Origin of the sequence: Corynebacterium sp. HMSC071F07 (assembly GCF_001810285.1) — a bacterium.
GTDB classification, from domain to species: Bacteria; Actinomycetota; Actinomycetes; order Mycobacteriales; family Mycobacteriaceae; genus Corynebacterium; species Corynebacterium simulans.
On sequence record NZ_KV800714.1, the window covers coordinates 84,551 to 141,970 of the forward strand.

49 protein-coding genes and 3 pseudogenes are annotated in these 57,420 nt (G+C 58.6%); 21 read left to right on the plus strand and 31 right to left on the minus strand.

The features are described 5' to 3' along the window. A partial coding sequence (locus HMPREF2724_RS08890) for an aminotransferase class I/II-fold pyridoxal phosphate-dependent enzyme (protein ID WP_083306123.1) occupies window positions 1–894 on the minus strand: 894 nt, incomplete at its 3' end. A 143-nt stretch (window positions 895–1,037) separates the two neighbouring features. Next, complete coding sequence (locus HMPREF2724_RS08895) at window positions 1,038–1,247, minus strand: hypothetical protein (protein WP_061920689.1); 210 nt, start codon at window positions 1,245–1,247, stop codon at window positions 1,038–1,040. 403 nt (window positions 1,248–1,650) lie between these two features. Between HMPREF2724_RS08895 and HMPREF2724_RS08900 the strand changes: the two genes are divergently transcribed. Genes HMPREF2724_RS08900 through HMPREF2724_RS08910 form a run of 3 tightly spaced genes read left to right on the plus strand, consistent with a single transcriptional unit; the run spans window position 1,651 to window position 5,795 of the window. Then, window positions 1,651–4,299: a nitric-oxide reductase large subunit gene (locus HMPREF2724_RS08900; RefSeq protein WP_070588246.1), complete on the plus strand. Its 2,649-nt coding sequence runs from the start codon at window positions 1,651–1,653 to the stop codon at window positions 4,297–4,299. Between the two features lie 9 nt (window positions 4,300–4,308). Beyond that, the gene (locus HMPREF2724_RS08905) at window positions 4,309–4,956 is read left to right on the plus strand and encodes a hypothetical protein (protein ID WP_061920693.1); all 648 of its coding nucleotides are present in this window, start codon (window positions 4,309–4,311) and stop codon (window positions 4,954–4,956) included. After that, complete coding sequence (locus HMPREF2724_RS08910; protein ID WP_061920695.1) at window positions 4,956–5,795, plus strand: SPFH domain-containing protein; 840 nt, start codon at window positions 4,956–4,958, stop codon at window positions 5,793–5,795. Before HMPREF2724_RS08905 ends, HMPREF2724_RS08910 begins: the two co-directional genes overlap by 1 nt. Window positions 5,796–5,961: 166 nt before the next feature. Here the strand turns inward: HMPREF2724_RS08910 and HMPREF2724_RS08915 are convergent, their stop codons facing one another. Then, entirely contained in the window at window positions 5,962–7,278 is a 1,317-nt protein-coding gene (locus HMPREF2724_RS08915; protein ID WP_070588249.1) for a MocR-like pyridoxine biosynthesis transcription factor PdxR, read from the minus strand. An 81-nt stretch (window positions 7,279–7,359) separates the two neighbouring features. Between HMPREF2724_RS08915 and pdxS the strand changes: the two genes are divergently transcribed. From pdxS to HMPREF2724_RS08930, 3 genes are all read left to right on the plus strand, one after another. Beyond that, a complete protein-coding gene (gene pdxS, locus HMPREF2724_RS08920) occupies window positions 7,360–8,268 on the plus strand; it encodes a pyridoxal 5'-phosphate synthase lyase subunit PdxS (protein WP_070588358.1) in 909 nt (302 codons plus the stop codon). A 13-nt stretch (window positions 8,269–8,281) separates the two neighbouring features. Beyond that, entirely contained in the window at window positions 8,282–8,875 is a 594-nt protein-coding gene (gene pdxT / locus HMPREF2724_RS08925; RefSeq protein WP_082778550.1) for a pyridoxal 5'-phosphate synthase glutaminase subunit PdxT, read from the plus strand. A gap of 86 nt (window positions 8,876–8,961) precedes the next feature. After that, a complete protein-coding gene (locus HMPREF2724_RS08930; RefSeq protein WP_070456049.1) occupies window positions 8,962–9,978 on the plus strand; it encodes an HNH endonuclease signature motif containing protein in 1,017 nt (338 codons plus the stop codon). 66 nt (window positions 9,979–10,044) lie between these two features. On the opposite strand, the gene HMPREF2724_RS08935 is transcribed toward HMPREF2724_RS08930, so the two are convergent. Next, window positions 10,045–12,099 (minus strand): M3 family metallopeptidase, encoded by a 2,055-nt coding sequence (locus HMPREF2724_RS08935; protein WP_070588252.1) that lies wholly within the window; start codon window positions 12,097–12,099, stop codon window positions 10,045–10,047. Between the two features lie 78 nt (window positions 12,100–12,177). On the opposite strand from HMPREF2724_RS08935, the gene HMPREF2724_RS08940 reads away from it, so the two are divergent. After that, entirely contained in the window at window positions 12,178–12,960 is a 783-nt protein-coding gene (locus tag HMPREF2724_RS08940) for a MerR family transcriptional regulator (protein WP_061920702.1), read from the plus strand. Window positions 12,961–13,069: 109 nt separating this feature from the next. Here HMPREF2724_RS08940 and HMPREF2724_RS08945 read toward each other — a convergent pair whose 3' ends face one another. From HMPREF2724_RS08945 to HMPREF2724_RS08970, 6 genes and pseudogenes are all read right to left on the minus strand, one after another. Continuing rightward, on the minus strand, window positions 13,070–15,256 hold the full coding sequence (locus tag HMPREF2724_RS08945; RefSeq protein WP_061920835.1) for an NADP-dependent isocitrate dehydrogenase: 2,187 nt from the start codon (window positions 15,254–15,256) through the stop codon (window positions 13,070–13,072). 72 nt (window positions 15,257–15,328) lie between these two features. Further along, window positions 15,329–16,231, minus strand: coding sequence for a siderophore-interacting protein (locus HMPREF2724_RS08950; protein ID WP_062035784.1), 903 nt, complete (start codon window positions 16,229–16,231; stop codon window positions 15,329–15,331). Next, the gene (locus HMPREF2724_RS08955; RefSeq protein WP_061920704.1) at window positions 16,232–17,032 is read right to left on the minus strand and encodes an ABC transporter ATP-binding protein; all 801 of its coding nucleotides are present in this window, start codon (window positions 17,030–17,032) and stop codon (window positions 16,232–16,234) included. It abuts the gene before it with no gap. A 15-nt stretch (window positions 17,033–17,047) separates the two neighbouring features. Then, window positions 17,048–18,052: a FecCD family ABC transporter permease gene (locus HMPREF2724_RS08960; protein ID WP_070456028.1), complete on the minus strand. Its 1,005-nt coding sequence runs from the start codon at window positions 18,050–18,052 to the stop codon at window positions 17,048–17,050. Next, window positions 18,052–19,043 (minus strand): annotated as a pseudogene (locus HMPREF2724_RS08965) (FecCD family ABC transporter permease). Before HMPREF2724_RS08965 ends, HMPREF2724_RS08960 begins: the two are co-directional and overlap by 1 nt. A gap of 4 nt (window positions 19,044–19,047) precedes the next feature. Beyond that, a complete protein-coding gene (locus tag HMPREF2724_RS08970; RefSeq protein ID WP_070588255.1) occupies window positions 19,048–20,082 on the minus strand; it encodes an iron-siderophore ABC transporter substrate-binding protein in 1,035 nt (344 codons plus the stop codon). 403 nt (window positions 20,083–20,485) lie between these two features. On the opposite strand from HMPREF2724_RS08970, the gene HMPREF2724_RS08975 reads away from it, so the two are divergent. The 6 genes from HMPREF2724_RS08975 to HMPREF2724_RS09000 all read left to right on the plus strand — a co-directional run bounded on the left by HMPREF2724_RS08975 (window position 20,486) and on the right by HMPREF2724_RS09000 (window position 26,119). After that, window positions 20,486–21,658, plus strand: a complete 1,173-nt coding sequence (locus HMPREF2724_RS08975; RefSeq protein ID WP_082778551.1) for an MFS transporter — start codon at window positions 20,486–20,488, stop codon at window positions 21,656–21,658. A gap of 102 nt (window positions 21,659–21,760) precedes the next feature. Then, on the plus strand, window positions 21,761–22,687 hold the full coding sequence (locus tag HMPREF2724_RS08980) for an exodeoxyribonuclease III (protein ID WP_061920713.1): 927 nt from the start codon (window positions 21,761–21,763) through the stop codon (window positions 22,685–22,687). Window positions 22,688–22,742: 55 nt separating this feature from the next. Next, window positions 22,743–22,934, plus strand: a complete 192-nt coding sequence (locus tag HMPREF2724_RS08985) for a hypothetical protein (protein ID WP_049147434.1) — start codon at window positions 22,743–22,745, stop codon at window positions 22,932–22,934. A gap of 98 nt (window positions 22,935–23,032) precedes the next feature. After that, window positions 23,033–24,052, plus strand: coding sequence for a tryptophan--tRNA ligase (gene trpS, locus HMPREF2724_RS08990; protein WP_070588257.1), 1,020 nt, complete (start codon window positions 23,033–23,035; stop codon window positions 24,050–24,052). Between the two features lie 95 nt (window positions 24,053–24,147). After that, window positions 24,148–25,230, plus strand: coding sequence for a YhjD/YihY/BrkB family envelope integrity protein (locus tag HMPREF2724_RS08995; protein WP_061920839.1), 1,083 nt, complete (start codon window positions 24,148–24,150; stop codon window positions 25,228–25,230). Window positions 25,231–25,282: 52 nt separating this feature from the next. Beyond that, the gene (locus tag HMPREF2724_RS09000; protein ID WP_061920717.1) at window positions 25,283–26,119 is read left to right on the plus strand and encodes an RDD family protein; all 837 of its coding nucleotides are present in this window, start codon (window positions 25,283–25,285) and stop codon (window positions 26,117–26,119) included. Here the strand turns inward: HMPREF2724_RS09000 and HMPREF2724_RS09005 are convergent. Continuing rightward, window positions 26,088–27,374, minus strand: a complete 1,287-nt coding sequence (locus tag HMPREF2724_RS09005) for a D-alanyl-D-alanine carboxypeptidase family protein (RefSeq protein ID WP_061920841.1) — start codon at window positions 27,372–27,374, stop codon at window positions 26,088–26,090. The two genes, HMPREF2724_RS09000 and HMPREF2724_RS09005, sit on opposite strands and share 32 nt — an antisense overlap. A 40-nt stretch (window positions 27,375–27,414) precedes the next feature. Here HMPREF2724_RS09005 and HMPREF2724_RS09010 point away from each other — a divergent pair, with 40 nt between their 5' ends. After that, a complete protein-coding gene (locus tag HMPREF2724_RS09010) occupies window positions 27,415–28,299 on the plus strand; it encodes an amidohydrolase family protein (protein ID WP_235591001.1) in 885 nt (294 codons plus the stop codon). A gap of 99 nt (window positions 28,300–28,398) precedes the next feature. Here the strand turns inward: HMPREF2724_RS09010 and HMPREF2724_RS09015 are convergent, their stop codons facing one another. The 3 genes from HMPREF2724_RS09015 to HMPREF2724_RS09025 all read right to left on the minus strand — a co-directional run bounded on the left by HMPREF2724_RS09015 (window position 28,399) and on the right by HMPREF2724_RS09025 (window position 30,907). Continuing rightward, window positions 28,399–29,637: a hypothetical protein gene (locus HMPREF2724_RS09015; protein WP_061920720.1), complete on the minus strand. Its 1,239-nt coding sequence runs from the start codon at window positions 29,635–29,637 to the stop codon at window positions 28,399–28,401. 68 nt (window positions 29,638–29,705) lie between these two features. Then, window positions 29,706–30,632 carry a C40 family peptidase gene (locus tag HMPREF2724_RS09020; protein WP_070588262.1) on the minus strand — a complete coding sequence of 309 codons (927 nt, stop codon included), beginning with the start codon at window positions 30,630–30,632 and terminating at the stop codon, window positions 29,706–29,708. After that, the gene (locus tag HMPREF2724_RS09025) at window positions 30,629–30,907 is read right to left on the minus strand and encodes a chemotaxis protein (RefSeq protein ID WP_210386697.1); all 279 of its coding nucleotides are present in this window, start codon (window positions 30,905–30,907) and stop codon (window positions 30,629–30,631) included. Before HMPREF2724_RS09025 ends, HMPREF2724_RS09020 begins: the two co-directional genes overlap by 4 nt. A gap of 58 nt (window positions 30,908–30,965) precedes the next feature. On the opposite strand from HMPREF2724_RS09025, the gene upp reads away from it, so the two are divergent. The 4 genes from upp to HMPREF2724_RS09045 all read left to right on the plus strand — a co-directional run bounded on the left by upp (window position 30,966) and on the right by HMPREF2724_RS09045 (window position 34,785). Continuing rightward, entirely contained in the window at window positions 30,966–31,601 is a 636-nt protein-coding gene (gene upp, locus HMPREF2724_RS09030; protein WP_062035773.1) for a uracil phosphoribosyltransferase, read from the plus strand. 51 nt (window positions 31,602–31,652) lie between these two features. Next, window positions 31,653–31,976: a helix-turn-helix domain-containing protein gene (locus tag HMPREF2724_RS09035; RefSeq protein WP_062035772.1), complete on the plus strand. Its 324-nt coding sequence runs from the start codon at window positions 31,653–31,655 to the stop codon at window positions 31,974–31,976. A gap of 113 nt (window positions 31,977–32,089) precedes the next feature. Continuing rightward, window positions 32,090–33,271, plus strand: coding sequence for a M20 family metallopeptidase (locus tag HMPREF2724_RS09040; RefSeq protein WP_070432700.1), 1,182 nt, complete (start codon window positions 32,090–32,092; stop codon window positions 33,269–33,271). Window positions 33,272–33,336: 65 nt separating this feature from the next. After that, window positions 33,337–34,785, plus strand: a complete 1,449-nt coding sequence (locus tag HMPREF2724_RS09045; RefSeq protein WP_235591311.1) for an NAD(P)H-quinone dehydrogenase — start codon at window positions 33,337–33,339, stop codon at window positions 34,783–34,785. A gap of 68 nt (window positions 34,786–34,853) precedes the next feature. Here the strand turns inward: HMPREF2724_RS09045 and HMPREF2724_RS09050 are convergent. The 5 genes and pseudogenes from HMPREF2724_RS09050 to HMPREF2724_RS09070 all read right to left on the minus strand — a co-directional run. Continuing rightward, window positions 34,854–35,234: pseudogene (locus tag HMPREF2724_RS09050) on the minus strand (DUF2083 domain-containing protein); the annotation flags it as partial. 23 nt (window positions 35,235–35,257) lie between these two features. Next, window positions 35,258–35,545, minus strand: a complete 288-nt coding sequence (locus HMPREF2724_RS13260; protein WP_246816220.1) for a GntR family transcriptional regulator — start codon at window positions 35,543–35,545, stop codon at window positions 35,258–35,260. A 134-nt stretch (window positions 35,546–35,679) separates the two neighbouring features. Continuing rightward, complete coding sequence (locus HMPREF2724_RS09060; protein ID WP_141748366.1) at window positions 35,680–38,028, minus strand: hypothetical protein; 2,349 nt, start codon at window positions 38,026–38,028, stop codon at window positions 35,680–35,682. Window positions 38,029–38,074: 46 nt separating this feature from the next. Further along, window positions 38,075–38,770 carry an ABC transporter ATP-binding protein gene (locus HMPREF2724_RS09065; RefSeq protein WP_070588270.1) on the minus strand — a complete coding sequence of 232 codons (696 nt, stop codon included), beginning with the start codon at window positions 38,768–38,770 and terminating at the stop codon, window positions 38,075–38,077. 70 nt (window positions 38,771–38,840) lie between these two features. Continuing rightward, complete coding sequence (locus tag HMPREF2724_RS09070; protein WP_158510261.1) at window positions 38,841–39,248, minus strand: peptidase inhibitor family I36 protein; 408 nt, start codon at window positions 39,246–39,248, stop codon at window positions 38,841–38,843. A gap of 323 nt (window positions 39,249–39,571) precedes the next feature. Here HMPREF2724_RS09070 and HMPREF2724_RS09075 point away from each other — a divergent pair, with 323 nt between their 5' ends. Next, entirely contained in the window at window positions 39,572–43,003 is a 3,432-nt protein-coding gene (locus HMPREF2724_RS09075; protein ID WP_070588273.1) for a pyruvate carboxylase, read from the plus strand. Window positions 43,004–43,092: 89 nt separating this feature from the next. On the opposite strand, the gene HMPREF2724_RS09080 is transcribed toward HMPREF2724_RS09075, so the two are convergent. The 3 genes from HMPREF2724_RS09080 to HMPREF2724_RS09090 all read right to left on the minus strand — a co-directional run bounded on the left by HMPREF2724_RS09080 (window position 43,093) and on the right by HMPREF2724_RS09090 (window position 46,447). Further along, the gene (locus tag HMPREF2724_RS09080; protein WP_070588275.1) at window positions 43,093–43,656 is read right to left on the minus strand and encodes a GNAT family N-acetyltransferase; all 564 of its coding nucleotides are present in this window, start codon (window positions 43,654–43,656) and stop codon (window positions 43,093–43,095) included. 18 nt (window positions 43,657–43,674) lie between these two features. Then, window positions 43,675–45,444 (minus strand): acetyl/propionyl/methylcrotonyl-CoA carboxylase subunit alpha, encoded by a 1,770-nt coding sequence (locus HMPREF2724_RS09085; protein ID WP_070432360.1) that lies wholly within the window; start codon window positions 45,442–45,444, stop codon window positions 43,675–43,677. Window positions 45,445–45,595: 151 nt separating this feature from the next. Continuing rightward, the gene (locus HMPREF2724_RS09090) at window positions 45,596–46,447 is read right to left on the minus strand and encodes a sulfurtransferase (protein ID WP_070588278.1); all 852 of its coding nucleotides are present in this window, start codon (window positions 46,445–46,447) and stop codon (window positions 45,596–45,598) included. A 398-nt stretch (window positions 46,448–46,845) separates the two neighbouring features. On the opposite strand from HMPREF2724_RS09090, the gene HMPREF2724_RS09095 reads away from it, so the two are divergent. Then, window positions 46,846–47,898, plus strand: a complete 1,053-nt coding sequence (locus tag HMPREF2724_RS09095) for a Cj0069 family protein (RefSeq protein WP_070498686.1) — start codon at window positions 46,846–46,848, stop codon at window positions 47,896–47,898. Between the two features lie 163 nt (window positions 47,899–48,061). Next, complete coding sequence (locus HMPREF2724_RS09100) at window positions 48,062–49,081, plus strand: DUF4282 domain-containing protein (protein ID WP_070588280.1); 1,020 nt, start codon at window positions 48,062–48,064, stop codon at window positions 49,079–49,081. Between the two features lie 88 nt (window positions 49,082–49,169). Here the strand turns inward: HMPREF2724_RS09100 and HMPREF2724_RS09105 are convergent, their stop codons facing one another. The 9 genes and pseudogenes from HMPREF2724_RS09105 to HMPREF2724_RS09145 all read right to left on the minus strand — a co-directional run bounded on the left by HMPREF2724_RS09105 (window position 49,170) and on the right by HMPREF2724_RS09145 (window position 57,156). After that, window positions 49,170–49,592 carry a DUF3151 domain-containing protein gene (locus HMPREF2724_RS09105; RefSeq protein WP_062035760.1) on the minus strand — a complete coding sequence of 141 codons (423 nt, stop codon included), beginning with the start codon at window positions 49,590–49,592 and terminating at the stop codon, window positions 49,170–49,172. 50 nt (window positions 49,593–49,642) lie between these two features. Then, entirely contained in the window at window positions 49,643–50,239 is a 597-nt protein-coding gene (locus HMPREF2724_RS09110) for a Maf family protein (protein ID WP_070588282.1), read from the minus strand. Between the two features lie 23 nt (window positions 50,240–50,262). Continuing rightward, complete coding sequence (locus tag HMPREF2724_RS09115; RefSeq protein ID WP_061920746.1) at window positions 50,263–50,457, minus strand: acyl-CoA carboxylase subunit epsilon; 195 nt, start codon at window positions 50,455–50,457, stop codon at window positions 50,263–50,265. Between the two features lie 13 nt (window positions 50,458–50,470). Continuing rightward, on the minus strand, window positions 50,471–51,805 hold the full coding sequence (locus HMPREF2724_RS09120) for a carboxyl transferase domain-containing protein (protein WP_070588284.1): 1,335 nt from the start codon (window positions 51,803–51,805) through the stop codon (window positions 50,471–50,473). 80 nt (window positions 51,806–51,885) lie between these two features. Beyond that, on the minus strand, window positions 51,886–53,187 hold the full coding sequence (locus HMPREF2724_RS09125; RefSeq protein ID WP_070588286.1) for a metallophosphoesterase family protein: 1,302 nt from the start codon (window positions 53,185–53,187) through the stop codon (window positions 51,886–51,888). Window positions 53,188–53,306: 119 nt separating this feature from the next. Next, window positions 53,307–54,919: pseudogene (locus HMPREF2724_RS09130) on the minus strand (acyl-CoA carboxylase subunit beta). Window positions 54,920–55,082: 163 nt separating this feature from the next. Next, on the minus strand, window positions 55,083–55,334 hold the full coding sequence (locus tag HMPREF2724_RS09135; protein ID WP_061920751.1) for a hypothetical protein: 252 nt from the start codon (window positions 55,332–55,334) through the stop codon (window positions 55,083–55,085). 206 nt (window positions 55,335–55,540) lie between these two features. Beyond that, the gene (locus HMPREF2724_RS09140) at window positions 55,541–55,843 is read right to left on the minus strand and encodes a hypothetical protein (RefSeq protein ID WP_061920753.1); all 303 of its coding nucleotides are present in this window, start codon (window positions 55,841–55,843) and stop codon (window positions 55,541–55,543) included. An 8-nt stretch (window positions 55,844–55,851) separates the two neighbouring features. Next, window positions 55,852–57,156, minus strand: a complete 1,305-nt coding sequence (locus HMPREF2724_RS09145) for an inorganic phosphate transporter (protein WP_061920756.1) — start codon at window positions 57,154–57,156, stop codon at window positions 55,852–55,854. Window positions 57,157–57,420: the final 264 nt, after the last annotated feature.

Below are 57,420 nucleotides of genomic sequence, written 5' to 3' on the forward strand. Positions count from 1 at the left end.
CCCGGTTAAGGTCAGCCAAGCGTTGAAAGGCGAGACTGCGGCGCCCGTATCGCGGAGGATGCCAGCGCGGGCGCGCAGTGCGAAAGCCGGTTCGCCGAGGTCTGCGAAGCGCAGGCCATGGTAACTTTCGTCGGGTTCGGTGAAGAACGGAAACACCGGCTTGCCGTCGCGCTGAACGGTCCAGTCAAAGGTGCCGCCGTCGACGATGACGCCACCGATGGCCGAGCCCGAGCCGGAATAGAATTTGGTGGTGGAGGCGACGACGACGTCCGCGCCGAGCTCTAACGGGCGCGCCAGTGCCGCGGTAGCGATGGTGTTGTCCACAATCAGCGGCACCTGGTTTGCATGCGCTACCTCAGCGATTGCCGGAATATCCAGCACATCTGCCACCGGGTTGCCGAAGGTCTCTCCATAAAAAGCCTTGGTATTTCCGCGCACAGCGCACTGCCATGACTGCGGATCATCGGGTTCCTCGACCAGAGTTACTTCAATGCCGAGACGGTGCAGCGTATGGGTAAAAAGGCTATTCGTTCCGCCATAGAGGCGAGGGGAGGCCACGATGTGGTCGCCCGCGCCAGCCAGCGTTTCGATGGCGGCGGTTTCTGCCGCCTGGCCAGAGGCAAAGGCGACTGCGGCTACGCCGCCTTCGAGCGCCGCTAGACGACGCTCGAGTGCGTCCACCGTGGGATTTGTCAGCCGGGTGTAGATGGGGCCGGCGTCGGCAAGCGCAAAGCGAGCGGCGGCATGCTCGGCCGAATCAAAGACGTAGGAGGTGGTTTGGTAAATCGGAATGTTGCGAGAGTTGGTGGAGCCGTCGAGATCCTGGCCTACGTGCAGGCAGCGGGTAGCGAGGGCGAGGTTTTCTAAGTTGCTGGTGTCGTATTTTGTAGCCATGAGCAAAGACTAGACCAAGCGGTTCATAATGGGCATGGATGTGGAGAAAATTTGACGTTTGCCCAGCAAGTGAAATGAATAAAAACAGACAAAGCGGTCGGCAGGTAGCCGACCGCTAGTCGCGGTGTGAGTTTAGCGCGTGTCTATTTTTGGGAGCCCGCGCGCTGATGGATGAGGTACCAGCCGCCTAGGATTCCGCCGAAGAGTAGTAAGGCAGCCGCAATGAAGACCATTGCGACCGTGACGGTTTGGTGTGGGTCGTTCAGAAAAATCATCGAAACAATCGCCGCAAGGAAGATGGTGGCAAAGAGGGTGATTAGCCAGTTGCGCTTGGTGTGCTCTGCGAAAGTCATGCTTAAAATAATACGACAAAATCCGAATTAAACAACTTTTGAGGTTGGGGTTGGTGGCGTTAACCTCTATGTACTCTGATTTTTGCAGTGCTTTGCGAATGGTGATCGAATTAACATCGTTGGGAAATCGCTTTAAGGATAAAGCAAATCGGGAGGTGTGGTCGACGTACATTATTGCGTTTTACTTGGGGAGATATAAAAATTAGCTGAAAGTCAGCAATGGGGGAATGGTCTAGCTATTGGCGGATGTCAACCTTCCGTATGACCGCCTTTGGGGAAGGTGGGCGCGCGCCCAGCTATTTAACTCTAGTTTTTCCGTCCATAATCGGTGTGGGTGCCTTCTGCCTCGGGACACCTTGGCGCGCAGTCTAAGCGTCAGCACATTGAGAAGACAGGAAAATATATGTCCACCACTACTAGCCACGAGGACCGCCGCAAGCCGGTCCTTAAGCTCAGCAGCGTGTGGGGGCAGGGCGTCGCCTTAGTCATGATCTTTGGCTTTCTAGTCATGGGTTTCTTGGCGTACCGCACTTACAACGCGTCTATGCCTCTTCCGGAAAAGATTGTTTCCGAAACCACCGGTGAGACCATCCTGACCAAGGATGAGATTCTGAACGGTCAGGCTCTCTACCAAACCCGCGGCCTGCAGCAATACGGCTCCGTCATGGGCCACGGCGCCTACTTAGGCCCTGACTACACGGCGGAATACCTCCGCATGTCTTTGGATAAGGCACGCGAGCTTAACGACGCCAACGGTTATCCCGATTTCATCTCCCCGGACGCGACTCCAGAAGAAGCAGTCCAGCAGGAGTTCCGCACCAACCGCTACGACGAAGCAACTGGTGTACTGAAGTGGACCGATAACCAAATCGCTGCTTTCGAGTCCAACAAGGACTACTACGCGAAGTACTTTGGCGAAGACTCTCATAACAAGGGACTTCCATCTGAGTTCATTACAGACAAAAAGCAGATCAACAACCTTGTTGGTTTCTTCGGTTGGACTGCATGGGCTTCTGCGGCAGAGCGCCCGGGCCACGATTACTCCTATACCAACAACTGGCCGGCTGAGCCACGCGTGGATAACGGCCCGACCGCAGACCTCGTGGTCTGGTCTGTGCTCTCGCTCATCGCGCTGATCGGCGGCACCGGCCTTATCTTCGCGATTTATGGCCGTTGGTCTAAGTCCATTGGTTGGCACGCAGAAGAGGCGCCAAACCTCGACTTCACCCAGCCGGGCGAGGTAGGTCTTACCAAGTCGCAGAAGGTCGTGGCATGGTTTGTCCTTGTCATCGCATTGCTCTTCCTCATCCAGGCGCTCCTGGGTGCAGCCTCACAGCACTACCGCACGGAGCTAACCGGCTTCTTCGGTATCCTATTGCAGGAGATCCTGCCGTATAACGTCTCGCGTACTTGGCACCTCCAGCTGTCGCTGCTATGGACTGCAGGCGGCCTGCTTGCTGCCGGTATTTTCTTGGCCTCTTTCGTGGGCAAGAAGGAACCGAAGAAGCAGCACTGGCTGGTTTGGTTCCTGCTCGGTGCCATCGCGTTTGTGGTCTTTGGCTCCATGGCCTTCGAGTGGCTGTCCACTATGGGCTACATCAAGGAAGGCACCCTGTTCTCCCAGCAGTGGGAGTTCCTTGACCTGCCGCGCTTCTTCCAGATTCTGCTCACTGTGGGCATGTTTGTCTGGATTGGCATCATCTTCCGCCAGCTGCGCGGCCGCCTGAAGTACGAACACAAGTCCAATATGCCGTGGCTGTTCTTCTACGCCGGCATCGCCATCCCTGCTTTCTATGCAGTGGGTAACCTGGCTGGCTCCGAGACCCATATCTCTGTTGCCGAGTTCTGGCGCTTCTGGGTCGTCCACCTGTGGGTGGAGGACTTCCTCGAGCTGTTTACCACCGTGATGGTGGCCTATGTCTTCGTGCTTCTCGGCGTCATCCGCGAAAAGATCGCCCTCGGCATCATCTTCTTGGACATTATTTTGTACTCCACCGGTGGCGTTTTGGGCACTATGCACCACCTGTACTTCTCCGGTACCCCGGTTGAGCACATGGCACTTGGCGCTTTCTTCTCTGCTGCCGAGGTCGTGCCGCTGACCCTGCTGACCGTTGAGGCTTGGACCTTCATGCAGCTCGGTTCCCGTCAGCGCGCCTCCGGCGAACGCCCATTCCCACACCGTTGGGCAGTTATGTTCCTGGTTGCAGTTGGCTTCTGGAACTTCTTGGGCGCCGGCGTCTTCGGCTTCCTAGTCAACCTGCCAATCGTCTCCTACTACGAGATTGGTACCGCGCTGACCGCAAACCACGCACACGGCGCCATGATGGGCGTCTACGGCTTCCTGGCCGTCGGCCTGTCCGTATTCGCGCTGCGCTACCTTATCCCGAAGGAAAAGTGGTCCGACAAGGCCATGGCGTGGTCCTTCTGGCTGCAGAACATCGGTCTGCTGTGGATGGTTGTTATTTCGCTGCTCCCGTTGGGCGTTATGCAGCTCTACGAATCCGTGGCTTCCGGATACGTCGAGGCACGTTCCCTGGGCTACATCACCGAGCCTGGCAACTTCATCATGGAGTGGCTGCGCATGCCTGGCGACGTCATGTTCTTAGCCGGCATCATCCCGTTCCTGTGGATGGCGCTCAAGGGCGTGCTGTTTAACAAGGAAATCCCGACCATCGAAGAGCACCCGAAGGATCCGCTGTTTAGCATCATCGCGCCTGACGACGACGACCACGCCGGCGAGGTGCCCGTCGCGGGCGCTGCCTCCAGCGTCGGCCTTGTCTCCGGCGGAAAGGGTCGTGTGGATACCCGCGACGGCGCGCACAGCACTGGACGAGTGGCAGGCCGCCGCTATGGCTACATCGACGAGCGTGGCGCCTTCGTTGAAGAGCAAGCCCCGGACTCGGGCCGCGGCGATTCTGCAGCTTCTGGCCCACAGGACCCAGAGTTCGAATCGCGCACCAAGTGGGGCGGCACCTACCGCTCCGACAAGCGGGCGGACGGTAATCCTGGCCAGAAAAGGTCAAATCAGAATAAACCGGATCAGAAGAAGTAGGGACACATAATGCAAGCTCCAGGAATCTTTACCCTCCTGGCGGTGTGCTACGGCCTGTTTCTTCTGGTTGTAGCGTGGGGCTTTGATGCTATGGCGAAGCAAACCGCCAACCGCACCATGGCTAACCGCGCTGGCACTTTCCGCTACTTGGAGGAACACGACGCCTGGCAGTGCCCTGAAGATCAGTGGCTTTGGCCGTCGAGCTTTGACCCGGAAAACCGCGTCATGCGTTACCGCGCCAACCCCACGGTGTGCAATACCTGTCCAGTAAAGGATGCCTGCACGGTCTCCCACCATGGCAGGGAAGTCACCCGGCAGCTCGACCCATGGCCACACTCCGACTCTGGTCGTTTCCACCGCGGAATTGCCCTCGCGGTGGCCGCTATGGGCTACCTGCTCCCGCTGTCGTCCCTAATTACCAACCACTCGCTGTCCGAGGTGCTTATCACCCTTGCCACCGTCTTGGTGATTACCGGTCTTGGTGTCTATCCGTTGGCACGCCACCTGTGGAATACGCCATCGAATGCGCCGCAGATCGTCGTCCCCGAAATGGACAACCGTGAAGCCGAGCTGGCCGCCCAAATCGACCGCTATGGTTCGAAGTACGGCAAGTCCAGCCGTTATCGCTCGGAACGCAAGAAGGAAGAAGCTAGCTAATGTCAGCACTCGTTTTCTGGCCGATCGTCATCGGCATCATCGTCGCGCTCATCATCGTCTTTTTGATGTACTCGCTGAAAGTCATCAAACAGTACGAGCGCGGAGTGGCCTTCCGATTCGGCCATCTGCGTCCGCTCATGGAGCCGGGCCTGCATTTCATGTGGCCGGGCATCGATAAGCTCGAGCGCGTGGACCAGCGTGTGGTGACACTTACCATCCCGCCGCAGGAAATCATTACCAAGGACAACGTCTCCGTGCGCGTGAACGCCGTGGTCATGTTCGAGGTGACGGATTCGCTCAAGGCCGTGCTGGAAGTGGAAAACTATGCCGTCGCTACGTCGCAAATCGCGCAGACGACTCTGCGTAGCCTGTTGGGCCGCGCGGATCTCGATGATCTCCTCGCGCACCGCGAAGAACTCAACGAGGATCTTGCGAATATCATCAACGGCCAGACCGAGCGCTGGGGCGTAATCACCCGCATCGTGGAGATCAAGGACGTGGAAATCCCAGAAATGATGCAGCGTGCCCTTGCCCGCGAGGCAGAAGCCGAGCGTGAGCGTCGCGCCAAGGTCATCTCCGCACACGGCGAACTTCAGTCCTCCCGCGAGCTGCGAGAAGCCGCGGAGGAGCTGGGTAAGGCTCCTGCGGCTTTGCAGCTTCGTTACCTGCAGACGGTGCTGGAGTTAGGCGCAGACCAGAACTCCACCATCGTCTTCCCACTGCCGATGGACATCATGGGTGGCTTCATGGATAACCTCGGCACCTTCTCGAAGGGATTTAAGGATTTCAACGAGAACTTCTCGCAGCTAGCCGGCGCTAAAAAGGCTGAGGATAAGTAACGTCCTAGGCAGCCGCAGTAAACCGTTAGCGCAGCAACTAAAGGGTCACGTTCTATGCGTGGCCCTTTCGGCTTTTCCTGCACGCGGCTCAGTGCCGCCAGGCATGCTCGTAGGCAGGTTGGCTGCGCACGCGCATGAGTGCGCAATCAGTGCGAGATCCTACCCATTAAAGAGATGCGGCTTCTGCGACCGCAGCGAGTGCTAGCGCCAATTCCAAGTCGCTGAGGTGGCCAAAGCCCAATACGACTCCGTTCGGTGCTTCCTCTCCGCCCCAGTAATCAGCTAGTGCAGTAAGTCCGATTCCCTGTTCCGCTGCCCGTGTGACCACCGCTGCCGCTGGGCGTTCGCAGAGCAACACAGCGTGCAGACCACCGCGAATCGGCAGCAGCTCGACGCCAGGTAGCGTGCGGAAGGTGGCGGTGACTAGGTCACGGCGGCGTCGGTAAGCGCGGCGCATTTTGCCGGTGTGGCGGCGCAGCGCACCGCTGGCCATAAACCCCGCCAACGCATCTTGGGTAATAGAGCTCACGGGCTGCCCAAAAAGCTGACGCTGCTGCACAAGCGGCTCGCGCAGGTGCTCCGGGACGACGAGATATCCACAAGCGATGGTCGGGGAGATCACCGAGCTAAACGTGCCCAACAGCGCCGTGTGCTCGGGCTCGAGGGCAGTCAGCGCGGGCAAAGGTTGGCCTACGTAGCGCAGTTCGGAGTCGAAATCGTCCTCAATGATGAGTACCCCCGTCTCCCGTGCCCACCGCACCAGCTCCGTTCGACGAGCAGCCGAGAGGGAATCGCCGTACGGATATTGATGGCTCGGAGTGACGATGAGCGCATCTAGGTCCGTTAGCGGAACACGCACACCCTCTGAATCGGTAGGTACTTCCACGAGGGTATGGCCTAAAGCCTCCGGTACCTTGCGCAGACTGGGATAACCCGGCGATTCCACGCCAATACGCAGCTGCTTAGCGACGCCCCGCAATAACAACGCAAGCCCCTCACGCGCACCGGCGGTGACGAGGATGCGATCCGGATCTACCGCAAGGCCGCGCATGTGGCGGAGGTGGTGACCGATTTCTTGGGTTAGAAGGGGAGCGTTGGCAAGCGCGGCGGCGTTGCGCCAGGCAGCACGCCATTCGGGGGTGATGAGGCTCGTTGTATCGGGTAGGCCGGGGGTTAGCTCCACCCGGTTGAGGGGCGGTGGGGTGTGCGATTTCGGGGCGGGCGCGGGGGCTTTGGTGGGGTGGAGGCGAGGATTGATGCGGGTTCCGGAGCCTGTGCTTGCGACGAGGTAGCCCTCGGCGATGAGTTGATCGAAAGCGGTTACCACAGTTCCGCGCGAGACGCCTAGCTGCGCCGATAAGGTGCGGGTTGAATCTATCTGCTCGCCTGGCAGCAGTGCGCCAGTGGCAACCATCTCGCGGATGGCTGCCGCAATCTGCACTGGCAGCGTCCGCGAATCGTCCGGGTCGAGGCCTAAATTCATATCCTCATCTTAAAGTGGTCTAATCCAAATGACCTAGATTGGACCTTGTTGTGGACCACTTTATGCGGTTCGATGATTCGCATGGCTGAAAACAAGACTGAAAATACTTCCAAGATTGCAACCACCCGCGTCAAGCGCGGCCTCGCGGATATGCTTAAAGGCGGCGTCATCATGGACGTCGTTACCCCGGAACAGGCAAAGATCGCCGAAGATGCTGGTGCTGCCGCCGTCATGGCCTTGGAGCGTGTGCCAGCGGATATTCGCGCGCAGGGCGGCGTCGCTCGTATGTCGGATCCGGACCTTATTGAGGGAATCGTCGATGCGGTTTCCATCCCGGTGATGGCAAAGTCTCGTATTGGCCACTTCGTTGAAGCTCAGATCCTGGCTGAGCTCGGTGTGGACTTTATTGACGAGTCCGAGGTTCTATCTCCGGCCGATTACGTCAACCACATCAACAAGTGGGACTTCGATGTGCCTTTCGTCTGCGGTGCTACCAACCTGGGTGAAGCGCTGCGCCGTATCACTGAGGGTGCTGCCATGATTCGTTCCAAGGGCGAAGCCGGCACCGGCGACGTCTCCGAGGCAGTAAAGCACCTGCGTACCATTCGTGGCGAGATTGCCCGCCTGCAGCACCTGGATCGCGATGAGCTGTATGTCGCAGCCAAGGAGTTGCAGGCTCCGTACGACCTTGTCGCAGAGGTGGCAGAGGCAGGCAAGCTGCCGGTCGTGCTCTTCGTTGCCGGTGGTGTCGCAACGCCTGCCGACGCCGCACTCGTCCGTCAGATGGGCGCCGAGGGCGTCTTCGTCGGCTCCGGTATCTTCAAGTCTGGCAATCCGGCTGCTCGCGCGGAGGCCATCGTTAAGGCGGCCACGCTGTATGACCAGCCGGCTGAGCTGGCGAAGATTTCCCGCGGTCTCGGCGAGGCGATGGTAGGCATCAACGTAGCTGACGTTCCGGCTCCGCACCGTTTGGCTGAACGTGGCTGGTAAGACTGGCAAAGCGCTGACGATTGGCGTGCTGGCCTTGCAAGGCGGCGTCGAGGAACACGTTGCGATTCTGGAATCTCTCGGCGCACACGTAACCCGCGTGCGCTTGCCCCGGGATTTGGATGGCCTTGATGGCATCGTGTTTCCAGGCGGCGAGTCTTCCACCATCGACCGCCTTGCTCGCGCCTTCGAGCTTGCGCAGCCGCTTCGCGACGCCATCCGTGCCGGCCTGCCCGTCCTCGCCACCTGCGCCGGACTGATTTACTCTGCCCGTGAACTGGAGAATCCGGCGCCTGGGCAACAGAGCCTCGGTGTGCTTGACGTCGTCGTGCGCCGCAATGGATTCGGTAACCAGCGCTTCTCTGAAGAGCGCACTGTGCCCGTGCGCTTGGATGAGGAGGATCTGGCTGTGGAGGCGTCTTTCATCCGCGCGCCTGTTGTTACCTCGCATGGCGCAGGGGTGGAAGTAATTGCCACCGTTCCTGAGAGGGACGGAACTCCAGTTGTCGTGGGAGTACGGGAAGACAACGTCATCGCTTTGAGCTTCCATCCAGAAGAAAATGGCGATGACCGCATCCACGCGCGGTGGTTGGCAGGCTTAAGCGTGTAGCTTTAAACCGCCAGATAGCTGCGAATTTGACCATCCTGGGTGCCAAGGCGTTGTGCCTGGTAGAAGGCCTGGGTAGCTTGATGGCTATGAGCCTTAAGACATACCTTGCAGCACTCAGCCGAGGCGTTGACCTCGTCGCTGAGTGCGAAGGCATGTCTGCCGCACAGCTGATTTCTTTAGGTGCCACGTCTGCTGATGCCGCCGAGCTTCTGGCGCTCCACAGCACCTATTTTGGGCCGACGTCGTTTAGCAAGAAGCAACGCACCGCCGTTGCACACGCGCGAAACCAGCAGCATAGCCTGAGCACCCTGCGGCGCATCGAACATTTTGTTTCGCGAGTTAAGAAGAAAGTAGCGGCGTGGAATTTGCGCGTCGAACTCTGCGCGGCGGCGTCGCCAGAGGTAGAAAGGCTCGCGCGCAAACGCCTCAAGGAGATGCAGCCGCCGCGGGTGGCATCTGAACGTGCCACTTTGCGCCAGCACCCCAACGGTCTGGCCACGCTGACCGTCACTGGTTCTTCCATGGGAATTACGGATGTATTCAAAGGCATCGACCAGTCTCGCCCTGGCGCGAGCTTCTTGGAGTCGCAGTCCGAGGGTGGAGTGCGCACGCAGGCTACCACGATGGTGGTAGTCCGCCTCGAGGATTATTGCGAGCTGCAGCGCGGTAATGGTCGCGGTGATGGCGATGTTATTTTGCGCACTACCTCCGGTGCCACAATGACTGGTGCGGAGTATCTTGAGCATACTTTTTCCGGCGAGGGATTCGTTACTCTGATTAGCCGCGAGGAAGGGCCGGTGGATCTATACCGCATGTCGCGCTTTGCTTCGCCGAAGCAGCGAAAGATGTTGTCAGCAGAAAACCCCACCTGCGCCTGGCCGGATTGCAAAGTTCCGGCTGAGCGTTGCCAGATACACCACATCGAGCCTTGGGGACACGGTGGCGAAACCAACGTTTCAAATATGGTTCCGCTGTGTTCCTACCACAACGGTGTAAACGGCGATGACCCGAATGCGCCTCCCGAACGCGGGCGCATGCTCCGCATCGGTGGGCGGGTGGCATGGCAGCCACCGTACGAAGCTCCGCCTACCTTCGTTACCTAGCAGTAACCCAGCTGTAGTTGCCAGAACTAGCGCAATCGCTTAGGCGATTGCGCCTACACGCATGCCTTAAGCACCAGCGAGGCCGCGGCGCTTGAGCAGCGGCTCGACGTCCTTGTCTCGGCCACGCAGTTCGCGGTAGGGTTCGGTGAAATCGCGCGATGCGCCCTTGGACAAGATGAGCTTGCGGAATTTCTCGCCAGCTGCACGAGCTTGCTCGTCCGAGTCACCGGCGCCTTCTTCCTTGAACCAAGAAAATCCATCGGCGTCGAGGACCTCGGCCCAGAGGTAGGAGTAATAGCCTGCAGAGTATCCGCCGGCGAAGATGTGGTTGAAGTACTGGGAACGGTAGCGCGGCGCGATAAGCGGGTCGTTCAGCCCGGCCTTGGCTAGGGCTTGCTTCTCGAACTGCGCAACCTCCGCCGCCTTGAGGTCTGCGGTTTCGTCGAATGAAAGCGAGTGCCACGCCAAGTCCACAATCGAGGCCGCTAGGTATTCCACCGTGGCAAAGCCCTGGCCGAACTCGCTGGCTTCCGAAACTGCCTGCAAGAGTGTATCGGGGATGACTTCGCCGGTATCCACGTGGCGGGCGTAACGCTTCACCAGTGCTGGCTCCAATGCCCAGTTCTCATTAATCTGCGAGGGAAACTCGACCCAGTCGCGGGGGACGTTTGTACCTGCGAAAGTGGGATATCGGACATCCGAGAGTAAACCATGCAGCGCATGGCCAAACTCGTGGAAGACGGTGCGCAGCTCGTCCAAACTCAGCAGCGGCTGTGAACCATCGGCCGGCTTGGTAATTCCCATGACGTTCACGATCACCGGTTTGCGCTCAAGCAGACCTGCCTGACCCACAAACTCGCTCATCCATGCCCCGCCGCGTTTGGTGGGGCGGCCGAAGTAATCAGTGACAAACAGGCCGATGCCATTGTCCTTGTCCGCTGCGGGATCCTGGCCCTCGTCGAAGACCTCCCACACGCGCACGCCCTCAGCATATCCCTCCAAGTCATCACGCGGGACAACCACGATGCCGTAAAGACGATTTGCAGCAGCGAATACGCCTTCCTCCAAGACCTGTTCGAGGGGGAAGTACTTGCGTAGTTCTTCCTCGTCCAGCGAAAAATCGCGAGCACGCACCTGCGACTCCCAATACGGCCAATCCGCTGCGCCAAAGTCCTCATCGCGCAGGCTCGCTGCCTCGGCGAACAACTTCTGTTCGCCTTCTGCGTTGGCCTCAGCCGCAGGTGCTAGTTGGAAGAGCATATCGCGAGCTGCCTGGGCATTTCCTGCAGTTTCCTCAGAGATGACGTAGTCCGCATGCGAGGCAAAACCCAAAAGTTCTGCGCGTTCGGCACGCAGCTGCACCGCCTCGATGAGACCTTCTGCGTTTCCTTCGCCGCGGCGAGCAGACGCCTCATAAAGCTTCGCACGAGCCTCCGGCTGCACGAGACGGGCCTGCTCCGATTGCACAGTTGGCAGCTCTAGAGGAATTACGAAGCCTTCACGACCCAGAGCTTTTGCATCCGCGCTCGCAGAGGCCTTCCGCTCCTCCGGCAGGCCTTCCAACTCCTGTTCCGTGAGCTCCACCGCGAGTTTTCGGGTTGATTTCATCAGCGTGCGGCCGAATTCCTCAGACAGAGTCGAAAGACGCTGATTGATTTCCGAAAGCCGGGCCTTGCTTGCGGAATCTAAGTCCGCGCCTTTGCGAGCAAACGTACGCAGCAAATGAGCATATAGACGCTGGGATTCCTCATCCTTGGGCACGTCTACGCCCACTTCCTTCAAACGGGCGTAGAGAACCGCATTTTGATAGATCGCATCTTGATGGGCGGAAAGCTCTGGCCACAGCTGCGAACCGATGGCCTCCATACCGTCGGTGATATCGGTTCCGGAGAGATTCGCAAAGACAGCAATGACGCGTTCCAGGTCTTGTCCGGAGCTCTCTAGTGCCTCGACGGTGTTTTCCCACGTCGGGTCGGCGGGATTATCTACGATGGCGGCGATTTCGGCATCGTGAAGCTGAAGAGCCTCGTGAAATGCTGGGAGGAAGTGCTTTTCTTTAATCTCGGCAAAAGGTGGCAATTGGTAGGGCAGAGTAGACGGAGAAAGCAGTGGATTATTCATAAGTGAACAATGTACCCAATAAGGGGCTGAAGCGGAGTGAGTTGACTCTCACGCGACGTAAGGGAGTGAAATTTTGGTATGAGCACACACATGGAAGTAGGCGAAGCCGCAGAATTTCTGGGAGTCAGCGTACGTACTCTGCACTACTGGGAAGAACGCGGACTTGTTATACCGAACGCTCGTACGTGGTCTAACTACCGGCTTTATTCGGAGCAAGACATCGCACGGGCGCAAAAAGTTGTGGTCTACCGCGCTACGGGGATGCCGCTTAAAGATATAGCTGCGGCCTTGGAAGCGGGAGATAGTCCGGTGGAACACCTACGCCGCCAGCGGGCGATGCTCATGGAAAGACAACGCCGCCTTGATGAACAAGTGCGCGCACTCGATATTCTTTTGGAGGAAACCATGAATAACAACAATCTCTCGGTTTCGCAGATTGCGGCAGTGCTTGGCGATAGTTTCGCCGAACACCATGCCGAAGCCGAAGAAACCTATGGCGATACGGAAGACTGGGCTATCTCCCAGCGCAATGCAGTCCGCCGCAACGTGGCAGACTGGGAAGAGCTTAAGCAACGCCATGAAAAACTCGAGCGTGAGCTAGCCGCTGCTTGTACGGCCGGAATGGACCCCACGGCGCCGGAAGCTTTACAGCTGGTAGAGCGACACCGCGAATTGTTAGGTGAGCACTTTCCAGTATCGAAGTCCAAACATGTGCTTATCGCGCGCGGCTACACCGCCGACGAGCGTTTCCGCGCTCACTACGATTCCCAGGCGCCAGGTCTTGCGCAGTGGCTCCAAGACGCGATTAACGCCGCCGCACACGCCGCGGGAATCGACCCAGGCACCGCGCAATGGCGTTAGTGATGCTCAAACGCACCAAGCAAGCCTAAGCACCGAGCTCAACTCAGCGCCGTACTCGAGCAACAAAAAGGCTCCCCTCCGTAAGAGAAGGGAGCCGAATTGTTACGGTTTACTTCTTCAGACCGTCAATGATCTCGTTGAAGGCAGCAACCGGGCGCATGACGGAGGAAATCTTTTCCTCGTCCGGTGCGTAGTAGCCGCCCAGATCAGCTGGGGAGCCCTGAACATCGAGCAGACCCTGCTGGATCTCGTCCTTCTTAGCCTCGAGTGCCTCAGCAACCGGCTTGAAGGTCTCGGCCAGCTCAGTATCTTCGGTCTGAGCAGCCAGCTCCTTCGCCCAGTTGAGGGTCAAGTGGAAGTGAGAACCACGGTTGTCGTTCTCACCGACCTTACGGGACGGGGAGTTGCCCTCGTCGAGGAGGGTCTCGGTGGCCTTGTCGAGGGCGTCGGCAAGTACGCCTGCCTTAGTGTTTCCGTGCGCATTGAGCTCGTGGCGGAAGGACTCAGCCAGAGCAAGGAACTCGCCCAGGGAATCCCAGCGCAGGTGGTTTTCTTCCTCAACCTGCTGAACGTGCTTCGGAGCGGATCCGCCTGCACCGGTCTCGAAGAGGCCGCCGCCAGCCATCAGCGGAACCACAGACAGCATCTTTGCGGAGGTGCCGAGCTCGAGAATTGGGAACAGGTCGGTGTTGTAGTCACGCAGCACGTTGCCGGTGACGGAGATGGTGTCTTCGCCCTTACGGATGCGCTCGATGGAGATCTTGGTTGCCTCGACCGGGGAGGCGATGGAGATATCCAAGCCCTCGGTGTCGTGGTCTTGGAGGTACTTCTCAACCAAGGAGGTGATGTTGCGGTCGTGTGCGCGCTCCGGGTCCAGCCAGAAGATGGTCTTCATGCCGGAAAGGCGAGCGCGGTTAACAGCCAGCTTGACCCAATCCTGGATCGGAGCATCCTTGGTCTGGCAAGCGCGCCAGATGTCGCCTGCCTCGACGTCGTGCTCGATGAGGACGTCGCCAGCGGAGTTAGTCAATTGCACGGTGCCGTTCTCCGGCACCTTGAAGGTCTTGTTGTGGGAACCGTACTCCTCAGCCTTCTGAGCCATCAAGCCGACGTTCGGAACGGTACCCATGGTGGAAGGATCGAAAGCGCCATTCGCCTTGCAATCATCGATAACTGCCTGGTAGACGCCAGCGTAAGAAGAATCAGGGATGACAGCCAAGGTGTCCTGCTCTTCATCATTCTTGTTCCACATGTGGCCGGAGGTGCGGATCATGGCCGGCATGGAAGCGTCGATGATGACGTCAGATGGGACGTGCAGGTTGCTGATGCCCTTAGCGGAGTTGACCATAGCCAGGTCCGGACCATTTTCGAGAGCAGCGTCGAATGCGGCGTTGATCTCTTCGCCATTCTCGAGGGAGTTCAGGCCCTCGTAGATAGCGCCGAGGCCGTTCTCGCCATTGAGACCAGCGGCCTCAAGCTGCTCGCCGTACTGTGCAAAGACATCAGCGAAGTAAGCGCGCACAACGTGGCCGAAGATGATCGGGTCAGAGACCTTCATCATGGTGGCCTTCAAGTGAGCAGAGAAGAGAACGCCCTCTTCCTTAGCGCGTGCAACCTGAGCCTTCAGGAACTCATCCAGAGCCTTTGCGGAAATGAAGGTGCCGTCAACAACCTCGCCCTTTAGAACCGGCAGCTTCTCCAACAGGACGGTCTCAGTGCCGTCCTCAGCAACGAGCTTGATGGAAAGGGTGTCATCCTGCTCCAGGATGACGGACTTCTCGTTGTGACGGAAGTCGTTATCAGACATGGTGGCCACGTTGGTCTTGGAATCAGCAGACCAAGCGCCCATCTTGTGTGGGTACTTCTTCGCGAAGTTCTTCACTGCGATGGGAGCGCGGCGGTCCGAGTTGCCCTCACGCAGCACCGGGTTCACAGCGGAACCGGTAACCACAGCGTAGGCCTCCTGCGCGTCCTCGTAATCCGGGACGTCGTAACCTGCAGCCTGCAGCTCAGCGATTGCCTTCTTTAGCTGGACGAGGGAAGCGGAGATGTTCGGCAGCTTGATGATGTTAGCTTCCGGAGTCTTAGCCAGCTTGCCCAGCTCAGCGAGGGCGTCTTCGACCTTCTTGTCGCCGAGGCGCTCCGGGAACTGCGCCAGGATGCGGCCGGCCAGGGAGATATCGCGGGTTTCTACCTCGATGTCTGCGGTGGAGGCGAAGGCCTCAACAACCGGCTTGAAAGAGTAGGTTGCAAGCAGCGGAGCTTCGTCCGTGCGGGTCCAGATAATCTTTGCCATGATTCTCCTAATTAAAACGTGAAAATGTTTCGACCTACCAGAATACCTACTTAGTATTCGCGGCGTTGACGACTACCCCTCAGAGACCCCTCGCTTCCAATATCCCATGAAAGACACAGCCGAACGGGGCACGCCGGCCTCTTTAACCAGCAATCGACGCATACGCTTGACGACGCCGCTTTCTCCCGCAATCCACCAATACGCATCGCTTGCAGCGCGCTCGCCTAGTTCTTCACCGGAAGAGGAATAGGCGGGGGTTTCCCAGAGGATTTCGCGCTCCACGACGCTGCTTAAGGAGTTCGGTTGTAAGTCTTTATCGGCAGGGGCGGGAGAGGGAAGACCTGCGAGGTGGGCGAGGGCGCCGATAAGTGAGGCTTCGTCGTGCGGGAGGAATTCCACCTTGACACCGGCTGGAGCAGCGAGTGCTTGGGCATCCTGGAAGTAGGGCACCGCAATGTGCACGGTGCCGGTCAGCCCCGCCGGCCATTCGTCGAGGATGCGGGCGATTGCAGGCAGTGCGGTTTCATCGCCCAGAATGTGGATTTCGCGGGACTCGCCGGGCTGGAATTCGATGCCGGGGCCTGGGGCGTCGGTGGCGTGGGGAGCAATCACGTAAATGCTATCGCCGGGTTTGGCCGCGTGTGCCCAAGAAGATGCTGGCCCGGTTTGCCCAGGGGCAGTATGCAGGACGAAGTCGACGGTGAGGATGCCGTTTTCGCGGTCTAAATCGCGTACAGAATATGTGCGCATCGCTCCGCGGGTAGCCGGGTCGAGCTTTTGCCAGGAACTGAACCAATCTTCTGCGGCAGGCAGTTCAGGCAGGCCGGCAGGGCCGGGGATGATCAGCTTGATGCGCAGATCGTGGATCGCACCTGCAGGGCCCATTTCTTTCAATCCAGACAGGCGTACGCGTTGAAAGCTTGGCGAAATCCGCGTGGAGTCGACGACGGTCGCGCGGAATGGTTGATAGGCCACTTATTTCACCCTCCTTTTCCCAATCGGCATGACAGCCGGCAGCCCCGAGACTGGATCATCAACGATGACCGAGTCAACACCGAACACGTCGTGCACGGTCTGGTGTGTCAAAACTTCCTGCGGGGTGCCTTGAGCGTAGACCGTGCCATCTTTAACAGCGATGAGCGCATCGGAGTACCGGGCAGCCAAGTTGAGGTCATGGATGACCATCACGATGGTGGTGTCATGCTTTTCGTTCAAGTCCACCAGCAGGTCGAGGACTTCGAGCTGATGCTTGATATCGAGATAGGTGGTGGGCTCATCCAAGAGCAAGATGTCGGTGCGCTGGGCTAGTGCCATGGTGATCCACACGCGTTGGCGTTGGCCGCCCGAGAGCTCATCGATGGAGCGCTGCGCCAGGCTGGCGACGCCCGTCAGCTCCATCGATTCTTCCACAATTGCGTAGTCTTCCTGACTCCAGCGGCCAAGCAGCCCCTGGTGCGGAGTACGCCCGCGGCCGATGAGGTCCGCGACCACGATTCCGTCCGGCGCGATTGGTGATTGCGGTAGCAAGCCCAGCGACGTGGCGAGCTGTTTGGTCGGGATGTCGGCAATCTCCTTACCGTCTAGGAAAATGTCGCCGTGTGTTGGCTTTAGCAGGCGGGAGAGCGAACGTAGGAGGGTCGACTTACCGCAGCCGTTTGGGCCGACGATGGAGGTTATCTTTCCTGGGGCGAGCGAGAGGGATAGATCGCTTAAGATGTCGTGCTCGCCGTAGCTTAGGGTGATTTCCTGCGCGGAAAGTTGTGCTGATTGTTTCATTGTGGCGACGGTGTCCTAACGGTTGGTACGGGTAAGCAAATAGATAAGGAAGGGAGCGCCGAGCGCACCGGTGACGACTCCGACCGGATAGCGGGTGCCGAAGAAGTATTGTCCGGCCATGTCCGCAGCAAGAACTAGGATGGCGCCGATGGCACCGGCGGGAGCGATCATCGAAGGTCCCTGACGGAAAAGCCGGGTGGCGATTGGCCCTGCCATAAATTCCACGAATGCAATGGGGCCTGTCGAAGCGGTGGCCACTGCGATGAGGATGACCGCACCGACAATTGCCGTAACGCGTACAGCGTTAAGGCGGAGGCCGAGTCCGACGGCGAGGTCGTCGCCAAGCCGTAGCACGTTGAGTTTGTGGCCGAGCATAACCATGACCGGCGCGATGACTACTACCGCCACGAGGAGGGGGAGGCCACGCTGCCAAGACATGGTGTTGAGTGAGCCCGTAATCCACCGTGTGGCCGTGGGCAGGTCATAAGACGGTGCTTTCGATAGCACGAAGTTCGTCCAGGCCTGCAAGATTGCGGACATACCGATGCCGATGAGAATCAGGCGGGTGCCAGTAAAACCTGACTTGAGCGACAACAAATAGATGGCTCCGGCAACAGCGAGGGAACACAGCAGCGACCAAATCGAGACTGTGGTTTGGGAAGCATTGAAAAAGACGATTGCCGTAATGCCTGCGGCTGAGGCGCCGGAGGAGATGCCGATGATATCCGGCGAGGCTAGCTGGTTGCGCAGCATGGTTTGGAAGGTCACACCGGCGATGCCGAAAGCGATTCCTGCAGCCACGGCCACGGTGGCCCGCGGCAGGCGTAGTTCGCCGACGGTAAAGGAAGCGCCGGGAACGGTCTCTCCGAGTAAGACCTGGAGGATCTTCTGGGGGCCGTAGAAGGTCTCGCCAAACATGAGTCTGGCGGCCCACAACACTACGATGAGAGCGATGAGCGCGCTAAGGCACCAGGCAAAAGAACGAGTGCGGGCACGGCGCTGCTGCTGGAGTGTTTGCATTAGAGATCACGCACCTTTGTGCGACGGACGATCCAAATAAACAATGGCGCTCCGATAAGCGGGGTGAGGATTCCGACGGCAATCTCGCTGGGGCGTGCGACGATGCGGCCCAAAGTATCGGCTGCGACGAGCAGGAAGGCGCCGGCGAGGCCGGTCATCGGCAGGAGAAGTCGATGGTCGGTTCCTAGGGCCATGCGCATCATGTGAGGGACGATAAGGCCCACAAAAGCGATGGGGCCGGCGAGCGCCGTGGCCGTGCCGCACAAGATGACTGCCCCGACAACGGAGATTAGGCGCGCACGCAGGACGTTGATGCCGAGGCCGGTGGCGACGTCGTCGCCAAGCGCAAGTGCGTTGAGCGCTGTCGAACAGGCCAACACGATGACAAGACCCAGCACTAGGAAAGGCAGGGCCATAGCGATATGCGGCCACTGGGCGCCGCCAACGGAGCCATTTGCCAGAAACGGAACTGGTCCATGACATCGGTGCGGGGCAAAAGCACGGCGCTGACCAAGCTCGAGCAGGCCGCGGCTGTAGCGGCGCCGGACAGCGCGAGCTTTAGGGGAGTAGCGCCTCCGTGGCCTAGGGAACCGACGAAATAAACAAACGCCGCGGCCGCGAAAGAACCGATGATGGACACAATCATCGTCGGAACAGGGCGCGAGAGTCCGAAGAACGCGATACCCACGACCACAGCGAGGGAAGCACCAGACAGGATGCCGAAGATGCCGGGGTCGGCGAGGGGATTGCGGGTCATGGCTTGCAACGTGGTGCCCGACATGGCGAGTGCAGCTCCGACGAATAGTGCCAAAACGGTGCGGGGCACGCGCAAGTAGGCGGCGGCCTCACTGGCGGTGGCAGTGGAACCGCTAAGCGCTGAGAGGGCGTCGGATAGGGAAATCGTGCGCACGCCAAACATGACCGAAGCCACCACTGTGGCAACAGTGGCGGCCAATAGTCCGATGCTGACGGCGGTCTTTTTAGCCGTCATGGAATTAGCCCTGCAAACCGGAGTTCAAGCGCTCGAAGTATTTATCGATACCCCATGGAATAGAAAGCGGAGATTGGTTAGCAGAAGCACCAAGTGGGCCGTTGTCGAGGAAAACAACGTGGCCAGCCTTGACGGCCGGAATCTTGCCCTTAAGTGGATCCTTTTGCATTTCCTCCAAAGCCTTCTTGTCATCCGCCGCGTTGCCGGAGGAGTAGGCCACGACGAGATCGACGTCGTTGAATTCTTCCGGCTTTTCGGCCGAGACCTCAACCCAGAACTGCTTCGCGCCCTTGGAGTTCTTCTCTACGATGTCCGGGGTTCCGAGACCGTGTTCAGCAAGGAAGCCCATGCGCGGATCCTCAGTGGTAAAGAAACCAATCTTGGAGGCGTCAGTGGTGCCGCCGAATGCGGTGAACAGGAGCTTCTTGTCCTTTAAGTCTGGATATTTGCTCAGGGCCTTTTCGGTTTGTTTATCGAGGTCGTCGACAAGCTTTTTGCCTTCGTCTTCCTTGCCGATGGCCTCAGCGTTCATCTCCACCATCTCTTCCATGGACGTAGCCCATGGAACATCGGGGTAGGCCACGACGGGAGCGATCTTGGACAGCGTGTCGTAGTCCTCTTGCGTCAAGCCAGAGTAGGAGGCCAGAATGACGTCCGGCTGGGGATCGGCGACCTGCTCGAAGGGGATGCCGTCGGTTTCATCGAAAAGCGTCGGGGTTTCAGCACCGAGCTCCTTTAGCTTTTCTTCGGTCCACGGCATGATGCCGTTGCCGTTGTCATCGCCCCAGGTGGACTTGGACATGCCCACTGGTGCAACGCCAAGGGCAAGGGGGACCTCGTGGTTGGCCCAGCCAACGGTGGCTACGCGCTCAGGCGCCTTCTCGATAGTGGTCTCACTGAAAGCGTGCTCGATGGTGACGGGGAAAGCGGCCGAGTTCGCGTTGTCTGCAGAGGAGACAGACTCGTTGCTGGTCGATTCTTCGGACGAGCAGGCGGTGACGCTGAATAGCGTGGCTGCCGCTGCGACGGAGGCGATGATGCTTTGTGCACGTACGAGGGGGAGATCTCCTTGCTTGGTGGATCAGCAGTGATTACTGGATAAGGTAATCCTGTTCTAACTCAGGCAAGCCTATTATGCAACGACTATGTTGCGCAATTTCTGCGGTGTGAGCTTTGGCACAAAAGTCCGACGGTGTGGGAATAACCCAGTTCAGTCTTTCCGACTTACGCACACTGTCTGCCCCGCGCTAAGGTCTCCGCACGTGAAACCTGTCTCTTCTCCCGCCGCGTCCGCCGATAGTTCGCGTCCCGACGCTTCGCGTCCCGACGCTTCGCGTGCCGATGCTTCGCCTGCCGATGCTTCGCGTGCCGATGCCTTGCTTGCCGACGCCGCACCCAAGCCCCGCGTCCCCCGCCAAACCGAGATTTCCAATGCCCGCCGTATGCTGGTTACCCTCGCCCTTGCGCTGGGTGCGTTTTCGATTGGCACCACCGAGTTCGTGTCGATGGGCTTGCTGCCGCTTATCGCAGGTGACTTCGGCATTACGGAGGACGCTGCCTCGACGCTGATTTCGGTCTACGCGCTCGGCGTTGTGGTCGGTGCGCCGGTGATTTCTGCGGTAACGGGCAAATTCCCGCGCCGTCGACTGATCATTTTGCTGATCGCATTTCTTCTGATTGGCAACCTACTGACGGCACTGGCGCCGAACCTGGCGACGTTACTTATTGCCCGTTTTATCGCAGGCTTGCCGCACGGCGCTTATTTCTCCGTGGCCAACCTCTCGGCTGCGGCGATGGCGCCGAAAGGCGCTCGCGGTAAGGCGATGGCCGCAATCGGCATGGGTTTGGCCGTTGCCACGGTCGTCGGCGTGCCAGCAGCCCAGGCGCTGGGCCAGAGCTTGGGTTGGCACGCGGCTTACTTCCTCGTCGTCCTGCTCGCGCTGGCGACGATGATTCTGCTGTTTTTCCTTTTCCCACACATGACCCAGATGCCTTCGACGGATATCTCCACTGAGCTGGGCGCTTTGAAGAACCTGCAGGTATGGCTTTCTGTCATCATGGGCATCGTCGGCTTCGGCGGCATGTTCGCCGTCTACACCTACATCACCTGGACGATGACCGAAGTTGCGGGAATGCCAGAGCACTGGACCTGGGCGGTGCTGATGATTTACGGCATCGGAATGACCATCGGCAACGCGGTTGGCGGCGCGCTTGCTGACCGCAACACCGAATACTCTATCGTCTTCGCCCTCCTCTGCTTGGTTGCGACCTCCCTTATCTTCTTCTTCGGCGCCCATAGTCTGTGGGTGGCCGCCACCGCGTTCGGTTTCCTAGCCTTCTTCGGCTCCGTCCTTATCCCATCGCTGCAGCTGCGCCTCATGATTGTTGCCGGCGATGCTCAGACCCTGGCTTCCGCGTTCAACCAGTCCGCGTTGAACATCGCGAACGCCTCGGGCGCGGCTTTGGGCGGACTCGTCGTCGGTGCGGGCTTTGACTACAACGCCACCTCGCTTGTCGGTGCGGTGCTCGCATCGGGCGGTATCGTCGTCTGGTTCATCACGCAGGTAACCGCCAAGCGAAGCGGTGTTTATAGCAAGATCATCGAACAAAGCTAGAGAGGCTATGAGCTCTCAGGCATCCACCGGCGCTGGCGGGCACGGCACTAGCCGCGGTGGCGGTTGCGGTTTGTCTGCTCGCGCGTAAGTAGACTGGCGCGCATGACTTTTACTATCGCAAGCGTTAACGTCAACGGAATTCGCGCCGCCTGCAGGCAGCGCAATGAAAACAACCCAGGCATGAATGCGTGGCTTGCTGAGACTGCGGCGGACGTTGTCCTCATGCAGGAAGTCCGCGCGAATCCGAAGGAGACGGAGAAGGCGCTTGCCCCAGCTTTGGAGGCCGGCTGGCACCTCGAGCAGGCAGAGGCTGCCGCTAAGGGGCGCGCGGGCGTGGGAATCTTGTCGCGCACGCCGCTTAGCGACGTCACCGTTGGCTTCGGTTCCTTCCTCGATGCCGGTCGCTTCATTGCGGCTACCGTTAAGGACCCAGAGGGCAAGGACGTTCGAGTGGCGTCGCTGTACCTGCCTTCGGGCGATACGGATTCGCCAAAGCTCGATGAAAAGTACCTTTTCCTCGACGAGTTCTCAGGCGTGTTGTCTGAGCTGGCAGAGGCTTACCCGCAGGCAGTTATCGGCGGTGACTGGAATATCTGCCATCGCGCGCAGGATCTGAAAAACAACAAGGCCAACGAGAAGAAGTCGGGCCACCTGCCGGAAGAGCGCGCTTTCATGGATCACGTCTTTGGCACCTTCCCGGACGACGCGCCGCAACCGAAGAAGGGGTTGGGCGATTACCTGGGCGTCGTGGAGTATGCGACCAAGACTGACTGGTCCACCCGCGTGCCGGGGGAGGAAGACGTCAAATGGTACGACGTTGCAAGGCGCTTGGCGCCAGAGGCTGATGGTCCATATACCTGGTGGACCTATCGCGGCCAGGCTTTTAATAATGACGCAGGCTGGCGCATCGATTATCAGGCGGCGACCAAGGACTTGCTCTCCCGTGTAGAAAAAAGCTGGGTGGAAAAAGCACCAAGCGTGGAGGAGCGGTGGTCCGATCATTCCCCTTTGCTGGTGCAGTATCGCTAAGCGGTGTTAAACTGGATCAGTCTTTAAACCCTTAAGTTCGTATACGGAGAACCTAATGACCCGCGCAATTATTTACTTCGTGCTCGGCGCCGTACTGCTCGGCCTGGGTATTTGGTGGTGGACCATCGTAGGTCCGTCCTTCGCCTTCCTGGCTCCTATTATCCTCCAGGGCGTCGGCGGCGCGTTCATGGTCGCTGGTTGGGCAGTTATGCTCGACGTTCATGCGCCAACCTCCCGCAAGCTTTAAAGCCTGCGCATCTTTGATGCCTCTTTCCTGCCTTTGGGGAAGGGGCATTTTTGATCTCTTGGGTGCGCGCTGCAGCTGCCGGGGTAGAGTGAATAACCATGAATGAGCAGAATCCATCCCGCGTACTGTCCGGTATCCAACCCACGGCTGATTCCTATCACCTGGGTAACTACTTGGGAGCGCTGAAGCAGTGGATCGATCTGCAAAACGGCTACGAGGCCTTCTACTTCATCCCTGATCTGCACGCGATTACCGTCGAGCAGAATCCGGAGGAGTTGCGCAACCGCACCGTCGCGGGTGCCGCACAGCTTATTGCGCTGGGCATTGACCCGGAAAAGTCCACGCTTTTTGTTCAGTCCCACGTTCCGGCACATACGGAGCTGACTTGGGTGCTGCAGTGCCTGACCGGTTTCGGCGAGGCCTCCCGCATGACCCAGTTCAAGGATAAGTCTGCAAAGCACGGCTCGGATCGCACAACGGTTGGCCTGTTTACTTACCCAATGCTGATGGCAGCCGATATCCTCCTGTACTCCCCGGACTACGTGCCGCTGGGCGAGGACCAGCGCCAGCACCTGGAGCTAACCCGCAACCTGGCGGAGCGCTTTAACAACAAATACGGCGAGGTTTTCCGCGTTCCGGAACCATTCATTCCGGAAGGCGCTGCGAAGATCTATGACCTGCAGGAGCCGACTTCGAAGATGTCGAAGTCGGGAGATAACCCAAAGGGCCTTATTAACCTGCTGGATCCGCCTAAGACTTCCGCGAAGCGCATCAAGTCTGCGGTCACCGATGACTTGGGCGTTGTGGCCTTCGACCGCGAAAAGCAGCCGGGCGTGTCTAATTTGCTGGTCATCCAGTCTGCGCTCACGGGCGAGAAGATTGATGCGCTGGTGGAGAAGTACGCCGATAAGGGCTATGGCCACCTCAAGGTGGATACCGCCGATGCGCTGGAGGCGTTTACTACTCCTTTGAAGTCGCGCTACGACGAGCTCATGGCGGACCGCGGCGAGCTGGAACGCCTGCTGGCTAAAGGCGCAGAGGCGGCTTCGGAGATTGCAGAACCGCTCGTGGAGAAGGTTTACGAGGCAGTCGGATTCCTCCCCCGACTGCGTAAGTAAAAGCCAGCAATTCTGCGCGGTGGTGGTATGACACGCTAACCTGGGTAGTCTGAACTTATATGTGAAAACTCATACGTGAAAAGGACATGTTGCCCGTGGCTACCACCACCCAAACAGACTCTTCCAAGACGGACGACTACGGCATCGAACGCGCCTACGCTGATGACCCAAGTCCGGTAGACAAGGTGCGGGATAAGTCGCCTTTCATCGACCACATCATGCGCATGCTGGGCCGCTACGGCGAAAACGGCGGCAACCAGTTCGCCGCCGGCATCACCTATTTCTCGGTGCTGGCAGTCTTCCCGCTATTCATGCTTACGGTGGCAGTTGCCGCAACGGTCTTGGCGAGCCGCCCTGACCTCATGCAGCAGGTCCAGGATTACATTTCCGACTCCGTATCCGGCGACCTTGGCGGCACCATCAACGAGGTCCTAGAAACCGCCATCGCCCAGCGCGGCGCGATGTACGGCATCGGTGGCCTTACCACTCTCTGGTCCGGCTTGGGCTGGATGAATAACCTGCGTATCGGCATTTCTGCGATGTGGGATAAGGATCCGAACGAAACCCAGGGCAACTTCTTTACCCAAAAGTTGAGCGACCTTCTGGGCCTAATCGGCCTGCTGGTGGCGCTCATCGTCGCCTTCGGCGTTACCGCCGCGGGCTCGTCCGGTCTTACTCAGAAAATCTTTGAAAAGGTCGGTATCGCCTCCTTCCCGGGCATGGACGCCGTGATCATCCTGGCCGGTATTGCCCTCGGCCTGCTGGCGAACTTCCTCGTGTTCTGGTGGATGATCGTCTTCCTTCCACGCACAGAGGTCCCTACCAAGTCCGGCCTGAAGGGCGCGGCAATCGGTGCGGTGGCATTCGAGGCCATCAAGCAGCTTTCCACCGTGATCATGTCTTCTGCCTCCGGCAACCCCGCGGGTGCGGTATTTGGTCCGGTCATCGTGCTTATGGTCATGATGTACCTGGTTTGGCGCGTCGTACTTTATGTCTCCGCGTGGACCGCCACTACAGAAGAATCCATGGAGTTGGCGGAGCCACCAGTGCCGGAGCCTGCCGTGATCCGCGTGCGCAACGAGGTCAAGAGCGGACCGTCGACTAGCGTGACCCTCGGCGCAGGTGCGGCGATGGGTGCTGTGGTTGCCGGCATCGCGGCACTGCTACGTCGAAAGTAACATTCCCCCGTCCCCGACACCATAATTTAGGCTCTGATTTAGACTACTTATTATGACTCCAGAATCCTTCGCGCCGAACCTGTACGAGCACTTTTCTCTCGACCATCGCAGCACTTCCCGAGAGCTGGGAATCTTGCTTGCTGCCAAGGATGCGCGTCTGGAGCAGATGGGCTTCGAGCTTGGCGACGACCGCCGGCAAGAAGCACAGATTGCCCACACAATCTTGTCTAACCCGGAAAACCGCGCCACCTACGATCAGGGCCTGGAGGATAGTTTCCAGCCCACCTGGGCGCAGCTGAGTGAGCTTGCGGCTTACGGAGAGTGGCCGGCGCAAATGCAGCGCCCACAGCAGCCTTATGGTTTCGCTCCAACTGCGCAGGCCCAGGCTTCGCCCTTCGATCCTTTCGCGCCGCAGAATAAGGCGGCCGCTCCGGCACCGTTTAGCCCGTATCAGCCAGCGCAAGTTAACGCCGAGCGCCCGTTGGGCAGCACCCGTGCGCTGATGGCTATTGCGGACCTCGTCCTATGCGGCATGGTTTCTGCTCCGATTGCGGCAATAAGTGCGGGGGCCTCGGAGCTGTCAATGTCTCTTATCTTCGGGCTGTGCACGATTTTGTACTGCGTAGGCTTCGAAGTTTCATGGGGCGCAACGCCGGTAAAGAAGCTGTTGGGCTACGAAGTCCGTGACCGGACTTCGGGTGACAAGCTCAGCGTTGTCCAGTCTTTGAAACGGCAGTGGTGGCGCGTTGTCACCCTCGTTCCAGGTTTGGGTGGGGCAGTCAGCTTCTTCGCCGCGATTTTCTACGCCACCACTATCAATCAGGAAAATGGTTTACTCGGTGCGCACGATAACCTCGCTAATGCCGAAGTAGTGAAAAAGCAGCGATAACGATAACCAGCAAGGCCACTGCTGCAGCGATGGCCCAGCCGGCCCAGCCCTCGATTTTCTCGAGGGCTGATTTTTTAGTTTCGGGGGCCTGCTGCGTGGTCTGCGGTGCGGGGCGAGGAGTTTCTTTCTGCGGGGCGTCGCCAAGCTTGCCGACGCCCGAGCCAGCCGGGACTTTATACGCGGCGTCGAGAAGCATCTGCGCCTGCTGCCACGCGCGGAAGCCGTGCTCGACGGTGGTATCTAAGATGACGGCCTGCAGGCGGCGGCCATTGCGGTCGAGTGCGCCAACGAAAGTGTGGTGGGCGTCTTCGGTGTAGCCGGTCTTACCGCCGATTCCGTTGGGATCGTTTAAATAAAGGCCGTTGTCGTTCCATAACTCGTAGCCGGGCAGCTCGCCCCAGCCGGGAAATTTGACGTGTTCGGTATCGACGATGCGGGCGAAAGTCTTATTTTGGAATGCCGCGCGGTAGATGATGGAGATGTCTTCCGCGGAGGTGGACATGCCGGCTGAATCGAGGCCCGAGTAGCTTGCCGCGTGGGTGGAGCGGGTGCCGAGCTTCTTCGCGAGCGCGTTGACTTTGCGTAGGGCCTTCTCATCGCCGCCAACTTGGCCGGCGAGGGCGTGGGCGGCGTCATTGCCGGAGGCCATCAACAGGCCCTCGAGGAGTTGTTCAACGGTGTATTCGCCGTCGGGGCCGATACCTACGGCGGAGCCTTCGACGGATGCATCTTCCATGGTGGCTTTGACTTTTTTGTCGAGGGGGACTTCCTCGATGACCACAAGTGCTAGAAGGGCCTTGATGATAGAAGCCGGCCGGTAGCGGCCGTGCGGGTCTTTCATGGCGATGATCTCGCCGGTGTCTAAGTCGCTGACCATCCAAGCGGAGGCGACGACGTCCTTATTGAGATCGAATCTTGGGGCGGCGGTGACACCACAGCGCTGCGTGGATTTGACAGGCGGCAGGGGAGTTGGGGTGGGCTGGCCCGGCGCGAGACGCTCCGAGGTGGAGACAGGCTCTCCGGGGCTAAGCGAGTGGGGGCAGTTATCGGTGTTCGGCGCTTCGGTCCGGATGGCCGAGGATTCGGCGTCCGTGCTCATTTCTGCGGCGTCTGCGTTGGTCTCGGCGCCTTCAACGTTTGGCTCAGCGTTGGAGTCAGGTTCGGACTCTGCGGGTGCAAAGTCTTGGGCCGAGGCAAGCGGAGCACTAGCGACGAGGCAGGCGGAAGCGAGGAAGGTAGCGATAACGTTTTTCATGGCATGGAACATCTTAGGCACAGTGCCTAGGATGTGTCTTATGCATGACGCACCATTAATTAGCCCAGAAAATAAAGATTCCGCGCCGGAGCTTATCGCTCGTCTTCCCAAGGTCGAATTGGATGCGGTTTTCGCGCCGGAATCTTTGCCCGCAGATAACGCCGCCTTAACCGCGGCGATGCGCGAATATGTTCAGGAATTGGCCGCGGCGAACGTGGTGTATGCAGAGATTCGTTTCGACCCACAGGCATTTGCTTTTGGTGCGGAAGCCGCTCTCGAAGCAGCGACAGCCGGCCTCGACGTTGCCGGAATTGATGCGCGTTTGTTGCTGACCAACGCCCCGCAGTCCGCTAGCGCCCGTTTGGGCTCGCAGGTCGTCGGTTTTGTGCTGGAAGGCGAGAGTGATCCGCAGGTTGTTGCGGATCTGCGCGCGAATTTCGTGCCTTTCGTTGTTGATGTCCGCGGCCTCGAATTCGGGGCGGTTGCTGCTGCTGTGCAGGCCGGTGCCACTCGTTTGGCGCATGCGACCCAGCTGCCGGATGATTTCTCCGCCGATCTCGAGGGCATCCAGCCAGGAACGGTCTCGAGTTGGATTCGGGATCGCCATCTGGCAGCTACCTTTGAGCCGCTGTCTTTTGAGGAATTCAGCGACCATCCGCTGCCGCTGCTACAGCAGCTGGGCTTTACCTGTGCCGTAACCGCCGGTTCGGGCAATCTCAATGAGGTGTTCCTGGCTTTAACCGAGCACTTTGGCTACGGGTTGGAGGAGTTTTTCGATTTGAGCGTGAAGGCGCTGGAGAACTCGTTTAGCACTGAGGAGGAGCGTCAGCACTTGCTGGAGACTGTCATCCTTCCCGCATACGAGGAGCTTTCTGACCCTGAGCTTGCAGGACCAGACACCGAAGAGTCCGTCGCCGCGGAATAGTTCCCCGGAGCAGCCGGCGAAGTAATGCCAGCACAAGCAAAAGACCCTGCATCGTAAAAGACCCTGCATCTTGCGATGCAGGGTCTTTTCACGTTGAGGCTAGAAGCGGGAGAAACGCTTGATGAGCATTTCCTCTAGGCCCTTCCATGCCTCTGCGTGGTGGTTATAAGGCTTCGAGGGGACGTAGCCTGCGTGCTCGGTGGAGCCCAGCATGTAGCCCAAGTAATCCTGGAAACGTGGGTTTTCGAGCATGTAGGAGTTAATAGAGTCGTCGCCAGCCCAGTCTGCGGCATCTGCGCAAACCTCGTAGCAGCGGCCCATCTGGTCTTGGTCGACTGCCTCGGGGCCCTTCTCGATATCGCGGGTAAGCCCGTTGAAGGTGTACTGATTATCCGGGTGAACGCTAAGCTCCAGCTCGCCAGCGTTGGCCGCGGAGACGAGTTCCTCCCAGGTGGAAACGCGGGCAAGATCATGCTCGTCGTTTTCCATAATCCAGCGAACGAGAGTCTTCGGGGAGTTGAAGGTGAAGATTTCGCCCCACTTGCCCAAGAACACGGGTTTGCCGTCTAGGTAGGTGCGCAGCGTATAAACCGACTTCATGTCTGCGGTGATTTTGACCGGATCGATGCCCGCCGCAGCCCATGGGGAGTTGTCATACGGGTCCGCTGCCGCCGCCGCAGCTTTGCGTGCCTCTGCCTTTTCCTTTCGTTCCTTCTCGGCCGCCGCGGTTGCGGTTGCGATGCGCTCTTCGGCTGAAGCGACTTGCGCCGAGTCTAACTCGGAAGAATCTACTACCTTGACGTTGGAATCGAGGTCCTCGATTACTTCCTTCCAGTTAGCAAGGATTACGCGGCCTACACCAGACCATTCGCTCATGCCTTGCTCGCCCGCGTAGTGGTCTGCACCGCGCGGGACGTTGCGCAGGATGGAGTGGGAGGCGAAGAAAATTACGGTGTGCTCGGCGCCGGCTACGTTAGCGAGAGACTCGGCTACCTCTAGGCAGCGAGCAACCGCGCTAACGTTTTCGTGGCTGGGGCGGCCGGCTAGGTGCGCCGGCATTCCGATGAGATCGAAGACTTCCTTCTTTGCTGGGCTGACGCGGTCTTCGGCACGCGCAGCGAACTCGGACCACTGTGGATGGTCGAGGAGATCATGGTGCTTTCCGGACTCCAGGTAGCACAGCATCTCTGCTTCGGAGTTGAACACGAGGACTGATTCCGCATCCCCCAAAAATGCCTGCCACTCGGAGCCATTCTGGCGCCACTTTGGCGCCCACAGGGTGTAGAAATCGCCCGCGGTCAAGGAGAGCTGGACTGGAACAATTGCGCGTGTGCTCATGGGCAAACAGTCTACCCAAACATTTTAGATTCGCCGTATTCGCATATCCCGAGTCCAGCGAGATACTTTTAGCCGGTGGGCCGCCAAAAGCCCTTGAAGGCCATACCCATATTGCTGGTGCGTAACGGACTCGTCTCCACCGGGCTGCCGGCTTCAATCATCTCACCGCTGCCTTTGTACATCGCGACGTGCCCGTCCCAAACCACGAGGTCTCCCGGCTGGAGCTCATTTGCGCTAACCTGCTTGCCCACGGTCTGTGCTTCCGCCGTGCGTGGAATCTCCACGCCTGCCTGGCGCCACGCCCATTGGGTAAGACCGGAGCAATCGAAGCCGCCGTTACCCGTACCGCCCCAAACATAAGGCGTACCGAGCTTGCTCATCGCCGCAGCGACTGCGGCCTTGCCCTGTGAGCTGCCCTCACCTGCGCTGGAAGAACCCGCCGCAACGGTAGAAGAAAGCCCAGCGACCGGTTTAACCTCGCTTGGTTTCTCACCATTTCCCAGCGCTATCTGCGGCTCGGCAGGCTCAGAGCTGCGGCCAATGACAGTCTTTTCCACCGCGCGCCGGGCAATGGGCAATAGCGGCTGAGCCGCCGCCAACAGTTCGCTCAAAAGCTGTTTTAAGCGCGCAAAAGCCTGTGCCAGATGGGACGCGATCAAACCTTGTATGTGCGCCCGAGCTGCCGCATTGATTGCCGGGTTCGGAACGAGCATGCCCAAAGCCACAGGGGCGGCCTTGGTCAACAGCGAGATTCCAATACCAATGAGGTCGCGGCCTGCAGCTTTAATCAGTTGTTGCGCCTGGGATACCGCGTTTTCGATGGTGGTGCGGTCTTTTTTAAGGACATTCGCGGCGTCGAGAAGCTTGGAAGGGTCACCGTGTGCAATCTCTGCCAGCGCCGGGACAGTCTCTAAATCCGGGACCTTTGGCAGGTCTACCGCCGGTAGCGCAGGAGGAGCCATTTGCGAAATCTGCTTTACCGCTGCCTCAATCATGAAAGAACACCTCCCAGATGAGCGGCGGCCGCAGAATCAGCGGCGTCCGCCTCCTCTGCCATGGCTACCGACGCCGCGGCTACCTCTTCCATATCCGCGCGCAGAGATTCTGTGCGGGAGTTGAGGTTGGCAACGGCGTCACAAAGATGAGCACCAAATGCAGAAAGTGAACCGTCAGGTATATGCGGAAGTGGAGGAGTGGTCTCTTGCGTGGCGGCAAAAAGTTCGCGGGCTAGATGTCGGGTGAGCTCGGTATCAATCGTGAAAGTCGTCATGGTCATTTGGACTGCCCCAAAACCCAAACGGTTCCCAAAAGTTCTAAAGTGGGAAACCATGGACATCCACGTAGTAGATCACCCGCTTGCTGCTTCCCGCCTGACCATCATGCGCGATGCCCGCAGTGATAACTCCGCATTCCGCGCCGCCCTCAAAGACCTCGGAACCATGCTTGTTTACGAGGCCGCCCGCGAACTCGACGTCGAGCACTTCGATTGCGAGACCCCCGTGGCAACAGCCGAAGGCAGCCGCCTGCTCGACCCGCCAATCATCGTTCCGATTATCCGCGCGGGACTGGGCATGATTGACCCAGCTCTCGCCATGATCCCAGATGCGCAGGTGGGCTTCATCGGCATGGCCCGCAACGAAGAGACCCACGAGCCGGTCCCTTACCTAGAGGCACTGCCAGAGGATCTTTCCGGCCGCACCGTCTTCGTGGTGGATCCAATGCTGGCCACCGGCGGTTCCTTGTTGTATTCCCTAAAGCTGCTGGCAGACCGCGGAGCCACCGACATCACCGCAATCTGCATGGTTTCCGCGCAGGAAGGCGTCGATGCGCTGGCCAATTCTGGCCTGCCTGTGCGTCTGGTTACCGCCGCGATTGACCCGCACCTGAATGAAGAAGCCTACATCGTTCCTGGTTTGGGCGACGCCGGTGACCGCCTCTACGGCCCGCGCAACATCGATTTCTAATCTGCGCTAGGCTAGCGGCCACGAACTACTTATGGGGGAAAGGAAAGATTCGTGGCCAACAAAACGTGGGCGTTAGTAGGGCATGACTTTGCGGCGCGGCTACGGGGGATTCGTGCACGGCGTCGCATGTCCCAACAGGCTTTGGCGGAAATCTCGGGGGTCTCGCGCAGCCAAATCTCAAACTTGGAGCGTACGGATAAGGCACTGCCGCTGCGTGCGGATCCGCAGCTTTCAACGATGTTTAAGTTGGCATTCGCGCTAGAGGTGCCACCCTCTGCGTTGCTGCCCGATGCGGAGCACATGCTTGACGAAGTCACCCCGTTTGCGCCCGAGTATATCGACCGGCGTCGCTTCGCAGCGGCCGCAGAATTTTAAAGAAGAAAAACTGCACCACTTGGTATATTCCGACGCTGAGCTGCGTGACTACCTGAACCGCTTTGTCTAGTTGTAGACTTTGAGGTCAGTAGAAAAATTTTGGGAGGTGCCGAGTGATTTCCACATTCGTGAATGAGTGGTTCGACAATCATCGCGCGGAAGTAATTGCATGGCGCCGCCATATTCATCGGCACCCGGAAACGTCCAACAATGAAGTTGAGACCACCAACTTCATCGCCCGTAGGCTCGAAGAGTATGGGTTAAATCCGCAGCGTTTCCCGCAGACTGGCCTGATGGTTGATATCGGCCCTGATACCGAGCAGGGCCGTTTGGCCTTTCGCGCCGACATCGATGCACTTCCGGTTACCGAGGTCACGGGGTTGGAATACACCTCCGAAAACCCCGGCGCCATGCACGCCTGCGGCCACGACGTGCACACCACCATCGCTTTGGGGCTTGCGTGCGCTCTGGCGGATTTCGAGCGCGCGCATTCCTTGCCGTTGGGTGTACGCGTTATCTTCCAGCCAGCGGAGGAAGTATGGGTCGGCGGCGCCACGGATGTGATCGAGTGGGGCGCTCTTGAAGGGGTTAACTCCATCTTCGCGGTACACGTGGAGCCGAAGCTGCGCGTGGGCCGAATTGGCGTGCGTGCCGGGGCGATTACCTCTGCAACCGACGTCGTCGAGCTTGAGATCAAAGGCCCAGGAGGTCATACCTCCCGCCCGCACCTTTCTGCAGACGTCGTCTACGCTTTGGGCAAGGCCATCACGGAGCTGCCGGCCCTGCTGTCGCGCCGGGTGGATCCGCGGACGGGAACGGTCTTGGTCTTCGGACAGGTCAATTCCGGCTATGCGCCGAACGCAATGCCGGAGTCTGGCAGGCTAACGGGAACGATGCGCACCGCGGACATCGGTATCTGGCGCGGCATGCAAGCGCTATTTTCGGAGCTCGTGGAGCAGGTATTGGCGCCGGTTGGGGTGGAACACGAGCTCACGTATCACCGCGGCGTTCCGCCCGTGCTTAACGACGACGTCTCTACCGCACTGCTAGCATCTGCCGCACAGGCCATCGACCCGCAGGCCGTCGTTCAGGCCCCGCAATCCTCCGGCGGCGAGGACTTCTCTTGGTACTTAGAACACGTGCCGGGCTCCATGGCGCGTCTGGGCTGCTGGTCTGGCGAGGGCGAGCAGCACGATCTACACATGGGGGATCTCAATGTCGACGAGCGCTGCATCGGTGTAGGCGTGAAACTTTTCGGCTCCGTGGTGGAGCAATTTACCAAGGTGCAGGAATAGGGGAGCAACCATTACACTGTCTTAAGGATTAGGTCCTTAAACACTCTATAAAGGAGCATTAGACAGTGACGAAGGAAACGCTAGACGCTGCAATCGAGGATGCCCCGCGCATCGTTATCATCGGTGGCGGCCCAGCAGGCTACGAGGCGGCCATTGCCGGAGCCAAGTACGGCGCACAGATTACCCTGGTTGAAGAGCAGGGCCCCGGCGGTTCTTCCGTCTTGCTGGACTGCGTTCCTTCCAAGTCCTTCATTGCTGGTGCAAACCTGCGCACCGACTTTCGTCGCGCTGAAGCCATGGGGCTCAACGAGCAGCTCGGCTCAATGCAGCTGAAGCTGCAGGCCCTGAACGAACGCGTGCAGGCGCTGGCCGGCAAGCAGTCGGCAGACGTTCGTGCAGGCCTGGAGAAGATCGGCGTCAACGTTATTGACGGCCGCGCGAGCTTCAGCGAGGACCAGCATGGGGTGCAGGGCGCGGCGCACAAGGTCGACGTCGTCAAGCGCGAAGGCGAAACTGAAACCCTCGAGGCAGACCTCGTGCTCGTGGCTACCGGTGCCACCCCGCGCATCCTGCCGGGCGCGCAGCCAGACGGCGAGCGCATCCTGACCTGGCAGCAGGTCTATGACTTGAAGGAAGATCCGGAGCACCTCATCGTGGTCGGTTCTGGCGTGACCGGTGCGGAGTTCGTTTCTGCTTTTGCAGAGATGGGCGTCAAGGTAACCATGGTGGCTTCCCGTGACCGTATTCTGCCGCATGATGACGCCGACGCAGCCGACGTCCTCGAGACCGTTCTGGCTGAGCGCGGTGTTGAGCTGGAGAAGAACTGCCGCGTTGAGACCGTTACCCGTACTGAAGACGGCAATGTTGTGGTCAAGACGCAGGACGGCCGCGAGATTCATGGCTCGCACGTCATCATGTCCATCGGCTCCATCCCGAATACCCAGGAACTTGGCCTTGAGCACGTTGGTGTGGCTACTCAGAAGTCGGGCCACATCAAGGTCGACCGCGTTTCTCGCACCAACGTCGCGGGCATCTACGCAGCCGGTGACTGCTCCGACCTGTTCCCGCTGGCTTCCGTGGCCGCTATGCAAGGCCGCATCGCGATGTACCACGCACTTGGTGAAGGCGTTTCGCCGTTGCGTTTGAAGACTGTCGCCACGGCCGTCTTCACGCGCCCGGAGATCGCAGCCGTGGGCTTCACCCAGGCAGAAATCGAGGCCGGCGAGGTTTCCGCGCGCACCATTACGATGCCGCTGAACACCAACCCGCGCGCGAAGATGCGCTCGCTGAACCACGGTTTCGTGAAGCTGTTCTGCCGTGCTACCTCCGGCCGCGTTATCGGCGGCGTCGTCGTTGCACCGACCGCTTCCGAGCTCATCCTGCCAATTGCTGTGGCAGTGACCAACCAGCTGACCGTTAACCAGCTGGCTGATTCCTTCGCGGTCTACCCGTCGCTGTCCGGCACCATCACTGAGGCGGCACGCCGTCTCGTGGCTCACGATGACCTGGAGTAAGCGATCTTTCCTTTCTTTTGCGCCCGCCTTTAGCAACCAGCCTAGGGTGGGCGCTTTTGCATGCGTTGTTAAAAGGTGGAGTAGGAATGCTCGGCGGTGCGATTGAGTGAAACCTGGATGGGACGATCTGCTTGTGGAAGGGCACGCTGGGGACAATGTTCGCGCGGGCAAGCGGTACAACCAGGGCCGATAGGGGTGGCGGCGGATAAGTCTAGATTAAGAGCATCGGCGTAGACAATGCGGTCGGCCTCAGAGATATCGCAGCCTAAGCCCACGGCGAATTCCTTGCGAGGGGTTCCCCAAGATTTTGCGGTTCCTTGCACAAAGCGACCTATCCACAGGTAGGAATGGCCATCCGGCATGGCGGCTACCTGGCGGGTGATGCGGTTGGGCGTTTCAAAGGCGCGGTGGACTACCCACAGCGGGCAAGAACCACCCGAGCGGGCGAAGACCAAACCATCAAAGAGGCAGCCTAATGAACCGACATCAACCCCGGACCGGACCCTAGCACCACCCCTGACACTGTCCTCGATTCAGAAAGCACAGATACACCACTTCCGCGGACTTGACCCCGCTTTTCTAGCAGGCCTTCCGCGAAGAGGACGGTAAGTGCCTTGGCGGAGGTGGTCGGGTTGACGGAATGGAACGCGGAAAGCTCGTTGGTGCTGGGGGCGTGTTCGCCTTCTGGCAGCTCGCCGCTGATAATAATGTCTCTGATTCCTCCTGTCAGCTGCTGATAAATAGGCCGGGTGTCACTCATTACGCAGACCTCTGTGAAAGTGGCATAGAGATTCCCTTTCTGGTTTATGGGTTTACTACCTATGTGGGTAACCACATAACGGAAGGTGCCCACGGTCAACGGTAGATGTGACTGCGGGCTGAGTGAATCGGCAATTAGCGCTGGTTAAGACGGTTTCGTTGAGCGAATGTTCCGATGACAGTGCCAAGTAGAACTGCGATTATGGTTAATCCCATTGCTGTCCAATCGATGGCGAATAGAAAGCCGTCGCCAAGTAGAAAGCTAAATCCTGCTAAAGGAGCGAGACCGCTAAAGGTTCCGATTACTAGGGAGCTAAAACAGATAAAGCTTATGGCCCACGAAAGAGATTTGATGCTCCAATCACGGCTAAGCCCTAGATGGAAAAAGGCGGTATGTAACGCTTTCATACTGCTACTCAGTCCGCGTGAAACCACCAAGGCTATGGCAATAGCGGAAAGTAGAGCTGCCGTAAGGCTGATGTAGAACGATAAGGGGGTCTCGGTTTCGTAACCTTTGGAAAGCTGGATGTCTTCGGGCGGTATGCCAAGTTCGTTTGCGACTTTTGGCACACGTTCTGCCTTTTGGGCGGATAATCCGTCGAATACCCAGAGGGGTGAATTAGTAGGAAGCCCAAGCTGCTGAGCCGTAGCTTCTAAAACGACACCTCCAACTTGTCTGCCCCAGTAATGTCCAAAAGAACTCTCTTGGGCATCGAGGATGTGCGACTTTCCGCTTGAATCAGTGATCTGTGTGTGGGAGGCGTCGACAAGCTTTTCGTCGCGTACGAGAACGCCGCCGCGTTCAAGAGTTTTCCTTTCGTCAGAAGTTAGTCTTTCGTCGGTAAGCTTTTCCCAACTATCGATATCGTGAACGGATAGAACGCCAAAAGCTCCTGAGATATTGGGATCCATCGGTAGTCCTGCGGAAAGTCGCTGCACGGAAATAGGCTCGGGCAGGTCACCTTGGGCGACTAAAGAATTCTGTGCAGTTCCATTTACGGAGTCCGTCTCAGCTGGCAGAGTTAAGATTGCCTGGTCAGGTGGGACAATTGGTGCATAGGATTCAGCTTCCGAAGCGGTCATGCTAGCGGCCAGACTGCTGCTAAAAATGGCTATCCCAACCGTGCTGGATAATAAGCCCAGCCCAATAAGCGGAAGAAAACGGTGTGAACTCAAAAACCGCCGAGCAAGACGACTCGGTGACGTGGGGGCATTGCTTTTAATCGAAATAGTCAAAAGGAGCGCCACCGCAAAAGCGAGCGCCAACGTGGGGATCGGGGCTAGGGTTGTGAAAATTTCCGGACCGACTACCCCTGCGAATAGCACGGTTGCTAGTGCTATGCCGCACAAAGTGGGGATGATCCCAGCCGACGCTCTTTTCCATTTCGAGGAAAGCTTATGTTCAGCAGCGTGAGTTTTATGAAATCGTACTGGAAGCACGGTTGTCAGCGCGCTAAAAATTGGCGGAAGTACTGCGGAGACGAGCAGCAAGCAACACCACTTCCAGGGGAGTGCGAAATCTCGCCCGGGTACGGATCCCAGCTTTGCTAGTTGGTTCCTAAAGAGGTGGGGAATGAGTGCGCCGGTGACAATAGCGCAGGTTGAAATGGATAGAACTAGGAAAAGAAGACGGAGGTGAAAGATACTCCACAACTTCTTTCTGGCAATTCCGAGTTGATGTAGTGAAGTAGCTGGAGTTTTGAGTGCGCGGCGTTGAGTAGTCGTTAAGAAAGCGGAGAAGAACAGCGGCAAGACAAACGCAAACGCACCGAAGAAAAACGAGTATTCATCAAGGAGGCTTTTGGGAGGTTGTTCTTCCAGCGATTGCTTAGAGAGGTATGACAGTTTCACTGCCTCTTTGGCACTGAGCTCGGCATTATCACTGTGTGCAATGCGGTTCATTGTCTTTTCCAGTTCGCTCAGGTTCGAGGACTGGTTATCCAAAAGCATTGGGCGTGCTCCAACGCTTGATGGAGATACAGGTGAAGTAGTGAGATCCCAGGTACCTGGGGCCGCATAAACAGCGCTTGCCTTCGGCATAAACTCATTTGTGACGGTGCCGACCACGTTTACCTTGAGGTTGCTGCTAAAGGCACTGACCTCTGTTTCCTCGGAAATGCCGCTAGGCGTGGTTGCAACTATTTCCCCGGGTGAAGTTGGCCACCGCCCTGATTTCAAGGTTAAGCCGTAGCTGGAACCGTGGCTTTCCCAATCACCTTCTGCGTATGTCATCCTGCGACCGGGGTCAGCGTCCGTGTAGAAATCCTGCGATATAAGTTCACGAGAGAACCGTTCGGGATCTTCCGGTGAGGATAGGCAATCGTCGATTTTGTCGCCTAGAGCAAGTGAACAGGGTGCGTCTGCTCTCTGCTGGTTATCGCCTAGATTGGATGCGACGTGTTGCTCGACGGACATTGTCATAAGCATTGAGCTTGTGGCCGTTGCAGCAAGGAGAAGAATACTGAGCGCGGCTAGTGCGTACATAAGGCGCACTTTGGGTTGCTGCTTGGTGATTTTAAACAGAAGTTGACTAACCAAGTGACTTCTCCGCTTCTTGGTCGTTGTGCAGTAGGCCGTCGATCAGGGTGAAAGATCGCGTGCAATACTCCAGTACGATCGGATCATGGGAAGCGGTAATGATGGTCGTTCCTTCGCTAGCGAGTTTTTGGAACAATGCGAATACGCTTCGCGAGTTTTGCTCATCCAGGGCAGCAGAAGGCTCGTCTGCCAATAGGACGGACCGTTTCCCGCTCAATGCACGGGCAATACCCACTCGCTGGCATTGCCCGCGGGACAATTCGTCGGGGTATCGAGTTTCTAACCCCTCGAGTCCTCCCTGTTTTAGGAGGGATTCGGCCGCCGTTCGAGCTTCTGTAGCCTCGTATCCTGCCGCTGAGAGGACGAGTTGTACATTTTCTGCCGCGGTTAGCTCGGGAATGATGAGATCGGATTGGTGGACAACGCCAACAACCTCCCTGCGTAGTCGAAGCAAGTCCTTTTCGGACGCGGTGTCTACCCTGATTCCGTCAACCGTGATGGAGCCCGAGTTGACGGATATTAGTCCGGACAGGGCGTCCAAAAAGGTTGTTTTTCCTGAACCGCTTTTTCCGGAGATGGCAATGAATTCTCCAGCTTCTGCTTCTAAAGAAACTCCTTTGAGTGCGTGAGTAGCTTTAGGGCCGGAGCCGAGCGTTTTATGAACTTGGTGAATGCGAATATGGGTCATTTAATTCTGAAGTATTGAAGCTGGGAAGAAAGGTGAATTTCGTCCTTCTTCCCAGCTAACGATTGATTACTTAGCAGCCCCGATTGGTGCGCCAGGAGGTGAGGGTGTCGTTGTCCCACCAGCCCACATAATTGTTATTGGAAAATGGGGTCATGGTGTGGCACTTGCCGCCGCCATTGGCGTGCTGATACCAAGCGGCATGGCCTCCGGTGTTATTGATCCACGATGACGTCTTGTCATTAGCGTTGCGCGAAACATTCATAATTCCGATTCCTGGGCCACGGGATCCCAGGAACCCTCCGAAGTTCGCTTCATTGAAAATGCATACAAGGCCTCCGCCGCATTCACTTGCCGAGGCGTTGGCTGTCGGTACAGCGATACCACTTAGTGCCGCGATAATAGCGCTAGCTGTAGCGAGTTTTTTATTCTCATTTTCTCTCCTTGTTAGAGACTGGTGGAATGTGCGCTGAGTGCGCACTAAGAAAATAACTCTCTGAATATAAATAGGAATTAATTAAAAGGAAACTTTCATGTAGAGAAGGTGAATTCTTCGTAAACCTAAGGTGGGGCCCGCTGAATCTTGTTGAGGAAAAAATTTGCAAGGTTTACAGGGGTCGTAAGTCTGTTGTTACTGGTCGAGCTGCAGAAATCCCCTAGGGCGTCACTCCACTGCTGGTATGTGTGGCGAATTCGGCGTAGAAAAGGGCAGACATTTTAGGGGCAGCTCTCTAAACTGAGATGCGGATCACCCGAGTGGAGACGCTGTATTTCAGCGCCTTCCGAGTTGAAAGGAACACAGAAGTGGCTAATCCCGCGCTTCCATCGTTCAAAAAGATTCTGGTAGCCAACCGTGGCGAAATTGCCGTGCGCGCATTCCGTGCTGCCTTTGAGACTGGGGCTAAGACCGTCGCGGTCTACCCTCGTGAGGACCGGAACTCCTTCCACCGCGCCTTCGCTGATGAGGCTGTCCGTATCGGTACTGAGGGCCAGCCGGTGAAGGCTTATCTGGATATTGATGAAATCATTCGCGCCGCCAAGAAGTCCGGGGCGGATGCCATCTACCCAGGCTACGGTTTCCTTTCTGAACGCGCGGATCTCGCCCGTGCGTGTGAGGACAATGGCATTAAGTTTATTGGTCCAACGCCAAGCACGTTGGCCCTAACCGGTGATAAGGCTGCTGCGGTCAGCGCGGCGAAAGAAGCTGGCCTGCCGACACTGCAGGACTCCGAGCCTTCCACGGACCCCGATGTACTGGCCGGTTACGCCAAGGACTTCACCTTCCCGGTATTTGTCAAGGCCGTCGCCGGTGGCGGCGGACGCGGCATGCGTTTCATCGAGAACGAGGCCGAGTTCAAGACCAAGTGTGCTGAGGCTTCCCGCGAGGCAGAGGCGGCTTTTGGCGACGGCCACGTCTACCTCGAGACGGCCGTCATCAAGCCCCAGCACATCGAGGTGCAGATTCTGGCGGACTCCCAGGGCAACGTCGTACACCTCTTCGAGCGTGACTGCTCCGTGCAGCGCCGTCACCAGAAGGTCGTCGAGATCGCCCCCGCTCCGACCCTGGATCCGCAGCTGCGTGACCGCATTTGTGCCGATGCCGTAAAGTTCTGCCAGCACATCAACTACGAGGGCGCCGGCACCGTGGAGTTCCTCGTGGATGAGAAGGGCAACCACGTCTTCATTGAGATGAACCCGCGCGTGCAGGTTGAGCACACCGTGACCGAGGAAGTCACCGGCGTGGACATTGTGAAGTCCCAGATGCAGATCGCCGCTGGTGTCTCCCTTGAGGAGCTCGGCCTGCGCCAAGAAGAGATCGCCCTTACCGGCGCGGCCCTGCAGTGCCGCATCACCACCGAGGATCCCTCGAACGGCTTCCGCCCAGACACCGGCATCCTTACCACCTACCGTTCGCCGGGCGGCGCAGGCGTACGTCTCGACGGCGCAACCGCAGTCGGTGCGGAGATTTCCCCGAACTTCGACTCCTTGCTGGTCAAGATGACCTGCCGTGGCGCTTCCTTCGAGCAAGCAGTTGCTCGTGCGCAGCGTGCGCTCAACGAGTTCACCGTCTCCGGCGTGGCCACCAACATCGGCTTCCTGCGCGCCCTGCTGCGCGAGCCTGACTTCGTAGCCACCCGCGTGGACACCGGCTTCATCCCGGAGCACCCAGACCTGCTCAAGGCTCCGCCGGCAGTGGATGAGTCCGGCCGCATCATCGACTACATCGCTGATGTCACGGTCAATAAGCCAAACGGCGAGCGCCCGACCAAGCTGCGTCCTTTCGACAAGATTCCTACCTTCGACAAGTCCCAGCCACTGCCGCGCGGTTCCCGCGATGAGCTGCTGGAGCTCGGTCCAAAGAAGTGGGCTGAGAAGATTCGTGCCCAGTCCGCGCTGGCTGTCACCGACACCACTTTCCGCGATGCGCACCAGTCCCTGCTGGCCACCCGTGTGCGCGGTACCGACTTGGTCACCGCTGCTGAGGCTGTCGCGCGCATGACCCCGGAGCTCTTCTCCGTCGAGGCGTGGGGCGGCGCAACGTACGACGTCGCCATGCGCTTCCTCAAGGAGGACCCATGGGTCCGCCTGGATCTGCTGCGTGAGGCAATGCCGAACCAGAACATCCAGATGCTGCTGCGTGGCCGCAACACCGTCGGCTACTCCCCGTATGCAAACGACGTGTGCAACGCGTTCGTTCAGGAAGCTGCCAAGTCCGGAGTTGATGTCTTCCGCATCTTCGATGCGCTGAACGACGTCACCCAGATGCGCCCGGCTATCGACGCTGTCCTGGAGACCAACACCACCGTGGCCGAGGTTGCCATGGCCTACTCGGGCGACATGTGCTCGCCGGGGGAGAAGCTCTACACGCTGGACTACTACCTGAAGCTGGCTGAGGAAATCGTGAACACCGGCGCCCACGTGCTGGCCATTAAGGATATGGCTGGCCTGCTGCGCCCTGAGTCTGCTTCCAAGCTGGTCATGGCGCTGCGCAAGGAATTCGACCTGCCGGTTCACGTCCACACTCACGACACCGCGGGTGGCCAGCTGGCTACCTATTACGCTGCGGCGCTCTCTGGCGCGGACGTCGTCGACGGTGCTTCCGCACCGCTGGCTGGTACCACCTCGCAGCCTTCGCTGTCCGCCATCATCGCGGCGTTCTCCAACTCCTCGCGCGACACCGGCATCGATCTGAAAGCCGTCTCCGATCTCGAGCCTTACTGGGAGGCTGTCCGCCAGCTCTACCGTCCGTTTGAGAAGGGCATTCCTGGCCCGACCGGCCGTGTCTACCGCCACGAGATCCCCGGTGGACAGCTGTCTAACCTGCGCGCGCAGGCCACGGCCTTGGGCTTGGAGGACCGCTTCGAGGTCATCGAGGACACCTATGCCGCCGTCAATGAGATGCTTGGCCGTCCGACCAAGGTCACTCCGTCCTCGAAGGTCGTCGGCGATCTCGCGCTGCACCTCGTGGGTGCGGGCGTCGACGCAGCAGACTTCGAGGCCGACCCGACCAAGTACGACATCCCAGATTCCGTCATCGCGTTCCTTCGCGGCGAGCTCGGTACCCCTCCAGGTGGCTGGCCACCGCTGCGCGACAAGGTCCTTGAGGGCCGCGCGCCTGGCGACGTCTCCGTCAAGCCAGTACCGGAAGAGGAGAAAGCTCACCTGGTCTCCGACAACTCTGACGAGCGCCGTGCGTCCCTGAACCGACTGCTCTTCCCGAAGCAGTTCGAGGAGTTCAATGAGTTCCGCCGCACCTTTGGCAACACTGAGGCGCTCACGGACACCGTCTTCCTCTACGGCTTGGAAGAGGGCAACGAGTACATCGTCCACTACTTCCCGGATGGCTCCAACGATCGTGCGGATCTCAAGACGATCACGCTGCGTCTCGACGCCCTCGGCGAGCCGGATGAGAAGGGTATGCGCAACGTTGTGCTCAACGTCAATGGCCAGATTCGCCCGATGAAGGTCCGCGACAAAAACGTGGAGTCCTCGGTGGCCACCGTGGAGAAGGCCGACCCGTCCAACGATGGCCACGTGGCCGCGCCGTTCGCGGGCGTGGTCAACGCCACCGTGAAGGCTGGTGACGAGGTCAAGGCCGGCGACCAAGTCGCCGTCATCGAGGCCATGAAGATGGAAGCCTCCATCTCCGCAACCAAGGACGGCAAGGTCGAGCGCGTAGCCATCGGCCAGGCCACCAAGGTTGAAGGTGGCGACCTCATCGTGGTCATTAACTAATCAGCTATAAGCTGGCAACAGAAGAGCGCCCCTTCCGCTGACCTTTGAAGCGTCGGCGGGAGGTGCGCTCTATTCTGCGCGGTTGCAACCTAGTGGGCGAAGTACTTGACCATGGTGGGCGCCTCCGAATCACCGGGGACGGTGATGTCTTCGAAGCCTTCGGATTCGTAGAGCTTGCGGGCACCAGGGTTCTCGGGGTCGACCCACAGTGCAATCGCGGGGGCCTCTTGGGCCTCAGCGAGGTCGCAAATGCTGCGCAGCAGGCGGCGGCCCACGCCTAAGCCACGGTAGCGGTTTTCCACCGCGATGAATAGCTCGGGGATTTCCTCCGGGTCAAAACGGGTTGCCCACTGGGATTCGTCGAAAGGCTCTGCTTCCGGGTTGCCCAGGTACGCCGCACCTTTGCGCGCACCGGTGTAGTAGCGCAGCCACGCACCGCCCATCGGTACGTTATGACTGGAAACGGCGATGCAGCCGCCGTCGACAAGCGGCGACCATTCGTCGATGTACAGGCCCACGTCTGCCGTGTGGAAGTCAGGGACGGCGGCCTCTTCGTCGCCTAAAACATCAGCGAGGAAGAGCAGACGAGACAGGTAGGTCCGGTCTGGCTCCTTGGCCAGCCGGACCACATACAAAGAGTCGTTGGCGGTCATTCCACCGACTCTAGTGTGCTATTTGATCTCCAGCAATGGGGCGCCCTTGTTGATCTGGGCGCCCTGCTCGACGCTGAGGCCAGTGACGGTGCCGGCCTTGTGGGCCTTGACTGGGTTTTCCATCTTCATGGCTTCGAGGATGAGCACGACGTCGCCTTCTGCGACTTCCTGTCCTTCTTCAACGCCAACCTTGATGACGGTGCCCTGCATCGGTGCTACGACGGCGTCGCCAGACGCGGCGGTCTTAGAACTAGAGCCGCGGCGCTTCTTGGACTTCTTGCGGGGTGCGCCGCCGCCCAGCAGGAGATTGCCTGGGAGTGCTACCTCGATGCGGCGACCGCCGACTTCGACGACGAACTTCTGGGAGGCTGCTGCCTCCTCTTCCTCTGGGGTTTCAACGTCGACGTAGGCAGGCAGTTCGTTTACCCACTCTTCCTCAATCCACTTGGTGTAGACATCGAAGGAACCGTTCTCGGCGCTAAACGCAGGGTCGTTGACGATGGCCTGGTGGAACGGGATGACGGTCGGAAGGCCCTCGACGGTGTACTCAGTCAGGGCGCGGCGTGCACGGGCAAGCGCGGTCTCGCGGTCTGGACCCCAGACGATGAGCTTGGCCAGCATGGAGTCGAACTGGCCGCCGATGACGGTGTTCTCGCGCACGCCGGAATCCACGCGGACGCCTGGTCCGGAAGGCTCGCTGTAGGAAACGATGGTGCCCGGTGCTGGCATAAAGCCTGTTGCGGCGTCCTCGCCGTTGATGCGGAACTCGAAAGCATGGCCGCGCGGGGTGGGATCCTCGGTGATAGAAAGTTCACCGCCCTCTGCAATGTTGAACTGCTCGCGCACCAGGTCCAGGCCGGTGGTTTCCTCAGAGACTGGGTGTTCCACCTGCAGGCGGGTGTTGACCTCGAGGAAGGAGATCAGTCCATCGGAGCCGACCAAGTACTCGACGGTGCCAGCGCCAAAGTAGCCAGCCTCGCGGCAAATGCGCTTGGCCGACTCATGGATGGCGGTGCGCTGCTCATCGCTCAAGAACGGGGCAGGGGCTTCCTCTACCAGCTTTTGGAAGCGGCGTTGCAGGGAGCAATCGCGGGTGCCGACGACGACCACGTTGCCGTGCTGGTCAGCCAGTACCTGTGCCTCGACGTGGCGAGCCTTGTCGAGATAGCGCTCGACAAAGCACTCGCCGCGGCCGAATGCGGCGGTGGCCTCGCGGGTAGCGGACTCGAAGAGCTCTGCTACTTCGTCACGCTCATAGGCGACCTTCATTCCGCGGCCGCCGCCACCGAAGGCGGCCTTGATGGCAATTGGCAGGCCGTGTTCGTCGGCGAAGGCTTCTACCTCGGCTGCATCCTTAACCGGGTCTGGAGTGCCTGGCGCCATCGGGGCGTCGGCACGCTCAGCGATGTGGCGAGCGGTGACCTTGTCGCCCAAGTCGCGGATGGATTGTGGGGAAGGGCCGATCCAGATAAGTCCGGCGTCGATAACCGCTTGCGCGAAGTCGGCGTTCTCAGACAAGAAGCCGTAGCCCGGGTGAATGGCGTCTGCGCCGGACTTGGCGGCGGCGTCGAGAATCTTGTCGAAGACAAGGTAGGACTCGGCGGAGTTTTGCCCACCTAGGGCGAAGGCTTCGTCGGCAAGCGCAACAAATGGTGCGTCGGCGTCTGGCTCTGCATAAACGGCGACGGAGGCGATGCCAGCGTCGCGCGCGGCACGGATGACGCGGACTGCAATCTCACCGCGGTTAGCAACTAGCACCTTGGTGATCTTCTTGGTTTCAACTGCCACGGCAGGAACCCTCCTGATAAAAATCGTATTGGACTGTTCACTATTCTTGCCCACAAAAACATGAGTAAACCGTCAAGTTCTGGTTTTGCTCTCAAAAATACTCCCGCACCAGCGAGGACACGGGAGTAAATCGGCGTGTTGAACGGAGAAGTTACTTCTCGATTGGCATGCGAACCATGTTTCCCCACTCGGCCCACGAACCGTCGTAGACCTTCGTGGACTTGAATCCCAGCAGGAAGGTCAGCACGAACCAAGTGTGGGCGGCCTGCGCGCCAACATGGGAGTAGAGGATGGTCTCGGTTTCTGGCTCGAGGTTGCCATAGTTGACGCTGAGCTCAGAAAGCGCGCGGAAACAGCCATTCGGGTAAACGGAGCGATCCCATTCCAAGTTGGCGGCGCCCGGAATGTGTCCGTGGCGCATGGTGGTGCCATATGTGGACTCGCCGGTGGAAGGCTCGCCGCCGTACTCCTCAGGCGTGCGGGTGTCGACGAGCTTTGCTGCGGTCTCGCGCATCTGGTCTACAAAGACGCGGGAGGTGGCGTCGTCGCGTTCTACCTCTGGGTAATCGGACTCTGGGAAGTCTGGAACCGTGAAAGAGGTATCGCGCTCTTCGGTAACCCACGCGTCGCGGCCGCCGTCGAGCAGGCGGACGTCAGGGTGGCCATAAAGTTCAAATACCCACAGGGCGTAGGCTGCCCACCAGTTGGCTTTGTCGCCGTAGATAACAACGGTGTCTTCCCGCTTAATGCCCTTGTTTCGCATGAGCTGGGAGAAGGAGGCTGCATCGACGACGTCGCGGGTGAGGGGATCGAGCAGCTCGGTTTGGAAATTAATGCGCGAGGCGGTCGGGATGTGTCCGATGTCGTAGAGGAGGGAATCCTCGTCTACTTCGATAACGCGCAGGCCCTTGGTGCCGAGCCTAGCGGAGAGCCAAGGTGCGGAAACGAGGCGCTCTGGGTGCGCATATTCCTGGAATGGGGGATGTGGATCGAACTCGGCCACGGTCCGGTTTCCTTTCTAAATGGGGTTTATAAAAGAGATCTCTCTAAACACAACAACTCTAACGCTTGAGCCCTTAAATTGGTCACCTTGAGCTGAACATTGTGGCGTTGCATACATTTTCTTGCCGATTGCCGTGGCTCACAATCACTGGTTATAACAAGCCTGCAGGTCAGATGCCTAAAATGTATCTTGAGCGGCCAAAACGTACCGGGGTTAATGCGGGGTTAACAACCCAGCGAGGAGGTGCAAACCTGCGTTATTTTTAAGGTGTGGTGCGGTACAAAACGCTGCGTAAATCGCTTGAATCGCTTAAATACTGTCTAAAACACGAAGCGTCCACAAAAAGCCGCTGGCGTACCGGACCATCACCCACAACCCCCAAACGAAAGGGAATTGCTGTGCACAAGGCAATCGTCGTCTTCGAGGTCGAGGGCGGATCTGACAAGCAGCTCAATGGCCACCGCAAGGACACCATGCCCATCGTCGAGTCCATCAAGGACGCAGGCTGGCACTCTGAGGTCGTCTTCTTCCGTCCAGAGTGGTCTGAGCGCATCTTCGAGTACGTCACCGAAAACTTCGACGCTTATATCTCCCGCGTGAACCCGGGTAATATCCCAGGCGGCGAGAAAGGCTACTTTGATCTGCTGACCAAGCTCTCTGAAGCTGGCCTGGTTGGCATGTCCACTCCGTATGAGATGATGGCCTACGGTGCCAAGGATGCATTGGTCAAGCTCAATGACACTGAGCTTGTACCTTCCGATACCGCGGCATATTACGACGTTGAGTCGTTCCACGACACTTTCCCCACCTCGCTGTCTTACGGCGAGCGCGTGCTGAAGCAAAACCGCGGTTCGACGGGCGAAGGCATCTGGCGTGTCCAGCTCGAGGACAAGTCCCTCGAGGTAGAACCTGGCACCGCACTGCCGCTAGAGACCAAGCTTAAGTGCACCGAGGCAGTGGATAACCACACCGAGGTTCGCGAGCTCGGCGAGTTCATGGATTTCTGTGACCAGTACATTATCGGTGACAACGGCATGCTCGTTGATATGCGCTTCATGCCGCGCATCGTCGAGGGAGAAATCCGTATCCTCCTAGTCGGCCCTGACCCAGTCTTCGTGGTGCACAAGAAGCCGGCTGAAGGCGGCGACAACTTCTCCGCCACATTGTTTTCCGGCGCTAAGTACACCTATGACAAGCCCGAAGCTTGGCAAGAACTTGTAGACATGTTTGCCGAGGTTCGTCCGGTCATTGCAGAAAAGCTTGGCGGTGACAACATCCCGCTGATCTGGACTGCTGATTTCATGCTTGCCGACGGCGAGAATGGCGAGGACACCTATGTCCTTGGCGAGATCAACTGCTCCTGCGTGGGCTTTACTTCCGAGCTTGACATGGGCATTCAGCAGAAGGTTGCCGCTGAAGCCATCAAGCGCGTTGAGGCAAAACACGCTTAAGGTCTCCTCTTACTTTTGTAAACCCTGTTTCCCCGAAGGTGGTGGAAGCAGGGTTTTTATATGCCCCTTATAAAGGGAGTATTCCTCATTGGGCTGCCGAATCGTGCAGCGTGTTGTAGTTTCTTTTGTGCGTACTTAATAAATTGAAAGGAACGTCTCTCATATGACCAACCCAGACAAGTTCGGAGAAAACAACTCCGACCAGAATCCACAGCACGCTGCTGAGGACGCGATGAGCTCCTCTTCCTTCGGTAATTCCGACTTCGGCAACTCCGATTTTGGAAATTCTGATTTTGGCAAGTCTGACTTTGGCCAGTCCGATTTCGGTGCTTCTTCCTTCGGCGCTTCTGATTCCTCCGAGGCATCGAGCTTCGGCGGCGCGCACGGCACCAGCAGCGAAGAAACCGTGAACTTCGGTGAGACTTCCTCTGATTTCGGCCAGTCCGACTTCAACCAGGCCTCTTTCAACAGCTCCGACAATGCCCAGGGCTTTGGCTCTGAGAACGCTCAGGCTGCCAGCGCTTCCGCCGAGCCCGCAAGCTCTGCATTGGGCTCCCACAGCGCTGATAACGCAGGTAGCGCAAACGGCGTGATCAACACAGGCAATAACAATGCAGGCAATGGTTTTGGCCAATCCAGCTTTGGTCAGCCAGTTCCGCCGGCCGGCAACTTCAACCAGGGTGGCTTCAACCAGCAGTTCCAGCCGCAGAACCAGCCGGGCCAGCAGAACCAGCAAGGCTTCGGTGGCTTCCAGCCACAGGGCCAGCCAGGCCAGCCGGGCTACAACCCACAGATGCAGGGCTTCAACCAGTACCCGCAGGCGCCGAAGGATAACTTCTTTAAGTCCCTGTTTGACTTCAAGTTCTCCAGCTTCATCACCGTGAAGTTTGCATCCATCATCTACGTGATCGCAGTTGTGGTCGGTGTTCTGTCCTGGATTGGTGGCCTCATCGTGGCCGTCACGGGCGGCTCCTTAACCGGCATCATGGGCGATCTTGCAGGCTCGTCCTCTGCTGGCGGTGGCATGGCTGCAGTGATGATCCTGGGCCACCTCATCTTCGGCACCCTGGGTCTGCTGATTTACCTCATTCAGGTTCGCCTCGTGCTTGAGTTCTTCGTCTCCAACATCCAGACCACGGAGAACACCAAGAAGCTCGTCGAACTGGCAGAAGCGGATAAGTAAGCCCTTCACCTGCCAGCTAAAAAGCCTCGGCCTCATGTGCTCTTTTCAAGAGCCGAGACCGAGGCCTTTTAAGTTTTAGGTATTCGATTTAGTCGAGGAGGCGGGCTACGCAGTCTGGGTCGGCGTCGGAAAGCATTTGGCGGAGGCGGTCGTACTCGTCTTGCTCACCGATTGCCTGTGCAGCGTGCGCGAGAGCCGCGATGGCGCGCAGAACGCCCCGGTTTGGCTCGTGGGCAAAAGGAACTGGGCCCCAGCCCTTCCAGCCGTTGCCGCGCAAACGGTCGAGGCTGCGGTGGTAGCCCGTGCGTGCGTAGGCATAAGCGGTGATGTAGGCAATCGGCAGGGCCTCGTCCTCGCGCAGGCGGGTTAGCTCCTGCTCCGCCAGCAGCGCCCACAGCAGTGGGGAATTAGGGTGTGCGACGATTCCGGCCTGTAGGTCGGAAACGGAATCCGCGCCAGGATCGGCGGGCAACTGGATAGGGGCAGGGGCTAGCATGTCTTTCATTTCCATGCCCGCAACCCTACCGCCAATCCGTTTGGTGGTGCAGATGGCTAGGGAATCTAAGCCGCGTTCCAGAAGTCCGAGACGTGCAAATCAAAGGAATAGAGCGCGCGGCGGACTACCGGCAGGGAAAGCCCAATGACGGAGGAGGGATCGCCCTCGATGCGGTCAATGAACCAGCCGCCGAGAGCCTCTAAGGTGAAGGCGCTGGCGCATTCCAAGGGTTCGCCCGTTGCCGCATAGGCGGCTATGTCACGCTCGGTGGCAGATGCAAAGAAGACCTTGGTTCGGGAGGTCTCCACGTGGCGCTTTTCGCCATGAATGATGCAGTGACCGGTTAACAGCTCGGCGCAGTGGCCGGCTTGGGCGCGCCAGCGCTCCACGGTGGCCTGCTCGGTGTGCGGCTTGCCTTGCAGCTGACCATCTAAAAGCAGCATTGAGTCGCCGCCGATGACAACGTCTGCGGGGTAATCGGGCGCTACCTTTTCGGCCTTTGCGGTGGCAAGGGCTGCGACGACGTCGGCAGGCGGGGCGCTGCTTAGCGACGCCTCAATGGCCCTTTCGTCGACGTGTGCTGGGGCTAAAACGGGCTCAACCCCGGCCCCGCGCAAGATGGAGGCGCGGGACGGGGATTGAGAAGCGAGGACAATTCGCATGAATTCGGCTTCAACCTTGGCGCTTAGTAGTAGCGCACGTTACGGAACGCGGACGGGTTATAGGTCTGTCCCGGCTGGCCCCAGAGATCGCGGGTAGCGCGGGTATCTGCGGCCTTGGCGCGGGCATCGGCATCCAGCTGGGTCAAAACTGCGGAAAGCGCTGCGACTTCTTCGTCAGAGGGGTTACCCTTGAGGACCTTAATCAGGGGAGCAGTCATGGTGTTTTCCTTATTACAAGACGATGTTGCCGTGCTTCTTCGGCAAAGTAGGGACAATTTTACGTTCCAGGAGACGCAGTGCTTCGATGATGGAAGCGCGGGTCGCGGCGGGAGTGATAACCGCATCCACCAGGCCGCGCTCGGCTGCCTGATACGGGCTTAGGTACTCGGCTGCTTCTTCCTCAGAAATCTCGAGCTCCTGGGCCAATGCGGCGGCGTCGGCAACTGCGATTTCGGCGGTCGGCCAGGCGTAGGACAAGTCTGCGCCCAGGTCCTTGGAGCCGAAAGCGATGTAGCCGGTACCGTGCGCGCGGCCCACGATGATGCTGAGCTTGCCGACGCTCGCTGCGGAGTAGGCATGCACGAACTTCGCCAGCGCTGCGGTTTCAAGCTGCAGGGCAGGAGCATCCACGAATTCGAGGATTGGCGTATTGAAGGCGTCGCAGAGGCGGACAAAACGTGCGGCCTTGGCGGAAGCCGCGGCGTCGAAAGTTGCACGGTTGGCGATGATGCCGACGGTGCGGCCCTCGACGCGGCCGAAGCCGGTAAAGACGCCTTCAACTTTAGCTTCGAGCTCGAAGACATCGTCGCAGACTGCTTCGAGGACTGCGTGCAGGTCAACTTCGCCGGAATCGCCGACGATGCTGTTGAGGGCTTCGTCATCCGCAGACATATTTTCTTCGACGGAGCCCACCATGAGCGGGGCATCCGTGCGCGGGGCCTCAGCGCGGTTATTCGCCGGCAGGTAGCTCAAAACCTGTTGGATCAAGGCGATCTCATTGGCTTCGGAGCTGGCGTTGAGATGGCCGTCGGGGGCAATGGTGACGTCGGCAAGCGCGGCGACCAGCGAAGCATCCTTGGAATCGGCGTAGACCGCGGTGACCTGCGGGATAAGGCCAGATGCCGTGGTGGCGCGGGCCAGGATGCGAGCCTGCATTGCGGAGGAAACGATGCCTTCCTGGGCACGGGGCTTGTCTCCGGCGACCATGGCTACGATAGGAACGCCGGTCTTAATGGCAAGGTCATAAAGCTTGGTGATCTTCTCGCCGTAAACCTCGCCCATGGTGCCGTCAAAGATGGTTGCGTCCTGTGCATAAGCACATACCTTGCGGCCGCCTACCGTGCCATAGCCGGTGATAACGCCGTCGGTATAAGGGCGGTCATACTCGCGGCCGAAGTCGGTGGAGCGGTGACGCGCCAGTGCGTCAGTTTCGACGAAGGAGCCGGCATCGAATAACGCGGTAATCGCGCTACGTGCGGCAGGGACCTCGCCCTGTGGCGCTCGGGACTCGGTGAGTTTATTGCTCAGGTCCTCAATCTTGCCAGCGGTGGTCTTCATGTCAGTCATAGATATGCAGTCTACAAGCTTGGGCGCCATACGCTCACCTCGCGGTGAACGCATGGCGGGAAATCATATGGCGCCCAGTGCTAGGAAGAACTCGAGCGTAGACTAGAAAGCCCCCACGAAGATTGCGAAGATCCGTTTCCTACAGGTTCGCTTGGGGAATCGGAAGCATCATCGATTTCCGGAAGTTCCACGTATTCCGGAAGCGCCGCTGGTTCTTTAAGCGGCTGCTTGGCAGGGGCCATGTCCATTCCAATGTCTTTGGCGAAGATTACTCGGGTGCCGGTATAGACAGACTCAGCATTGGCGGAAAACTCAAACACGCGTGCGCCACGCAGTGAGTGCTGCGCTAATGTGCCGTCGCGGAGACCGTAGGCCCCAAAACCGGTGCCCGGGCCGTAGCCCAATTCGATGCCGTAATAGTTGCCCATGTAGGTGTTGATGTGGTCGTGGCCGCAGTAGATTCCGCGAATGTCGCCACGGGCCTGGGCCGCGGCATAAACACCAGAATTGAAGGCGCCTACATAGCAGTCTTCGTTCTTTTCTCCTATGATTCCATGCTTCTTTACCGCTTTCGTGTGGTCAAGCAGACCGTTCTTGAGCGGGCCGCCGAACCACATGTCGCGGTGCTCATAGGTAGGAATGTGGAAGAACATAAGCCCTTCGACCTGAGAACCTGTCGCCGCGGCCAGCGCATCCGACTGCTGTGCGTACCACGCAATCTGCTCTGGGTGAATGTAATCATAGGCCGGCAGATCTGCTGCATCTTGTCCACCGATGGTCTCCGGGTGATAGCGGCCAGAATCGAGAAGCCAAAAGCTGAAGCGAGCAGTCGCGGCGTCGTAAAGCACAAGATGCGTATTCGAAGCACCATAGCCGCCGGACGAGGCAGGCGCATTTCGGTTGTGGCGGTAGGAACGCACGAACTGCGTCATGTGCTGGTGGCGCACGCCAGTGCCGCCCTCCTCTGCGGAATCTTCGTCGTGGTTACCAAAGGTAACGGCCCAGGGGATACCACGGCTTTCCATTGGCAGGACCACGTTATTGATGGCTTGGTAGACCTGTTTTGGGGTGGTTGGGCCGGCGGAAATGACATCGCCGTTGATAAGCACAAACCCTGGCTGTTCTGCGTCGAGAACGTGCTCCATGAACTCGATTGTGCGCTTATCGGTTAGGTGATCATCTTGAGTGTCATTGAACTGAATGACTTTAAAGGATCCGTCGGAATTGAATTCCAGACGAGATGGCTTTTGATCGTCTTGCGAGGGGCTATCCAAGGGAAGCGAAGCATCTTGCGCGACTGCTGTGCTCCGGTTTGAAGCTACGGCGCCAAGCCCGAGAAGAGAGGCACCTGAGAGGAAATTGCGGCGTTTAATCTTGGACATAGCGCTTTCCTAGTCTCCTTATTAAATAAGAAATTTTTGAAATACAGTTGGAGACTAGGGCGCTTTGGTATCCGGGCAATGGCCGCCAGATGAAGAATAGGAGAATGGAGAGAAACTATCTAGAGCGGGACGTTGCCGTGCTTGCGCGCCGGACGGGGGACGTTCTTGTCAGCGTAAAGGCGCAGGTTCCGAGTGATAGCACTGCGGGTTTCAGAAGGGAGGAGCACTGCGTCTATTAGTCCGCGTTCTGCCGCCTTGTAGGGGTTTAGCATGTGGTCTTCGTACTCGCGTTCAAAGGACTTGGCGAGCTCTTCGACGTCGAGGCCTTCTTCACGGGCCTTCTTGAGCTCCTTGCGGTAGATGAAGCCGATGGCGCCGGCGGCGCCCATGACCGCGATTTGGGCGGTCGGCCACGCGAGGTTGACGTCAGCACCAAGGCCCTTGGAGCCCATCACGCAATAAGCGCCGCCGTAGGCCTTGCGCATGGTGACAGTGATCTTTGGGACGGTGGCTTCGCCGTAGGCGTAGAGAAGCTTGGCGCCGCGGCGGAGGATGCCGTCGTGTTCTTGGGAGGCACCGGGCAGAAAACCCGGGACATCGACGAGCATGACGATGGGGATGTTGAAGGCGTCGCAGGCGCGGACGAAGCGCGCCGCCTTCTCGGAGGAGTCGATATCAAGGCAGCCAGCGAAGCCCTGCGGCTGGTTGGCCACGAAACCACGGTTTGGCCTTCGACGCGGCCGAAGGCTACGACGACGTTTTCGGCGCGTTCTGCCTGGATTTCGAGGAATTCGCCGTCGTCGGTGATGGCTTCGATGACGTGCTTGACGTCGTAGGGCTGGGTAGGGGAATCAGGGATGATCTCGTCGAGAATGAGGTCATCGGCGGTTTCATCGCCGAGTTCTTCATAGGGCTCAAAAGGTGCGCGCTGGCGGTTATTGGAGGGGAGATAGGTCAAAAGGTCGTGGACCCAGTCGAGGGCTTCTTCATCGGTGGCGGCGGTGAAATGGGAGTTACCGGCGGATTGCATGTGAGTGGAGGCGCCGCCGAGTTCCTCCTGGGTGATTTCTTCACCGGTGACGGTCTTGATGACGTCGGGGCCGGTGACGAACATCTTGGACTTTTCCTCGACCATAACGACGAAGTCAGTCAAGGCAGGGGAGTAGGCGTTGCCACCGGCACAAGCGCCCATGATGACGGAGATCTGTGGGACCACGCCGGAGGCCTTGACGTTTTGGTAGAAGGTGCGCGCGATCCAGTCGAGGGAGACTGCGCCATCTTGGATGCGGGCACCGGCACCTTCATAAAGGCCGATGAGCGGGCGGCCGGTGGTTACAGCAAGCTCCATGATTTTTACCATCTTCTCGCCATAAACCTCGCCGAGCGCGCCGCCGAAGACGGTGCCGTCTTGGGAGAAGATGCAGACCTCGCGGCCATCGATGGTTCCCCAGCCGGTAACGATTCCGTCGGTTAATGGTTTTTTCGCGCCCATGCCGAAATCGGAGGTGCGGTGCACGGCGAGCATATCGGTTTCGACGAATGAGCCTTCATCGAGCAGGTAGTCAAGGCGCTCGCGCGCCGTCAAACGGCCAGCGGCGTGGACTTTCTCGTAGGCCTTTTTGCTGAGCGGAGCGGCGGCTTGCTCGCGGCGTCGCTTAAGTTCGGCGATTTTTCCGGCAGTGGTGGCAGCTTGCTCATCCTCGAGGGAGGTCAAATGTGAGGAAATAGTCATGTTTTCAGAGTTTAAAGAATGCCCTCGTGGTTTTACACCTCGAAACACAGGTGATTTCCCTCACAAAACTAGTTTGTGCTGCTAAGTGATGTGGGGCAAAGAAAAGTGCCTAGCTTTCCTTCGTAGAAAAGCTAGGCACTTTACGGTTTGGGGCTGGGGGGATTTAGGCTGCGAGGCCGAAATCCATGAGGAAGAGCTCCACCTCGTAGACCTCTTCGGTGCGCGGTGCGCGGCCGGCGATGGAGTTGAATACGGAAATGATGTCATCCGTCGTGGCCGGTGTGGTGCCACGGTTGACGAGCTCCTCGGTGACGAGGGCTTCCATAGGGGTTGCGTCCAAGGCGTCAAGGCCCGTGCCGGTGGCGCTCTTGAATGTGGTTGCGAACGAGTTAATCAGTCCGTTGATGGTATTCATTGATGCTCACCTTCTTTCGATCTGGACAATGAATCTTCGGCCGCTAGGGGTAGGGAAAATAAATGTAGGTAAAAACAAAGAAACTAGCGGACGAGCTGATAAGTACTCGATGGTACGCTCGGTCCGCTAGTTTAGCAACCTTTAGTTCCGTGTTAGTTAACTTTTCGTTAACTTAACGCTTGAGGAACTTTGTTTTAAGTCCTGTCTTAATGCTTGCTGGAAAGACCCGGGAAGAGCTCAATTCCGAAATAATTGTGAATCGAATCCTTAGCAATCCAAGAGATGGCAATCAGGATGATTACGCCCAAGACTGCGTAGACGGTCCAGCCCAAAACCTTCATCTGGGCGGAGGCCTCGGTGTCGCCGACGATGACGCCGTCGCTGTTGCGGATTGGGTCACCGGTCATACAACGCATGCCCAAGGCGAAAAGGAGCGGGATGCCAGCGCCGAAGGCTAGTGCCAAGCCGGCGACGCGGGTGATAGCGACGAGAATTTCCATTGCGGTCATGGCGATTCCTACTTTCCTTGGGAGACTTCGTGGGCGGAGCTGGAAGCGTCGTCGACGACGCCGTGTGCGCCATTCGCGGCGCCCGGAGCGTTGCCGGTGGCAACGCCGGCGGCAACCTTGTCGTGAGCCTGCATGGAGGAGTCAACAGACTCAGCGTCAGCGTCCCAGTCATCGTTGACGTTGGATGCATCCACTGGGTTGCGGCGAGCGCGCAGCAGGATTACGGCGACCATGGCGAGCAAAATGATGGCGTCGACGATGGCGCCAGTCAGGGTGTTGGTTGCACCGCTAACCAGGCGTGCAATCCACCAGGTGGCGAAGCCGACTGCAGCAGCGCAAGGCAGGGTGATTAGCCATGCGGAAACCATGCGCATTGCAACGCCCCAGCGGACCTGTGCGCCCTTCTTGCCCAGGCCGGTACCGAGGATGGAACCGGTGGAAACGTGGGTGGTAGACAGTGCCATGCCGCCAGCGGCGGAGGTGAGGATGATGGCTGCGGAAGAAGCCTCGGCGGCCATACCCTGTGGGGACTCGATTTCCACCAAGCCCTTGCCCAGGGTGCGGATGACGCGCCAGCCGCCAGACATGGTGCCGGCTGCGATTGCCACTGCACAGGCAATGATGACCCAGGTTGGGATGCGCTGATCGGCATTTGCCTCACCAGCTGCGACGAGGGCCAAGAAGATTACGCCCATGGTCTTCTGTGCGTCGCCTGCGCCGTGTGCCAGGGAAACTAGGCATGCGGTGACGATCTGGCCGTGGCGGAAGTGCTCGTTCTTTACGCGCTCCGGGATGGTGTTAGTAACCCAGTAGACCAGCGCGGTGCCGCAGGCCGAAACCATGGCGGCGATGAAAGGGGATGCGATTGCTGGGATGATGATTTTGCCGGCGATGGAAGACCATGCAACGCCGCCGCTGCCGAGGGCAGCAAAGGCTGCACCGATGAGGCCGCCGAAAAGGGCGTGGGAAGAAGAGGATGGCATTCCGAGGAGCCATGTAAATAGGTTCCAGAAGATGCCGCCAATGAGGCCGGTGAATACGACCATTAGGAGTGCTTCTCCATCGGTTGCGACAGAGAGATCGTAGGAATCAAGGTTGACGATGCCTTTTGCCACGGTTGCGGCAACATGAACGGAAAGAAAGGCGCCGAGCAGGTTGAGCAATGCGGAAATGGTGACTGCGGTAAATGGCTTTAGGGCGCCGGTGGCAATGGAGGTGGCCATTGCGTTAGCGGTGTCGTGGAAGCCGTTGGTGAAGTCAAAGGCAAGGGCAGTGACGATCACGATGGCCAAGATGATTAGTGTCGCTGTCACGGGCGCGACCCCTTTCCAAGGTTCTTCGGTTCTTCTCGAGCGAGGGAGCGTGGCGTGACGGCCGAGATCAAACTCGGCGACAGTGTCGCAACCGCGTTCCTAACTAACAACGGTATAGAGTAAACCCCTCATGGGATTGGGTCTAATCTCTCAATGGTTGCCATGACCTTGGGTTTTGCGCTTTATGTTCGGTATTTAAGTCATTAGATAGTCGGTCTTTGGTGAAGATTCCCGCTGTATACATATCGCGTTAACCTATTGTTT

Coding starts and splice junctions, on each gene's coding strand:
- HMPREF2724_RS08905 (WP_061920693.1), top strand. CDS start 4,309: ATGCAAGCTCCAGGAATCTTTACCCTCCTGGCGGTGTGCTACGGCCTG.
- HMPREF2724_RS13260 (WP_246816220.1), bottom strand. CDS start 35,545: ATGAGTGACACCCGGCCTATTTATCAGCAGCTGACAGGAGGAATCAGA.
- HMPREF2724_RS09135 (WP_061920751.1), bottom strand. CDS start 55,334: ATGAATACCATCAACGGACTGATTAACTCGTTCGCAACCACATTCAAG.
- HMPREF2724_RS09020 (WP_070588262.1), bottom strand. CDS start 30,632: ATGATTGAGGCAGCGGTAAAGCAGATTTCGCAAATGGCTCCTCCTGCG.
- HMPREF2724_RS08910 (WP_061920695.1), top strand. CDS start 4,956: ATGTCAGCACTCGTTTTCTGGCCGATCGTCATCGGCATCATCGTCGCG.
- HMPREF2724_RS09100 (WP_070588280.1), top strand. CDS start 48,062: ATGACCAACCCAGACAAGTTCGGAGAAAACAACTCCGACCAGAATCCA.
- HMPREF2724_RS09010 (WP_235591001.1), top strand. CDS start 27,415: ATGCATGACGCACCATTAATTAGCCCAGAAAATAAAGATTCCGCGCCG.
- HMPREF2724_RS09015 (WP_061920720.1), bottom strand. CDS start 29,637: ATGAGCACACGCGCAATTGTTCCAGTCCAGCTCTCCTTGACCGCGGGC.
- HMPREF2724_RS08940 (WP_061920702.1), top strand. CDS start 12,178: ATGAGCACACACATGGAAGTAGGCGAAGCCGCAGAATTTCTGGGAGTC.
- HMPREF2724_RS08935 (WP_070588252.1), bottom strand. CDS start 12,099: ATGAATAATCCACTGCTTTCTCCGTCTACTCTGCCCTACCAATTGCCA.
- HMPREF2724_RS09120 (WP_070588284.1), bottom strand. CDS start 51,805: ATGACTGACATGAAGACCACCGCTGGCAAGATTGAGGACCTGAGCAAT.
- HMPREF2724_RS09105 (WP_062035760.1), bottom strand. CDS start 49,592: ATGGAAATGAAAGACATGCTAGCCCCTGCCCCTATCCAGTTGCCCGCC.
- upp (WP_062035773.1), top strand. CDS start 30,966: ATGGACATCCACGTAGTAGATCACCCGCTTGCTGCTTCCCGCCTGACC.
- HMPREF2724_RS08985 (WP_049147434.1), top strand. CDS start 22,743: ATGACCCGCGCAATTATTTACTTCGTGCTCGGCGCCGTACTGCTCGGC.
- HMPREF2724_RS09060 (WP_141748366.1), bottom strand. CDS start 38,028: ATGTACGCACTAGCCGCGCTCAGTATTCTTCTCCTTGCTGCAACGGCC.
- HMPREF2724_RS09115 (WP_061920746.1), bottom strand. CDS start 50,457: ATGACTGCTCCCCTGATTAAGGTCCTCAAGGGTAACCCCTCTGACGAA.
- HMPREF2724_RS08945 (WP_061920835.1), bottom strand. CDS start 15,256: ATGGCAAAGATTATCTGGACCCGCACGGACGAAGCTCCGCTGCTTGCA.
- HMPREF2724_RS09110 (WP_070588282.1), bottom strand. CDS start 50,239: ATGCGAATTGTCCTCGCTTCTCAATCCCCGTCCCGCGCCTCCATCTTG.
- HMPREF2724_RS08975 (WP_082778551.1), top strand. CDS start 20,486: ATGCTGGTTACCCTCGCCCTTGCGCTGGGTGCGTTTTCGATTGGCACC.
- HMPREF2724_RS09140 (WP_061920753.1), bottom strand. CDS start 55,843: ATGACCGCAATGGAAATTCTCGTCGCTATCACCCGCGTCGCCGGCTTG.
- HMPREF2724_RS08930 (WP_070456049.1), top strand. CDS start 8,962: ATGAGCCTTAAGACATACCTTGCAGCACTCAGCCGAGGCGTTGACCTC.
- HMPREF2724_RS09080 (WP_070588275.1), bottom strand. CDS start 43,656: ATGACCGCCAACGACTCTTTGTATGTGGTCCGGCTGGCCAAGGAGCCA.
- trpS (WP_070588257.1), top strand. CDS start 23,033: ATGAATGAGCAGAATCCATCCCGCGTACTGTCCGGTATCCAACCCACG.
- HMPREF2724_RS09005 (WP_061920841.1), bottom strand. CDS start 27,374: ATGAAAAACGTTATCGCTACCTTCCTCGCTTCCGCCTGCCTCGTCGCT.
- HMPREF2724_RS08960 (WP_070456028.1), bottom strand. CDS start 18,052: ATGCAAACACTCCAGCAGCAGCGCCGTGCCCGCACTCGTTCTTTTGCC.
- HMPREF2724_RS08900 (WP_070588246.1), top strand. CDS start 1,651: ATGTCCACCACTACTAGCCACGAGGACCGCCGCAAGCCGGTCCTTAAG.
- HMPREF2724_RS09025 (WP_210386697.1), bottom strand. CDS start 30,907: ATGACGACTTTCACGATTGATACCGAGCTCACCCGACATCTAGCCCGC.
- HMPREF2724_RS09125 (WP_070588286.1), bottom strand. CDS start 53,187: ATGTCCAAGATTAAACGCCGCAATTTCCTCTCAGGTGCCTCTCTTCTC.
- HMPREF2724_RS08895 (WP_061920689.1), bottom strand. CDS start 1,247: ATGACTTTCGCAGAGCACACCAAGCGCAACTGGCTAATCACCCTCTTT.
- HMPREF2724_RS08955 (WP_061920704.1), bottom strand. CDS start 17,032: ATGAAACAATCAGCACAACTTTCCGCGCAGGAAATCACCCTAAGCTAC.
- HMPREF2724_RS09065 (WP_070588270.1), bottom strand. CDS start 38,770: ATGACCCATATTCGCATTCACCAAGTTCATAAAACGCTCGGCTCCGGC.
- pdxS (WP_070588358.1), top strand. CDS start 7,360: ATGGCTGAAAACAAGACTGAAAATACTTCCAAGATTGCAACCACCCGC.
- HMPREF2724_RS08980 (WP_061920713.1), top strand. CDS start 21,761: ATGACTTTTACTATCGCAAGCGTTAACGTCAACGGAATTCGCGCCGCC.
- HMPREF2724_RS08915 (WP_070588249.1), bottom strand. CDS start 7,278: ATGAATTTAGGCCTCGACCCGGACGATTCGCGGACGCTGCCAGTGCAG.
- HMPREF2724_RS09000 (WP_061920717.1), top strand. CDS start 25,283: ATGACTCCAGAATCCTTCGCGCCGAACCTGTACGAGCACTTTTCTCTC.